The following is a 43,551-nucleotide window of genomic DNA, read 5'->3' as shown; positions in this document are numbered from 1 at the left end:
CCGGCACTCCCGGCATGTTCGCGTTCTACCGCGAAATGGAACAGTGGATGCGCAGCCACTACAACGACGACAACGCGACCTTCCGCCCCGAATGGTCCAAGGGCTGGGCATTCAGCAGCGAACTACCGTACAAGGACGCCCAGATCATCGAACACGATCTGCCGCAGACCTACCGCGACGGCGTCCCCGCCAACAACAACTGGGACACCGCGAACGCGGCGTTCAACCAGCTCGACCCGCACAAGGTATTCAGCAACACCTTCCTGAACCAGCTTCTGCCGTAAGTCCTTACGCGTGAAATGCCCGCCACTTCCATCACGGAGGTGGCGGGCATTTTTGTCTGGCTACGCCGCTCGACGAATCCCGATCAGTCGAATTGCTGTCGAATGCGATCCGATCGCGGTAAATTCAGACGATTGCGACAGGCACTCGAGTCGCACTGCTCGACTCCCGCTATGAAGGGAACGCCACGCATGAGTTTCTCGAATCACCGTGTGCTCGTCACAGCAGCATCGATGCTGGTCGTCGTCGCCATCGCCTCCACAACTTCCGCCTGCGGATCCGACGAAGGCACCACAACCAGTACGGGCAGTGCCACTCACAGCACTGCCCCGAGCGCCGACACCAGCCCGGAGTCCCGACGGATATCCGACATCGTCCGTCAGCAAGTTACCGATCTCGGTCTCAGCGCGGCAGTGTTCGGGGTGTGGCGCGATGACGTCGAGATTGCCACCGGCGCTGTCGGCGAGTCTCCACTCGGAGTTCCCGCAACAGCCGATATGCAACTACGCGTCGGACAACCCATGGAGCCGATGCTGTCGACGGTTCTCCTCCAACTCGACGAGGCCGGTACCCTCCCCCTCGACGAGCCGATTGCCAAGTGGGAGCCGGACTTTCCTCGTTCCGACCAGATCACTCCACGAATGCTTGCCAACAGCACCACCGGCATTTCCGACTACGTGACCGACCCCGACTTCGAGAAACGCCTCTACGCCAACCCTATTCAAGGATGGACCGCGTCGGAGATCCTCGACTTGGCCAACTCCCGACCACCCTTGTTTCCACCCGGCACAAGTTTCGCCTACTCACACAGTGACCTGACATTGCTCGGCGAAGTCATGCAGAAGGCAACCGGCCAATCGCTGACCGAACTCCTGCAGCAACGCGTTTTCGAACCACTGGACATGACTGCCAGCCGCGTGGCACTGACTCCTCAGATGCCTGACCCTGTCCTACACGGCTACACAACCGAACGCGGTGTATTCGAAGATTCCACTTTCTGGAATCCCACAGCGTTTCTGCACAGTGGCAACCTGAACTCGACGGTCGCCGACATGGGAAAATGGGTTCGCGCACTCGGGACGGGTGAGCTGCTCTCCGACAAAGCCTTCGAAGAACAGATGGCACCGACAACAGCCGGCCTGTCGAACATGACCACCGACAAGTTCTTCACGTTCGGAACCCTGCACATGGACGGGTGGCTCGCTATGAACCCGGCCTACGGTGGATATAACGGTGTCGCACTGTACGAACCGCAGACCAAGACGACCATCGTCATCTACGCAACACTCGGCCTCACCGCTAATCCCACCCCCAACAATGCAGTTCCCATCGCCAAGGCAATCGCCGCAGTGGTTGTGCCGGACAATCCGCCGCAGGTACCCGGCGGGTGAGTTAAGCCACTCCCAAGCGGCGTAAGCACCACGTGCAACGTCGTGTTTACCTGTGCAACACCGCCCGGACTCATCACACCGTCACCATTCTCCTCAAGTACCGAACGAATCGCGTCGGACCACGGGTAGATGGAGACGGGCCGATGAGGAAGCACTCCCTATCAGTTGCGTGTGCGGTGACCTTGGGGACTGCACTACTGTCCACGATGCCTGCCACCGCCGCTGCGTCGACCAACCCGTGCCCAGTTGGAGCCGTGTTCTCGGTGGGCGGGACCTGGGATCCGACGGGCCAGACCACACAACCTGTCACCGACCGCTACACATCCCGTGGTTACGCAGCCAAACCGGTGACATATCCCGCTAGCTTCTGGCCGCTCGGCGACCAGACGTACGACGAAAGTGTGGCCGTCGGAGTTCGATCACTTCGAGCTGACGTCAACAGCTTTCACGCTCAATGCCCGGACAGCAACGTAGTCATCACCGGCTACTCCCAAGGTGCACGGATTGCCGGCGACGTTCTCGGCGACATCGCTCGCGACGGGTCCATCCCCCAGTCCCGAGTGGAAGGCGTCCTGTACGCGGACCCACGGAACTCGCAGGGCGGCATAGAAACTGTGATCCCGAATGTTGTTCCCGGAGCCACAATGGCCGGTGCCCGGGATGGATTCGGCGATATACCGGTGCAAGAAATCTGTATCGAAGGCGACGGAATCTGCAATATGCCCAAACCGCGCGACGCCCCGGAACAGTTCGTGGACTCCGTCTTCGGATACTTCACGAAACACGGTACGTATCAACCGATGATGGAAAAAAGTGCACCTTCCCCCGTCCCGGCACTCCCTCAGGCCCCGAGTGCGCCGTTGCGACCCCTCGATGTAGCCACCGCGATAGTCTCACGCGTCGTCGAGAATCTCACCCCGTACGTGACGGCAGCCTTGACGGTCGCACTGACGACGGCATTCGGAGAAGGGACAACCTACTGAAAAGCCGGGCGAGACCCGGAACATCTCGCAGGGTGCCCGCTACTTTTTCGAGATCCGCATCGGCGTAAATCGTCAGTCGCACATCCGCGTCGTAGAGAACATCGACGACGTTTCCGAATCGCCGAACCGCGAACTCCGACGCCGTGGCCAGGACCGGGACTCCGCAGACAACCCATTCGTCGAAACGATCGACAAGGTCGAGATAGTCTGCTGCAGAAGTTGATCCGTTGCAGAGCCTATCGAAATCAAACCAGACGACCCCACCCCGAATCGCCTCACACAAGAGTGTCCTCGACCCGATTCTCAATTGAACTGGCTCGCTCGGACGTGGAGCGAAACCCCCATCGACAATGAACTCTCCCGACGCAAACCGCCCGTCCCCGTCGCCCCCGCTTCCGCCGATTCGGTAGTCGAGCGCACCGCTCAACTCGATGATGTCCAAAGTCTTCTCGATCAACTCGATCGATGGCACGAACTGCTCGTGAAACAGCGGGTTGGGAAGGAGTTCCGTCGGCGGAACATTGGACGTGACAACAACAGTCACGCCCTTCGCGACGATCGTGTCGAGAACCCTCGCCATGAACATGGCGTCGGCGACGTCGTCGATGTGAAATTCGTCGAAACACAGCACTCGAATTCCGTCGACCACGCGCTCCAATGCCGAGCCCATTGATCCGAGACTGTGAGCTCGGGCATGCAGATCCGCAAAGAATTGATGAAAGTGAATGCGCCGCTTGCCGACTGAAAGACTGTTGTAGAACTCGTCCATCAGCATGGTTTTTCCGCGCCCGACGCTTCCCCACAGGTAGATCCCACCGCCGACCCTGCCGGCGGCGATTTTCGCCCGCAAAGCGTCGAGGGATTCACGTGCCGACAACTGCGCTTCGTCCAGTAACATGAGACTCCTCTACATCTGTAGAGTCGAGGTTAGAGACCTCGGACCGACCGAGTCAATGTGACCCCGGCGACGCATCAGGAGCGAATATGAAGGTTGACCGCCGGACCCTCATCGCGGAATGCGCTGTCACGATCATCGCCGACCAAGGACCTCGCGCACTCACCCATCGCGCTGTCGATCATTCATTGAAACTGCCCGCCGGCTCGACGTCGTACTATTTCCGAACACGCGAAGCGCTCCTCGAGTCGATCGCGCTGCACATCGTGGAACGATCACGATCGGCCTTCACTGAACTCCTCGGCACGCACATCGCCCCCTCCCGATTGACCGCCGAATATCTCGACGATTTACTCACGCACCGACGAAACGAACTGATCGCTCGATACGCACTGCTGATCGAGATGCAAGGAAAGCTGGAGTTATGCAAACTTCTTGCCGGAAGCCTATTTTCGCAGGAAAAGGCGCACGAGGCATTCCAGTCCGCCGGGGTTGCCGAACCCGACAGCGCGGCGGCAGATTTTCTGAGCCTCCTGGAAGGGTTGATCTTCGATCACTGCTTGGGGGCGCGAAGCCGTGATACTGCCGAACCCGGAACGACGGAACGTATTCGACGACTTCAGATTCCGATCGACGCCTACCTGCGCGGAGTGAATGCCAGATAGATCGTGCGAGTCAGCAGAGACTCCCCGTACACGGATGTTGAGCCGAAAACAGTGCCGCCACAAAGGGAGTGCTGTCCGGCATGGATGCCGGAACAGTTCCCAAGTGATCCGTCGGGTAGGTGTGGAACGTAAAATCCACCCCGTTCAATGCCAGATCTGCCGCGAACTTCAGCGTCAGCGGCGCCGGGACATCCCTGTCCACAAGTCCCTGACCGAGGAAGAACGGGCGGTCGTAACCTGTTGTCGGAACGGTGAGCAACTCCCGTGCCGCATTCATGAACGTCGGATTGTCCAGCGACTTCGACAGAACCTGCCCGAGCGCTACAGTTCCGTACTTGGCACTTGCTTCGGAGTAGCACATGTTGTTCTCGACGTCGTCGAGAATCGTCTTCCCCAGAGGCGTCAGGTACGAGTCGACGTCGATATCCGGTCGCGAAGCACGCAGTCCGTCAAGAACATTCGCGATGTACACCGTCGTGCCCTTCAACGGGAGCGCCGGGAACGCCGGCCCACCGAGCGGGACAAGGTTTTCGATGTTGGAGGGCACACCGGTGGCGACGGCGCCGCGGTAGTCCAGTTCCGGAGCATATTCGGTGGCAAGAGAAGCCGTGAACATGGTCGCCTGACCGCCCTGCGACTGACCCATCGCGACCCACTTGCTCGACAGGTCACCATCTACCGCGCGGGCGGCGCGCACCATGTCGACGACGCTGTGCGCTGCAGATCGTCCGTCGAGGTACGGGTGGACGCCCGGTGTTCCGAGTCCCACGTAGTCCGTGGCCGCCACTGCGTAACCCTGCTCAAGCCAATAACCCAGGTAGATCGACGTGCGCCCACTAGTACTCGGCGCGCACTGATCTGCAACCCCGACTGTTCCGTGCGCATACGAGATGACCGGCCAACCACCTTCGGGCGGGGTACCCACCGGGCGATAGACAACGCCGGTACTCATCATCGGCGAATCCTTCGGACCTTGCGACCAGTACGTCACCTTGGTCGCGGTTACGGCACCGGGCAACACTCGATCGGGTCCGAGTCGCTCCTGGCCCACCACCTCACCCGGGCTACCGGTAGGTTCTGCCGCCGCGGGCACCGCGAGCGCTAACGCCACCAACGCGCTTGCCCCCAACCCGATGAGCGTCCTGCGTAGTCGCTTGCTCAAGTACTTCTCCTACCGATTGCGCCGAGGGCGTCTTGCACTGATTGCGTCCACCACGATCGTCTCACTCGGTCCGATCGAATTCAGACAATAAAGCAGACCTACCATTTGGTCAATCTAAATTTTCGCTAAGCGTCTCTTCCGACACCGAGCGATAACCTCCACCCTTCGATAGAGTGCCCATGTTCGATACATGCAGGTCGGCCAACGAACACGCAGGAGGTGAGTCCCATTACCGCTCAGCCAGTAGTGGCGCAGCCTCCTACGGTCCGTTTCCGGTAGCGGCCGAGAGAGCGCCCAGACGGCACACCCCTGGAAGGCTCTCTTATGCCAGCACCGAATCCCCCGTCATTCATCTCCCAACAAGAATCCATCGCCGCCACCCTTCGCGCAGCTGGATGCGTCTTCGCCGAGGAGGAAGCAGCCGTCCTCTTGGACGCGACAATCTCTCGGGCAGAACTCGCGCGGATGATTGAGCGTCGTATCGCCGGAGAACCCCTTGAATCGATCGTCGGATGGGCTGAATTCTGCGGACTACGCATCCGCATCGACCCGGGAGTATTCGTTCCACGTCGACGCACCGAATTCCTGGCCACACAAGCCTGCTCATTGCTCGAACCCGGATACCGCGTCGTCGACTTATGTTGCGGCTCAGGCGCAGTGGGCGCAGTTCTACAATCAAAGGTCTCACCTATCGACCTGTATGCCGTCGACGTCGAACCTGCAGCAGTGCGCTGCGCCCTGCGCAACATCAGCACCCCCGGACACGTCATCGAAGGCGATCTCTACGATTGCCTTCCACACGAACTACACGGACGAATCAACGTCATAGTCGCCAATGCGCCTTACGTACCAACGAATTTCATTCGCCTCATGCCTCCCGAAGCGCGTCTTCACGAACCCTTGATCTCGCTTGACGGCGGAATCGACGGACTCGATGTTCAACGTCGGGTCGCCGCAGACGCAGCCACCTGGCTCGAACCCGGCGGACATCTACTCATAGAAACCAGCGCCGAGCAGGTGGAACGAACCGTCGAATCAGTCGCACAGGGAGGCTTGCGCGCGTGTACCGCCTCACTGGACGAGACTTCGGCGACGGTAGTGATCGGAACCAAACCCGCGCACTGAGTCACGACAAAATTGGCGGCACCCACGACTGAGCCCGCGCAGCAAAACCTTCGACAAACATCTCGAATGCTCGGTCCACTCGATCACGATCACCGGTGGCCAAGAGGTCCATCGACAATCCGCGAATCTGTGAAAGTAGCAACGTTGCAACGGAAGACGCGTCCGAATCCGGGCAGCCTACGCGGCGCAAACCCATGTCGAGCGCTTCGATCCAGTCACCGACAAACCGTTCGACGAACCGTCCGTACCGATCGCGGTCGTGAAGCGCCAGCGCGTAGATCTCGATCATCACGCCGAAGCGAGGCAACAACTCCGGCGTTGTCCGCTCGATCCACCACGTTGTCAACACTCGAGCAGGATCAACGCCGACCTGTATCGGGACGGCCATCGGAATGGACTCGCCACGCATGTTCTCGATGACTTCGGCAAGAAGATTCTCTTTGGTCTCGAAGTGACCGAGTAGAGAGGCATGCGAGACGCCCACTGCCTTCGCGAGCTGTCGGATAGTCAATTCACCGACACCGTTTTCGATGACGTGTCGCGTTAAAGCGTCGAGCAACTCCTGACGTCGGCCCGCGTATCGCAGGGATCTTCCGTCAACGCGTTCAGACTCCGCCACACCTTCACTCTACCGATGCGCCTACCTGCCGACCGCCTTCTGGTATCGACGAATAGCGAACGGCACAAAGACGATCAGCAAGCCGCCCGTCCACAACAGCGAAGCGATAATGGGATTCTGCAGCGGCCAGGCGTCAGGGACCGTCATCGCAGGATTGGTGTTCCCGAACAACTCACGCACCGCTTGCGTCACCGCGGACACCGGATTCCATTCGGCGATCACCTTCAACGGTCCCGGAAGATTGGTGGTTTCGACAAACGTATTCGCAATGAACGAGAGTGGGAAGATGACGATGAAACTCGCATTGTTGAACACCTCGGGAGTGCGGATCCACAGGCCGACAACCGCCATGACCCAGGACAGTGCATAGGCGAAGAGCAGTAGAAGCGCATAGCCGGCCAGAGCCTCGAGGACACTCGAGTGAATCCGCCAACCTACGAGGAGTCCGGTGAGCGACATGACCACCAGGCTGATCACGTTGATGAGGACATCACTGGACGTTCGGCCGATCAAAACTGCCGACGGCGCCATGGGTAGAGAACGAAACCTGTCGATGATCCCTTTCTGAAGATCCTCGACCATACCCAGCCCCGTCCAGGTAGCGCCGAATATCACTGTCTGCGTGAAGATTCCGGCGATCAAGAACTCACGGTACGACGTCCCCGGAACGGAGATCGCACTGCCGAATACGTACGCGAACAGCAATACGAACATGATCGGCGAGAGTGTCGTGAACACCAGTAGATCTGGAACGCGCTTGATCTTGATCAAGTTTCGCTTGGCAATGGTCAGGCCGTCTTCGAGCGCCATTTGCATGGTCATTTCTGGTCCTCCAATTCAGCCTGATGCCCGGTCAGGGTAAGGAAAACGTCGTCCAATGTGGGTCTGCGCAATCCGACATCGAACACTTTGATGCCGCGGGCAGACAAGAGGTTGAGAGCGGTGACCAGAGCGTCGGTGCCGTCGGCGACAGGAATCGTGATGCGTCGAACGTTCTCCTGAACTCGAATCTCGCCCACTGACAACGAATTCAGTTCCTGCCGGACGATGTCGAGGTGTTCGCTCTCATGCACGCTCAATTCGATACGTTCACCACCGATCTGCGCCTTGAGTTGATCGGCAGTACCGCGCGCGATGACCGAACCCCGATCGATGACGGCGATCTGATCAGCCAACCGCTCAGCTTCCTCCATGTACTGCGTGGTGAGCAGCAAGGTCGTCCCCTGCGCTACCAGTTCTTCGATGACGTCCCACAAGCCGAGCCTGGCCCGAGGATCGAGACCGGTTGTCGGTTCGTCGAGAAACAAGACCTGCGGCCGTGCCACCAACGCGCCGGCCAGGTCGAGGCGTCGACGCATACCTCCGGAATAGCCTTTGACCGGGCGGTCTCCGGCTTCGACGAGGTCGAACTGTTCGAGCAACTCCCGTGCTCGCGCCTTACTGTTCTTTGCACCCAAGTGATACAGGCGTCCAACCATGTCGAGGTTCTCGTACCCGGTCAGATACTCGTCCACCGCGGCATACTGCCCCGAAGCCCCGATCTTGGATCGAAGCGCCCGAGCATCCTTGACGACGTCCAAGCCCGCTACCTGTGCACGGCCGCCGTCCGGAATGAGCAGCGTAGTGAAAATGCGTACCGCTGTGGTCTTTCCAGCACCGTTGGGCCCGAGTAGTGCCATCACCGAGCCTTCGGTCACCTCGAGATCTATGCCGTCCAAGGCTGTCAGAGTGCCGTAAGTCTTGACCAACCCCTCGGCAACTATCGCTCCGGTCATGAGTCCTCCCGTGTCCGCACGTTGCAACCCGAGAACCCAGTGTGACGCAGAGCACCGACAGATGCCACGGATTTTCGTCAGATCACCGACCACAAGACTGCTCAATACATGAAAACAAGCGCAATTGAACTTTATTTCACAATGTCCGATTTCAATTACTCAATTCGCATATTTCGGCGTTACACTCGAATCGAAATTGACACCTTCTTCAGACAGCACCTGAATTAAACACGTCCATTTCAATCGACATATTCGGGGATCAATCATGCTTTCGGGGGTCCAAGAAAGGTTACCTGCGAGATGAATCTTCACGTGCTATGGATCCGAAATACCGTACGTCACTTAATCGGATTGCTCTGCCTTTTAGTTGCCATGGCCACCTTGATCTCCCCAGTGCAGGCGTACCCATCAGGATCTCTTGGCGGAAGTACCGGGAATACACCTACCACGATTCCTGCACCTACCAGCACTGTGCCGCCCACTACTCCGCCGACAACTACACCGCCGATCACTACAACATCGCCCACATCGCCGCCGAATTCAAATTCGGCATCACTTCCGTTCAATATTCCACCCAAGCCTTCATTGAACGGAAAACTTGTCTTCGCTCATTATTTCCCCCCCTATCCGATCTCGATCGACAACGCGAATCCCTCCAGCGATTACTACACAACGCAATATCTTGCGGTGAACGGTGAGAACAACAATCACGTCAGATACGGCGGTTTCCTGCGGGATCGTCCGACGCCACGGCCATCGCTCGTCGACGCTCAGTGGCGGCAACGCGATCTCGAGAATGAAGTCCGCCAGGCCATTGCTGCTGGCATCGACGGCTTTTCCGTGGATATCATGTCTCCGGCCTCGGATACGAGTTGGTGGGGTTCAGCTGTTCCCACCGCGTTGATCAAGGCTGCAGCGACTGTGGACCCGAATTTCAAGATCATGCTCATGCCCGATATGAACGGCGCATTCAAGACCACGACGCCAGGCCAACTTGCGGCAGAAATGAAGGTGTATGCATCGATGCCGTCTACGTTCAAATTGGGCGACGGACGCCTGGTCGTCTCACCATTTCTTGCCGAGAATAAAACTGCAAGTTGGTGGTCGCAGTTCATTTCGGAGATGACGACCTCGTATCGAATCAACGTAGCATTTGTCCCCGTTTTTCTAGATGCCGCCGCCAACAGGAATGCTTTTGCATCTATCAGCTACGGAATGTCCAACTGGGGAACCCGAAATCCGGCAGGAAACCCAGTATCTGCCTCCAATCCAGACTCTCCGATGGCATTAGCCGACGCGGTGCACGCTTTGGGTAAGATATGGATGCAACCGGTCTCTTTCCAAGATTCACGGCCCATCCAGTCCATCTACGATGAATCGCAAAACTCCCAAAATCTTCAAAATACCTGGCAGATTGCGATTGCTTCGAACAGTGAATGGGTTCAACTCACCACCTGGAATGACTATAGCGAAGGAACTTCGTTTGCACCCAGCGCCGGGCACGGACTCGCACTACTCGATATGAGTGCTTACGGTCTGTACTCGTTTCGCACCGGCGCTGCACCGGCAATCGTGCGTGACACCGCATATCTCAGCTATCGAAGTCAGTTGGTCTCCGCGGTCCCGATCAATCTCTCGAGCGCCCCGATGGCACTACGGCCGTGGTCGTCTCCCGCTCGTGACACGGTGGAAGTCCTGACGTACCTCACTGCTCCGGCAGTAGTAAATGTCAAGGTCGGATCGACGACAACTACATGCAACGCACCGGCCGGAATGAGCAGTTGCCTCGCTCCGTTGAAGGTCGGATCGATCACCGCGACTGTCGTTCGCGGGACTGCCGAAGTTTCCCGCGTCGCCTCCCACACAGCAGTAACGGCCAACCCGTACAACCAGAATCTCGAGTATCTGGTCGATTCCAGCAGAAGGTAATCCGCTGCGGACCGGGTGGGTCTCCTTGCATCGGAGACTCACCCGAGTTCGGTGGCCTCTGCCTGCTTTGCTGCTTCGGAAAGCGTCGTCCTGTGAGCCGGCGCCGGGCTGTCAACTCGAACCGACAATGTCACGATGGCTGCAACCACGGAAACACCCATACCGATCGAATACAAAACTTCGAACGAATGCAATGCGGGCACCGCGGCGGCCCCGATCATGACCGTCGAACTAGCCAATATGGCAGCGGCGACAGCACTTCCGGTCGATGTTCCCACCGAACGGAGAAGACTGTTCACGCTGTTCGCCGATGCTGTCTGATCCAGCGGCGCCGATTCGGTGATCAACGTCGGCATCGCTGCGAGAGCAAATGAAACGCCCGCAGACACAACGGCTGCTCCGAGAGAGATGCTCAGCAGTGTCGGGGTGAGAACTACGCGCAGCAGATAACCGAATGCAATGACGAGGGCACCGGCAGCCAACGTTATCTTGGCGCCCCACCGACGAGTGACCTTGGGCGAAACGGCAGCCAGCCCGATCATCAAAAGTCCGCCCGGCGTCATCGCCAGGCCTGCGGCCGAGGCAGAAAGCCCGAGCCCGTATCCGGATTCCACCGGCAACTGCAGTTCCTGAGTTGCCGCCAATGCACTGATGAACATGGCAAAACCGAGAAGAACGGCGCAAATATTCGACACCAGAATCGGGGCGCGCACCGAGGTTCGTAAATCAACAAGAGGTGCCGACGTGCGCAACTCCCACGGAATCCACGAACCCAGCAATCCCACGCCGACAACAATCAGGCCCAGAGTTACAGGGCTTCCCCAACCCCATTCCGTGCCCTTCGAGATGGCGAGGAGCAATGCAGTCATCGCCACCGTGAGAATTATTGCCCCGAGGAAATCGAACCTACCTCGGGTTTTTACCGCAGATTCCGGTAAGACAAACGGCAAGGCGATCAGCACCACCAGACCCACAGCGCCCGTCACCCAAAAGAGCGATGACAGACCCCAGTGCGCAGAGAGCACGCCGGCCAAGGGCATGCCCACCATTCCTCCGATACCCAAGGTTGCGCTCATGAGAGCGACTGCACCACTGAGTTTTTCGGGAGGAAGAACGTCCCGCATGATGCTGATTCCCACCGGCAACAATGCTGTGGCAAATCCCTGCATCGATCTACCGAGCACCAGAAGAAGAAAACTCTGACTGGTCGCCGCGATCAAGCAACCGACGATCATCACAGCCAGACAAGCCAGCATCATCGCCCGCTTGCCGTACATGTCGGCAAGCCGGCCGATGAGCGGAGTCGCGACAGCACCGGTGAGCAGTGTCGATGTCACCAACCACGAAGCGGTCGTGTTCGATACACCCGATGCCGTCGCGAACTCAGGGAGAAGCGGAACAACCAAGGTCTGTTGCAGCGCGACCACCACGCCGCTCAGACTCAGTACTCCGACAACTAACCCTGCCCGCGTTTGACCGCGGGACGAATCCTTGGTCAAGCGTTCGAACGAGCAGCAACTCCAGCGTCAACCGGGACCACGATGCCACTCATATGCGCGCTGGCGTCCGCAGCCAGGAACAATACGACGCGGGTGATCTCGAACGGATCGAGCCAGCCGACGGGCTGTGCATGCAGGGTCGCGAAGACGGGTTCGACGTCGGCCATCGTCGGCGTTTCAAGATCCGGACGCATCATGTGGTACATCATGTCGTTGTGGATCATTGGCGTCGAAATGTTGCCCGGTGCAATTGCATTGACCGTGACACCCGAGCCGGCAAGTTCGAGCGAAACGCTCTTCGTCAGTCCGATGACGCCCCACTTGGAGGCACCGTAGGCGGCCATCTGGGTGCCACCGGATCGACCCATCATCGAGGAGATGGTGATGATGCGGCCGTACCCGCGCTTCGCCATTCCGCCTGAAACTGCGGCGACCGTATTGAACACGCCGGTCAGGTTGGAAGAGATGACCTCGTTCCACTGCGCCGATGTCATGGACGTAATCGGAGCGGGTACCGAAACACCGGCGTTGGCGACGGCGATGTCGACGCTGCCGAACTCTGCCTCGGCGCGAGCCACGAGTGCATCCATCGCCTCACGGTCCGCGGTGTCTGCCTTGACCGCGATGCAACGACGCCCGGTTGCCTCGACCAGACGAACAGTTTCGGCGAGATCCTCTTCGGTTGCGAGCGGGTAGGAGACGGCGTCGCTGTTCTCACAGCGATCGCAGATCACGATATCGGCGCCACGCTCGGCAAATGCGATTGCGTGTGCACGGCCCTGACCGCGGGCCGCACCGGTGATCAGTGCAACCTTTCCTTCGAAACTGCCTTCGAGGCTGTTCATGCCGTCTCCTAGTTCGTCATACATTTTTGCTTGTTACATGCGTACTCCGAACTCACACCGATAAAGCCTTCGATCCCGGACAGCGGGAATTTTCGAAGCAGTCAGCGATACACCGACGACTCGAACTCCAGGTAGCCGCCAATAGAACCTGGGTCGGCAAAAGGCAGGATTTGGGTGGCCCAGAAGCCGCCGATGCCGTTCTCCCGATCAATCCAGTAGTAGAGGTTGGCCAGGCCGGCCCAAGCGAGCGATCCCGCGGGACGCCCGGTCGGTGCCATCTCTTCGTTGATCATGAAGGAATATGCCCACCCCTTGGGTACTCCAGGGAAGAATTCCGCATCATTGGACAGTGTCGGGATGACTCCTGGCAATACACCGACATGCTGGCCGTCCAAACCGTTGCGCACTGCTCGAGCGACGGTATCTTCTGCCAGAACTCGACCGCGCATGCCGACGCCGTCGTTCAGCCACATCCGGATGAACTTCATGTAATCACCCACAGTGCCGTGCAATCCGTGTCCACCCATGTGCACTTCAGGCTCTGCGGGCAACTCGAATCCGATGAGGGGCGTCAGGCTTCCGTCGCTCTCGCGCTGATGAATCGGTGCGAGCCGTTCCTTCATCGACGGCGTCATACTGAACGCCGTGTCGGCCATACCCAACGGCTCGAAAATGCGCTCGCTCATCACGTCTCCGGGCCGCTGACCACGAATGGACTCCACAACCTGACCCGCCCAGTCGACACTGGTTCCGTACTCCCACTTCTCACCCGGATCGAACAGCAAAGGAGTCGTGAGCGCAGCTTTTGAACAGGTGATCACACTCGGTTGCCCGTGTTCCTGAGACAACCGGTTGTACGACTCGTTGAAGAAATCGTAACCGAACCCCGCTGTGTGCAACATCAGCATGCGAGTGGGGATGTCGCGCTTAGGTTTCCGAAGTATCGGCTCACCTCCGGCATCGAATCCTTCGAGAACCTCCAGTTCACCGATCTCCGGAATGTACTTCGACGCCGGCGCATCGAAATCGAGCAGTCCTTCTTCGACGCACTGCAGCACAACAGTTCCGGTGATCGCCTTAGTTGTCGAGAAAAGAGCGAACACCGAATCTGTTGTCATCGGAACTCCGGACCCCGAAGCACGTTCACCAGCAGAACCCTCGTAGAGGTTGCCGTCGTGGTCGGTAACCATCGCAACCACACCAGGGACGCCCCGACTGGGAATACCCCCATCCGGGCCGCGTACTGCCAGTTCTAACAATCCGTCGTAATACCTCTTCGAAAAGGCCTTTCCCACAACACCTTCGACCGTCATTAAGCTTCTCCATCCGACTCGATCCACCTGCCGGAAAGAATGTAACGACGATCACATGCCCGATTCTGCCTCGAAACGGCAGATGTTCCGTCTCATTTCGGCAGAACCGGGCAGGACGGGCCTCAGCTCTGCGGTGCTCCGATGTTGACCATCCACGAGATTCCGAACTTGTCGGTGCAAGCTCCGAATTCATCGCCCCACATCTGCTTTTCAAGCGGAACCGACACGCTTCCGGTGCCGGACAACTTTTCCCAGTACTCACGGAGAACAGCACCGTCGTCACCGCTGAGGCTCACGGTGATGTTGTCGCCGGGGTTGTAGGGCATGCCCGGCGGGGTATCTGCACCCATCAATGTGTAGCCGTCATCGGTTTCAAGCATTCCGTGCATGATCTTGTCTGCGCCGTCGCCGTCGTTGCCGAACTCACCGAAAGTGCTCAGCGCCAGCGTGCCGCCGAAAATGCTCTTGTAGAACTCCATAGCTTCACGGGCGTCGCCGTTGAAGCTGATGTAGGGGTTGAGTCGAGATGCCATGACGTGCTCCTAGTCCAAAGTCTTTTGTTCAGGGCCTGATGTCACTCTCGAAATCAATCCTTGCAGAAGACTCCGACAGGAAACAACGGATCGACTGAGATCATGCCGGTGACACCGGGGAGATCGTCCCCACGGCAAACGAATTGTCCCGTTTGCCCCAAAAAAGATTCAGGCTCGCAAGCGGGTCTGCGACGGCAGCTCACCGAAACGCTTCCGGAAATTCGCCGCGAACATACCGAGGTTGACATATCCCCACGAATTCGCGATATCGGAGACCGTTCTTTCGTCTGCAAGTAGCAGTTCGCTTCGCACTCCGGTCAGTCGGCGCTCTCGCAACAGCCGACTGGGGGTGGTATCGCGATACCGCCTGAACCCGGCGGTCAGCGCCCGAATACTGACACCCGCTGCAACTGCAATTTCCGACGCCGTAGGCACCGAGCGAGCGAAGGTATCGATGTAGTCCTCCGCCGTACGCACGTACACAGGTTCGGCTGAATCGACCCCGACCGCCAGTTCCAAGCCGGCCTGCGCCGCCCATTCCTCGAGCAGTTGCGCAGTCATAAGTTCTTGTACGCGGACACCCAACCGTTCGCGAGACAGGGCTTCCGGAGACTCCGCGACCGCTCGCACCACGTAGTCCATCAGCGCCAGCCAACTGGACCCTATTCCACCGATCGAACACTTGAATTGCCACAAGCGATCATCCGGGACCATCCCGTACCACTGTTGGGAATGGTCCGCGACAAGTTGGTGAGGCACAGTCAAATTCAGCTGCAAATGATCCTCGTCGAACTCCACGAAATAGTCGGTGCGACTGCAATCTGCCACGAACGTCTCGCCCGCAGCGGTGTTGACCACCGACCCATCCGCCAAAGAATGTCGACCGTTCCCGCGGATCGTGGTCAGGACCAGAATGTTCCCGGCCTCGGGTGAGCACTCCCCCACAGTCACGGGAATGCCGTAGCAGAATCTTGTGATGTCGATCCGGCCAACGGATGCGGAATACATGTCAGAAGCCGGCCGTAGCCCCTTACCGATCGGCGTCACGGTATACGGCATGTAAATACTGTCGGACCACTCCTTGATACGGTCCCAATCCTGCGAAAAGGCCTGGTGATGCCGCTGCGTAGGCTGACCGGCCGCATCAATCAGCAAAGCGTTCTCGAACATGACCCGAGTATTGCAGCAGGACAGCACCACGTCACCTCTACCTGGCCCGTTTGTCGCTCCACCGGCCTTCAGTGAGCCTCATGGAAGGCTGAATCATGCTTACGCAGTTCACATTACCCTTGACTCGAACGCACATTCGAGCATAATTGAGGGCATGGATCGGGGGATCCAACCGGGGGGTGTTCAATGAGTAGTGACAGCATCAACGACATGACCGACGACGCAGCCGCCGGCATGCTCGCCGGATCCGCAGCCGGCCTACGCAGTCGGCTCTGGCAACTGCGCCCCACAGACATACGCGAAATCGCCATCACCGCATCCGCGGAAATCCTTCGCCTCGAAGCCATTCGGGTAGTTGCCGTCGACGCCCTAGCCTTGAACCCCGACGAACAGGTGCTCTGCTACCGCGGCGCCGGACGCTGGCTCGCCGCCAACACCATGCTGCAAATCCCCGCCGGCAACAAAATCGCCGCCCTCGGACTGGCACTACGCGCCTTCCCGACCGTCGCCGCTCAACTCGACGCCGGCAACCTCACCTTCGACCACACCGCCCTCATCGTCGCCTTCTGCGAAACACCACCAAAAGGCATGCCGGAAAAAGCATTACCGCACTGCATCAACACTCTCCTCGCCGCAGCCTCCGGGATGGAAGCCACCACCGCGAAACTGCGGTATGCGATCGCGGTGCTCGAGCGGATCTTCGAATCCGACGACACCCCACCCGGCGAAGACGACGACCGCAACGAACTACGAATCTCCCCGACCCTGAACGGGAGAGTCGCGATCAAAGGCGATGTCGACTCACTGACCGGCGAAATGCTTCTCTCCGCGCTGTCCGGGTTGTCGATGCCGACCCCGGCCGCCGACGGCACCCCGGACCAGCGATCCGCCGCCAAACGCACCGCCGACGCCTTCACCGAACTGATCCGCCGCTACCTCGACAACGCTGCCACCGGAATTGACGGCGGCCAGCGCCCACACGTGAACGTGCACGTCAACGCGAAAGACCTTGCCGAGCAACGAAAATGCGCCAGCACCAGCGGACATACTTCCGGCGATGCCGACGGTGATCCGGTCCTCGATTTCGACAACCTCAACAACCTCGACGATCTCGACGTCGGCCACATGCCGTGGATGGGACCACTGAGCATCACCCGCACCCACATGCTGGCATGCGACTGCATGCTCTCCACCGTTCTGCTCGACGAGAACGGCGCACCCCTCGACGTCAGCCCACTGAAACGGCTGGTCTCAGCCGCGCAACGGACCGCGTTGATCGCCCGCGACAAAGGCTGCGCCTTCCCCGGCTGCGATTGCGTCCCCGCCTGGACAGACGCACACCACATCACACCGTGGTCCCAGAACGGGCCGACAGTGATGGACAACCTCACATTGCTGTGCCGCAGCCATCATCGGTTGGTGCACAACAAGTCCGGATTCGCCGGCCAGTGGGAAATCAAGATGGGCACAGACCACAAACCGTGGTTCATACCGCCGCCGGCAATCGACCCCGAGCAGAAACCGCGTCGCTCGACCCAGCGGTGTTAAACCCAGCGGTGTTAGGCCCAGCAGCATTAGTAGCTGCAGCACAACAACATACGCGTCAGGCTCTGTACCGGAAATACCTCCGGTACAGAGCCTGCACGTCGTAAATTCTCGCTCCCAGAAACTACCGAGTGAGAACAAGCCCCGAGGTCGGAACACCCGTACCCGCTGTGACCAATACGTTTTCGACAGCGTCAACCTGGTTGACGGAAGTTCCACGGATCTGACGGACACCTTCGGCGATACCGTTCATGCCGTGAATGTATGCCTCACCGAGTTGTCCACCATGAGTATTGATCGGGAGTTTTCCGCCGAGTTCGATTGCGCCACCGGCAATGAAGTCCTTGGCTTCACCCCGGCCACAGAAGCCGAGTTCCTCGAGCTGCATCAGCACAAAGGGTGTGAAGTGATCGTAGAGAACCGCTGTCTGCATGTCCGAGGGCCGCAGACCGCTCTGTGACCAGAGCTGATCCCCCACCAGTCCCATTTCCGGGAGTCCGGTCAGTCCGTCGCGGTAGTAGCTGGTCATGATGTATTGATCTGCCCCACTGCCCTGAGCTGCGGCTGCGATGATGGCAGGGGTGTTCTTCAGATCCTTGGCTCGCTCAGCCGAGGTGACAACAATTGCGATTCCGCCGTCGGATTCCTGGCAGCAGTCCAACAGGTGCAGCGGCTCAGCGATGAAGCGTGAATTCTGGTGATCTTCCAGAGTGATCGGCTTACCGTAGAAGAAGGCCTTGGGGTTTGTGGCCGCATGCTTGCGGTCGGCAACGGCAACCCTGCCGAAATCCTCGCTGGATGCGCCGTAGACGTGCATGTAGCGCTGCGCGACCATCGCGACAAACGACGCCGGAGTACCCAGGCCGTGAGGATAGGAGAACGCATTGTCTGTTCCCGATGAATTGACCTGTGCCACAAGACCGGAATTCACCTGACCGAACCGCGCTCCGGAGCGCTCGTTGAACGCACGGTAAGCAACTACGACGTCGGCGACACCGGTCGCCACTGCCATGGCTGCCTGCTGAATGGTGGCCGCGGCCGCTCCACCGCCGTAGTGAATGCGGCTGAAGAACTTGAGATTCGGGATACCAACCGAACGCGCAACTGCCACTTCGGTGTTGGTGTCCATGGTGAAGGAGGTAAGTCCGTCGACGTCGGAAGGCTTCAATCCAGCGTCGTCGAGGGCTGCCTGGACAGCCTCGGTAGCCAACCGAAGTTCACTGCGCCCCGACTCTTTCGAGAAATCCGTTGCCCCGATGCCAACGATTGCGGCTTTCCCGGACAGAGTCGCTTTCCCGGACAGTGCGCTCATTCGACATCTCCTGAAGTGGTGAAAGTCAGCGTGACCTGCGCGGTGACGTGATCACCCAAACTGTTCTTGCCGACAACAGCAACCGCAACGAGTCCATCTTCGTGGGAGGTCACCGTGCCACGCAGAGTCAGTGTGTCGTACGCATACCAAGGCGCCCCGAGTCGCAGTTTGATCGAGGTGATCACTGCTCGTGGGCCCGCCCAGTCGGTGACAAAACGCTGGACCAACCCCGTATCGGTCAGGATGTTGACGAAGATGTCCTTGGACCCACGCTGCTGCGCGAGGTCACGATCATGGTGAACATCTTGAAAGTCGCGAGTCGCCAAGGCCGTTGACACGATAAATGTGGGGCTACCGTGAATCGAGAGTTCTGGAAGTTGCTCTCCCACAGCTATGTCCGTTGACAGCGTCATCGTTCCCCTTCCAATCCAGTGGCCGACTGCTGTGACACCGGTTGCCAGGCGTGCAAAGTCCACGGAGTCCCACCAGTCTCGTCGTCACCGGGGAAGTCCAAATAGATTGCCTCGACGTCCATTCCGATCGAAACGTCGGCCGGATCCACGCCGCGGAGTTCGCCGAGCATCCTCACGCCCTCCGGCAATTCGACTAAGGCAACAACGAAAGGCAACGATCGACCCGGAACCTTGGGGGCATGGTGAACGACAAAACTGAAGACCTTGCCTTGCCCGGACGCGACCACGTAGTCGGTCTGTTCCGCTTTATCCTTCCAGATTGCGGGTACCGGCGGGTGCTGTACCGAGCCGACATGCCCAGAAGCGTCGGGGCGCAGTTGGATACGAAGCTCGTGCGCTGCAACACCGTCCCAGAAGAACTGTGTGTCGAGAGATGGTGTGGGGCGCAGCATTCGAGAGGCATCAAGATCTTCGGGGACGCCCGACGATGCCTGTTCGGCAGCAGACACTTCACTGACCGGCGGCGCGAACTTCAGAATCCGGAACATCATCTCGGACACCAACTCGTCGCCGACATACCAAGAGCTTCGGGTAGTGAAGAACCAACCTTCACCGAGACCCGTTTTCTTCGGCCCCACAACATCTTCGAGCACCGAAGAGATGGTGACCTCTTCGCCGGGCTTCAGATAACGATGATAGGTCTGGTCGCAGTTGGTCGCGACTACCGAGGTGAATCCGGCCTCGTCGAGGATGTCCGTCATGCGGCCCAGCGGGTCGTCGCTTTCCCGTCGCGCTCCCAAGCCTCGCATCGTCCACACCTGGGCCATGGCGGGCGGCGCAACCAGTCCGGCGTGTCCAGCAGCGCGAGCGGCTGATTCGTCGACATAGATCGGGTTTTCGTCACCGATGGCTTCGACCCAGTTCAGGATCATCGGCATGTTCACGGGGTCACGGCCGGTGCGAGGGGCACTGGGTCCGTCGGCACGAACTTTCTCCGCTGCAGTAAGAACGGGATCAGCAGTAAGAATGGGATCTGACATGAGAAATTCCTATCTCGGAACTCGAGGTAGCTTCAGACCGGCCGTGGCGATCAGTTCGCGCATCACTTCGTTGACTCCGCCGCCGAAGGTGATCACCAGATTACGTTTGACCTGCATGTCCAACCACGCCAGGAGATCAGCTGTTTCCGGATCCAGAGGGTTACCGTATCGACCGACAACTTCCTCGGCCAGGCGGCCTACTCGCTGAATGCGCTCGGTAGCAAAAACTTTGGTCGCGGACGCGTCGGCGATGTCCACCGAATCCGAATCACTCGACGCCACCTGCCAATTGAGAAGTTCGTTGAGCCGGTACGTCGCGTGGATTTCTCCCAGAGCGCGACGAACATCCGAGTGCTCGAGCAGGTTTTCGCGACGAGCCCAGTCGAAAACATGATCGTAGATGCCACCGACGCGGCCGGCCGGCCCGAGCATGACGCGCTCATGGTTGAGCTGCGTGGTAATCAGGCTCCAGCCCCGATTCTCTTCGCCCACAAGCATGTTCGCGGGCACTCGAACGTCTTCGTAGTATGTCGCGTTGACGTGATGTGCACCGTCACACGTGATGATGGGCGTCCAGGTGTAACCGGGATCCGTGGTGTCCATGATCAGGATAGAAATACCCCGGTGACGTGAGTCTGCCGATCCGGTTCGCACGGCCAGCCAGACGTAGTCGGCGTCGTGGCCACCGGTGGTGAAGATCTTCTGCCCGTTGACGATGTACTCGTCGCCGCTGCGAACGGCACCCGTACGCAGTGCAGCGAGATCGGTTCCGGCCTCAGGTTCCGTGTAGCCGATTGCAAAGTGCACTTCGCCCGCCAGAATTGCGGGGAGGAACTTCTGCTTCTGCTCCTCACTGCCGTACTTCTGCAGCGTGGGGCCGACGGTCTGCAGCGTGACAGAGGGCAGTGGGACATCTGCTCGCACAGCCTCGTTGACAAAGATCTGCTGCTCGACCTCGCCGAAACCGCGTCCGCCGTATTCGACGGGCCAACCGACACCGAGCCAACCGTCCTTGCCCATGCGTCGGATCACTTCGCGGTATGTCGGGCCGTGGCGCTCGACCCGCATGATCTTTGCCTCTTCGGGCGAGATCAGGGTGGAGAAATAGCGTCGAAGTTCAGCTTGTAGTGCGCGCTGACTGTCGATCAGATCGATGAACACCGGGCCCCCACGAGGTCGAGTCGCTGCGAAGCGCCACCGAGCAGGCGCGCCAAGTCTTTTGCCGTCGAGTAGTAACGATGAAGCGGATAGGTGGCATCCACTCCCAAGCCGCCGTGCAGGTGATGAAGCACCTGCATCGTGGCGGGAACTTCCTGCGCTATCCAGTAGGCCATCACATCCAGATCGGACTGTGCGTCAAGGCCTTCCGATACACGCCATGATGCCGACAGTGATGCGACATGCAGCGTCCGGGAGGTGATATAGGCGTCGGCGATCTGTTGCGCGACGGCCTGGAATGTTGCCAACGGCTTACCGAACTGCTCGCGGGATCCTACATGGGCAGCTGTGAGATCTACTGCTCCGGAAACCAATCCGTCGACAACGCTGCCGATACTCGCCGTTGCGATGCGGTACAGGGTTTGCACGGATTCCGCACCGGCGCCGAGTAGCTCACCGACTGCGTCGTCGAGAACTATCCCGAATTCAGGGCTACCCGAGGAACTCGGTGTCGGAGTGAGTGTCACACCCGACGCGTTGGGGTCGATCAGTACGACGCCCGCATCGGTCGGTATCAGCACGCGGTGGGCACTCTCGGCGAAAGGTACGGCGAGCAGCGTCCCACTGACGCGGTACCAGTCACCCGACTGCTGCGCCGTGACGGACGGATGCTCGGGGAACTGCGCTCCCGGCTCCGACAGCGCCGCCGTGAAGACTCGTCCCGCTGCGACGCCGGCCAGGAGTTCGTCCTGCTGGGCATCGCTACCGAGCGCGACGATGGGCAGCACACCGAAGCCGAGTGTGGCCAGTGCCGGAATCGGGGCGGCTGCCCGGCCGACCTCGGTGAGCAAAGCGCCCACGTCTGTGACGGACAGGCCCTCGCCGCCGAGTCGTTCCGGCAGCGCCAAGGTGAGCAGGTCCGCTTCCGCGAAAGCTGTCCACAGGGCATCCGGCTGAAGTTCGCGGGCCAGAAGCGCGGTAGCCACCTCGGCTACCGCGTCCTGGGTTTCATCTCTGGTGAAGTCCACGCTGGCAATCCCGTCTTCTTTTATAGAACGTGTTCTAGTTGTATCACCAACGTGGACATTTTTACAGACCTCTAGTCGCGCGGAAGTCCCAGAATTCGTTCTGCCGCGACCGTCAACAGAATTTGCGTCGTTCCGCCTGCGATGGACAGGCACCGTGTGTTGAGGAATTCACGCGACAACGGACCCTCGACCCAACCCGCGGGCCCACCCAACTCCATCGCGAACTCCGCGACATTCTGACGCTGCCGCACGCCGACCAGTTTGCGAACACTCGACGCCGGACCCGGGTCCTGGCCGTCCAACTGCCGCAGAGTGGTTCGCAATTCCAACAATGAACCGACCATTGCGGTACCGATGAAACCACCCAACTTGTCGGCTACTACCGGATCGGGATCGCCCGCCAACTCGAGCAGTTCCTCCATCGCACCACCGAGTGAGGAACCGCCACTCATCGCGACCCGCTCGTTGGCCAGCGTGGTTCTGGCCAGCTTCCAGCCACCACCCAACTGTCCGACAACACAGTCGTCCGGCACGAACACGTCGTCGAGGAACACCTCGTTGAACAGTGCGTCACCCGTGATTTCCCGCAGTGGCGAGATCCTGATTCCGGGAGTTTTCATGTCGAGCAGGAAGTACGTGATGCCCTTGTGCTTCGGAGCATCGCGATCGGTACGCGCCAAGCAGATGGCCCAATCCGCTTCACGGGCAAGTGAAGTCCAGACCTTCTGCCCATTCAGCTTCCATCCACCTTCGACCTTGTCGGCCGTGGTACGCAGCGCAGCGAGGTCGGATCCGGCTCCCGGCTCACTGAAGAGTTGGCACCACGTGATGTCGCCCTTCAAAGTCGGAACCGCGAAACGTTCGATCTGCTCGGCACTTCCATGCTCGAGAATTGTCGGAACCGCCCACCACCCGATGACCAGATCCGGTCGACCGATGCCGACGGCCGCCAACTCTTCCTCGATCAGAATCTGCTGCGCTGCCTTGGCGCCCTTTCCGTACGGCGCGGGCCAGTGCGGTGCAAGATATCCCGACTCCGCGAGAGCGCTACGTTGCTCCGACTCCGGCAGAGCAACCAGTTGCGCTACCTCACTGCGAATTTCGGACCGTTCGGATTCCAGCTCGCTGAGGTCGATCTGAAGGTGTCGACGCGAACCACCGAGAGTCAGTTCCGCAACGCGTGCCCGCCAGCGAGACGATCCACCCAGAACCTGCCGCAGCGAGAGCGCGCGACGAAGATAGAAGTGCGCCTCGTGTTCCCAGGTAAAGCCGATGCCGCCGAGCACCTGGATGCAGTCCTTGGCAGTGTCGACAGCCGCATCCAGGGAGACCGCCGCGGCTACCGCCGCTGCGATCGGAAGTTCGTCGCCCGACTCCGCTGCGACCGCGGCGTCCCAGGCAACAGCCCCGGCATTCTCGACGCGGCACAACATCTCGGCGCAGATGTGTTTGATCGCCTGGAACGAACCGATCGGTTTTCCGAACTGCTCACGAATCTTGGCGTATTCCACCGCCGTTCGCAGGCACCAGGCAGCGATGCCGGCAGCCTCTGCCGAAGCGAGAACGGCCGCAAGATCAGACACCGATCCCGGAGCAACGTCGTCCAGGATCCGATCAGCTTCGACCACAACGTGATCGAAGGACACGCCTGCCAGCGGACGAGATTTATCGATCGTGTCCGTAGCGGTATATGTCACACCGCTCGAGTCTCCATCCACGAGAACCCACACGATTTCGGTGCCGTCATCGGCGGACACCAGTACCGATACGCCGGTATCCCCGCCCCAGGCGAATCCGCCGTCTCCGTGAAGTTCAAGCCCTCCGGAATCGGTTCGTGTGGCAGTTACCGGCGTGCCATCCAGTACGACAGCGCAGGGGATTTCACCGTCGGCAAGTGCCTCGGACCAGCGTTTTGCCGCCGGCGACGAGCTTCGTCCCACTACCAACGCCGCCAAGGCCGTTGTGAGAACAGGGCCCGGCACAAGTTCAATTGCGGCCTGCTCGAGCATCGCTGAAAGATCAACGATTTCAGCTCCGGCGCCTCCTACTGCCTCCGGAACGGCGACGGAAAAAATGCCCAGAGCGCTAAAAGCCGACCAGTTCTCCCGCCACGAATTTGCTGGTCCGACGCGTACCATGTTCATCGGTGTTGTCGACCGTGCCCAGGCCTCGATCGACTCCTGGACTGCTCGCTGCTCATCGGTCATGGCGATTGTCACAACTGGTTCCCGCCTCTCGAATTAGTGACACAATTGTATAGAACGTGTTCTAATATGAGACCTGGCAATGAGTCAAGGCGCGAAGGAAATTGTCGATGACCGCAACATCTCGATCCCGCTCCAATACCGTCGCAGCCGCGACGCTCGGAGACGACGATCTCAGCTCCAACGCGCAACGAGAACGCCGTAAGCGCATCCTCGACGCCACCCTGACATTGGCGTCCAAGGGTGGTTACGAGGCCGTTCAGATGCGTGCAGTGGCTGAGCGAGCAGATGTTGCCGTCGGCACGCTCTACCGATATTTCCCGTCGAAGGTGCACCTTCTGGTGTCCGCTCTGGCACGCGAATTCGAGAAGATCGACTCCAAGGGCAAGATTCCGCCCGGCACGAGCCCACTCGAGCGCATGCAACTGATCTTGGGTTTGATCACCCGAGCCATGCAACGCGACCCGCTTCTGACCGAAGCAATGACGCGAGCATTCATGTTTGCCGACGCGTCGGCCGCTGCCGAGGTCGACCAGGTCGGTCAATTGATGGACCGCCTGTTCGCACGAGCAATGACCGAAGACGACCCCAGCGAGGAGCAGTTGGCTATCGCTCGCGTCATCTCCGACGTGTGGTTGTCCAATCTCGTTGCGTGGCTCACCCGCCGATCCTCGGCAACCGATGTCGCCAATCGTTTGGAGCTCACTGTCGAGCTGCTACTGGGCGACGGATCCCGTCGACCTGAGTAGCGCGACCAACTCCTACCGCGCCAGGATGCGCTTGATCACCTAGATTTGAAAAGGTGAGCGCACAGGATCTACCCATCGAACTCCGTCGAGCCCTGGCGGCCGTGGCACGAACACCACGTCTGCTGGTGGCTTCCGATTACGACGGGACCATGGCTCCCATTGTCGCGGACCCGGAAAAGGCCTATCCCCGCGCAGAATCGGTTCGAGCGCTTCGTGCGCTCGCCAGCCTTGCTTCCACAACGGCGGCGGTCATCTCCGGACGGGCGCTCAAGGACCTTGCTGCACTGTCGCGGCTACCCGCTGAAGTGCAGTTGGTCGGCAGTCACGGCTCCGAATTCGACATCGGATTCGTTCACGCCATCGACGCGGACGCCAAGAAGTTGCTCGACGAAATAGTCGTTGAGTTGGTGCGAATTGCAGCTGACACTGCCGGCGCGAGCGTCGAGAAAAAACCTGCCAGCGTTGCGTTGCACGTGAGAAACTGCAGCGCCGACGACGCGGAAAAGGCATTGATCGCCGTCCGCACCGAATCAGCTCTCTGGCCCGGCGTACAGGTCACCGAAGGCAAGTCCGTCGTCGAACTGGCTGTCATCCCCACCGACAAGGGCCAAGCCCTCGACCTCATTCGCCACCAGGACGGCGCAACCGCGGCCGTCTTCATCGGCGACGACGTGACCGACGAAAAAGCCTTCAGCAGGCTCCAGGGGCCCGATATCGGCATCAAGGTCGGGAGCGGAGACAGCGTCGCCGCCTACCGAGTCGACAGCACCGAGGACGTTGCCGCCGCGCTGGCGTTCCTGCTCGACGAGCGTCGTACCTGGCTCTCGGGTGCCGACGCACCACCCATCGAGCGTCTCTCGATGCTTGCCAGCCCCCGTACGGTCGCGCTGGTCACCCCCGACGCCACCCTCACCTGGCTGTGCCATCCCGAACCCGATTCCGCAGCGGTGTTCGCTCATCTTCTCGGCGGAACCGGCGCCGGACACTTCAGTGTCAGCCCGCGGCGGACGGCGCTCCCCCTGAGCCAGAAGTACCTCGACGGCACGATGACGGTTCAGACCCGGTGGGCGAGCTTGTCCGTCACCGACTACCTCCCCCACGACGTACCGGCCGGCCGGACCGATCTGACCCGCATCATCTCCGGCCGAGCCGACGCCATAGTCTCGTTCGCCCCGCGCCCGGAGTTCGGCCAAGGCCAGGTCACCCTCGAGGTTGTGGACGAGGGCATCCGCGTCACCGGAACCAACGAGCCGTACGTGCTGCGCTCCCCTGGCGTGCAGTGGAATATCGCTACCGACGGAAATCAACAGACGGCCCATGCCATCGTCGAACCGTCCAAGGGCGATGTGATTCTCGAATTACGCTGCGGCACCGACGATATCGGCCCATCCGAGGTTCTCGAGATGGACCGTCGAGCAACGTCCGAGTCCTACTGGTCGGACTGGGCAAAAACTCTCGACCTTCCAAAGCTCAAGCCGGACTTGATGAAACGCTCCGCACTGACTCTGCGCGGGCTGGTTCACGCCGATTCCGGTTCCATCATGGCCGCGGCAACGACGTCGTTGCCCGAAGAGATCGGCGGAGTCCGCAACTGGGACTACCGGTACTGCTGGCTGCGCGATGCCGCGCTCACCGCAACAGCTCTCGTGAGCGTGGGCTCCACCGCCGAAGCCGAGAATTACCTCGACTGGGTCCACCGCGTCCTCGAAACACTGCCTGGCCCCGAGCGTCTGCACCCGCTGTACACCTTGCACGGCACGTCACTGCCACCCGAGGCTGTTATCGACTCGCTCCCCGGATACGCAGGATCCCGACCTGTTCGAGTGGGCAACGCCGCCAACCAGCAAGTTCAGCTCGACGTGTTCGGCCCGATCGTCGAATTGATCGGACACCTTGCCGATGCACGCGAAAGGACCGGCGCCTCCAGTTCCCTGAGCGATCGCGACTGGGAACTGGTGTGCGCCATGGTCGAAGCCGTCCAACGCCGATGGTTCGAACCCGATCACGGCATTTGGGAGATCCGCGACAACCCCCGCCACCACGTCTATTCCAAGGTGATGGGCTGGGTGACGGTCGACCGCGCCGTAAAACTGGCCGACCGCTTCGGACGCAAGGCACTGCCCGAGTGGGCAGAATTACGCGACCAGATCGCCGACGAGGTACGCGAAAAGGGATGGAAGGACGACGTACAGTCCTACACCGCCGCCTACGACGGCACCGATCTCGACGCGGCTACCCTGCACATCGGACTGTCGGGACTGATCGATCCCTCGGACCCTCGATTTGCCGCAACGGTCACTGCCACCGAGGCCGAATTGCGTAGCGGCGCAACGGTGTACCGCTACCACCATGACGACGGCCTGCCCGGCATCGAAGGCGGGTTCCACCTCTGCGCGGCCTGGCTGGTGGAGGCATACCTCCTGATCGGTCAACGCCTGCAAGCCGAGGCACTGTTCGACCAGCTGGTTGCAGCAGCCGGACCCACTGGACTGTTGGCAGAAGAGTACGACCCGGTCGCAGAACGCTCACTCGGCAACCATCCTCAGGCCTACAGCCATCTCGGATTGTTGCGCTGCGCTCAACTCCTGGCCGAACCCGCTCAGCTCTTGGCCTGACCTGCCGTTCGCCCGACCAGGAGTTCGGTCTCGAGCATCTCCACGACCGGCACTCCGGAGTTGGACGGCGACATCAGGAGCGCACCGGCGCGGCGGCCCTTCTCCTCTTGGGGCTGCCGCACCGTAGTCAGCGATTCGCGCAATGCTTCGCCGACTCCGTCGAACCCGGTGATCGACAACTGTCCCGGTACATCGATTCCCTGCCAGCGCGCCCAGTCCAGAGCGCCGAGGGCAAGTACGTCGGTAGTGCAGATCAGTGCCGTGATCTTCGGATTCGTCGCGAGCGCCTCTGCTGCTGCGGAGTGCCCGGACTGCTTCGTGTGGACGTACCGTTCGATCACCGTGAGCGAAAGCGGATCCAGGTTTGCCGCGACCATCGAATCGCGGACGCCTTCGATCCGTTCACGCTGAACGTGGAACCGGGGTGACTGCAGCCGTTCCTGGCTGACAACACCATCCATCCTGTCTCGGCCCAGTCGCATGCAGAGCACACCGATTTCAGCGTGCCCGAGGCTGATCAGGTAGTCGGAAACCTTGCGCATGGCAGCACGGTCATCGATGCCGACAAGCGATGCGCCGGGGATCTCACGCGGCTGATCGCAGACCACGATCGGGATATGACGTTCGAGCACAGCCGCAAGATAGGGGTCGTCGGCGGCGACCGAGTAGACGACAAACCCGTCGACGCCGGCTTGTTGCACGACCGCTGCGGCATCCGCTTCGTGACGTCCGGGGCCGGCGGGAATCAAGAGGAGCCCCTGCCCTGCCTCTTCACAGGATTCGGAGAGACCGGCCAGGAAGCTCATGGCTGCCGGGTCACGGAAGCTGTAGCTGAGCGCTTCGGTGAGCAGAAGCCCGACGGCGCCGGCTTTTCGGGTACGGAGGGAGCGGGCCACCGGATCGGGTCCGGCATATCCGCGTCGCTTGGCCGCTTGGAGCACTCGATCCCGAAGCTCGGCAGAGAGCTGATCGGGTCGGTTGTACGCGTTCGAGACTGTAGTTCTCGACACATTGAGCTCGGCGGCGAGCGACGCCAAAGTGGCTTGACGGCGTGGCTGACGTGACCGGGGCATAGACGGACGCTATCGGTAGTCGTCATGGTCGGCGCGTTTGGGCCGAAGTGAACATGTACTACCAGCGACTATGCGCTAATGTGTAACGGTAACGGTTTCCAATAGCGTTTAGCCTCGCCTTTGTTCAGGAGAAGACCCCAGTGCGATTGTCGCCGAAATTTCGAACCACCACCGCGATTGCCGCTGTCTCGGTCGTCGCAGCATTCGCGCTCACGGCTTGCGGATCCAGCTCCTCCAAAGACGAAGGCATCACCGTCGTCGCATCCACAAACGTGTGGGGCAACGTCGCGCAAGCCGTCGCCGGCGACACACTGACCGTCACCTCCATCATCAACGAGCCGTCCGCAGATCCGCACTCTTTCGAAACCACGCCTGCCCAGGCCGCGAAGATCACCGACGCGTCCCTGGTCGTCTACAACGGCGGTGGCTACGACCAGTTCATCACCGACATTCTCGACGCCGGCAAGGGAAATCAGAAGACGGTCAACGCATACAACCTGCTCGACGGCGGCATCCACGCCAACGAAACGACCGGCGCATCTCATGACGGCCACACCCACGGCTCGGTCAACGAACACGTCTGGTTCGACATCCCCACCGTCGACGCTGTGGCGCACTCCGTCGCCGATCAACTGAGCACGCTCGACCCCGAGAACGCGGCGACGTACGAGGCAAATGCGCAGGCCTACAGCCAGAAGCTCGCCGGGATCACCACCATCACCGATTCCATTGCCGCTGCCCATGCCGGCACCGGCGTCGCGCAGACCGAACCCATTGCGCACTATCTGCTAGTTGCTACCGAACTCGAAGATGTCACTCCCGAAGAGTTCACCAGCGCCATCGAAGACGGCAACGACCCGTCGCCCGCTGCCATCGCCGCAACCCGCGAACTGCTGACGGGAAAGAAGGCCCGCGCGCTGGTCTACAACGTCCAGACGCAGGACAAAGTGACCCAGGACATGCGCTCCACCGCCGAAAAAGCGGGCATCCCCATCGTCGAGGTTACGGAGACTCTGCCCGAGGGTCTGGACTACATTCAGTGGCAGACGCAGACTGCGGAGTCACTCGCAAACGCTCTCTCTGCCCAGTAATTTTTTTGCTCACTTACTTACGAGAAGAACTGATCTGCTTGTGACAGAAACTTCCGCTTTACCTGCAGTGTCCCTGAAGGGCGCCCGACTGTCCTTCGGCGCCCGCACCCTCTGGGACGGCCTCGATCTCGACGTTCAGCCAGGCGAATTCATCGCCGTGCTCGGCCCCAACGGTTCCGGCAAGACCTCGCTCCTGAAAATCCTGTTGGGACAGCTCCAACTCAGCGGCGGCACAGCCGAAATCGTCGGTACCCCCGCCCGCGCCGGGAACTCTCACGTCGGATACATCCCCCAGCAAAAATCCATCGACGACGGACTCCCCCTCCGTGGGCGCGATCTTGTCGGTCTCGGTGTCGACGGACATCAGTGGGGCACCGGTCTGCTGCGGCGGGCGCGTCGACGCAAGATTGTCGACGACGCCATCGCGCAGGTCAGCGCGCAGTCCTATGCCGACGCCCCCATCGGTTCCATGTCCGGTGGCGAGCAACAACGACTGCGCATCGCGCAGGCACTGGTCGGCGATCCGAAGATCCTGCTGTGCGACGAACCGCTCCTGAGCCTCGACCTCGCGAATCAGCATCTCGTTTCCAGTTTGATCGACAAGCGTCGACGCACCCACAACACCGCAGTGCTGTTCGTGACCCACGAGATCAATCCGATCCTCCCGTTGGTAGATCGGGTGCTGTATCTGGTGGACGGCAAGTTCCGCATCGGCACGCCGGCAGAGGTGATGACGTCGGAGGTCCTGTCCGATCTGTACAACACCGACGTCGAGGTCTTGCAGGTTCGCGGCCGCCTGGTTGTCGTCGGAACCGGCGACGCCATCGACGCTCTCGGCAGCGCAGGCGGACTCCGACCCGGCGAAGGCGTTCACCACAGCGATGAGGATCACCACTAGTGAGTAACAAGTTCACCGACGCGATGTCGCGAATGTTCGACGTGTCCGCGACCATCGACCTTCTGCAGTACGACTTCGTTCAGCAGGCTTTGATCGCCGGTGCGATCCTCGGGTTGCTGGCCGGCATCATCGGCCCCCTGATCGTGAGCCGGCAGATGTCGTTCTCCGTCCACGGCACCAGCGAGCTGTCACTGACCGGCGCGTCTGCCGCCCTGCTTGTCGGGGTGAGCGTCGGAGCCGGAGCCATCGTGGGTTCGGTGGTCGCCGCCGTACTGTTCGGATTGCTGGGAGCCAAAGCGCGAGATCGCGATTCGGTAATCGGCGTGATCATGGCCTTCGGACTCGGACTGTCGGTGCTGTTCCTCTGGGCGTACGACGGGCGTACCGGAACCAGTTTCTCGTTGCTGGTCGGTCAGATCGTCGCACCGGGTAACAGCGGTCTCGAACTCCTCCTTCTCTGCGCCGTCATCGTGATCGGCACACTCGGATTCATCTACCGCCCTTTGCTGTTCGCAAGTACCGATCCCGAAGTTGCTGCAGCGCGCGGCGTTCCGGTGCGTGCACTGTCCATCGCCTTCGCCGTTCTGGTCGGCATCACAGCGGCTCTGGGTGTGCAGATCGTCGGCGCACTGTTGGTGATGTCCTTGCTCATTACCCCCGCTGCGGCCGCTGCCTACGTCACTGCGAGTCCCCTCAAGGCCACGATCCTCTCGGTTCTCTTCGCCGAACTGGCAGCCGTCGGCGGCATCCTGCTGTCGCTGGCACCCGGAGTTCCCGTGTCCAGCTTCGTCACATCGGTGTCGTTCGTGATCTACCTGGTGTGCCGTCTGACCGGGGCTGCGCGTCGAAAGAATGCCGGACGGATTCCCGCGCACGCCTGACTCCTAGACTCGAGCTATGACGTTTCGTGTTGACCTGAACAGCGACCTCGGTGAAGGTTTCGGCGCCTGGACTTTGGGCGACGACGACGCGATGCTGAAAGTGGTCACCAGCGCGAATATCGCGTGCGGCTTTCATGCCGGCGACCCGACAACACTGTTGGCGACGTGCCGCTCCGCAGTAGCGGGCGACGTACGGATCGGCGCGCAGGTCGGTTACCGCGATCTCGCCGGATTCGGTCGACGCTTCATCGACGTCTCCCCGGCCGACTTGGCCGCCGACGTCATTTATCAGATCGGAGCACTCGACGGGCTGGCCCGCGTCGCCGGCTCCCGCGTCACCTACGTCAAACCCCATGGCGCGCTCTACAACGCGATAGTTCACCACCGGGAGCAAGCACGGGCAGTTGTCGGCGCCGTTCGCAGCTACGACGCGTCCCTCCCGGTTCTCGGCCTACCGGGTTCCGTGTTTCTGGCCGAGGCCGAAGCTGCCGGCCTGCGTGTTGTCACCGAGGCATTTGCCGACCGTGCCTATACGCCCGAGGGAACACTGGTTCCCCGAAACCAGCCCGGCGCAGTCCTTCACGACCCGGTCGCCATTGCCGAACGGGTCCGCCGGATCGTTGTCGAAGGCACCGTCGACGCGATCGACGGCACCGTTCTGACCGTCAATGCCGACTCTGTCTGCGTACACGGAGACAGCCCCGCCGCTGTCGACATGGCTACCGAAATTCGGAAGCTACTCACTGCGTCCGACGTTTCGATCACTCCGTTCACCTGACGTGATCGCTATGTGCTCGCGCCCTCACTGCGGGACAATGGACCTATGCCCTGGCTCGAGGTAGTGCGCACCGGCCCCCTGACCACGGTCCAAGACCACGGTCGTGTGGGATGCAGCGCCGTCGGTGTCGGCCAGTCCGGAGCCGCTGATCTGATCTCCCACGATGCCGCAAACAGGCTTGTGGGAAACACTGCTCACGCCGCCACACTCGAAATCACGGTCGGCGGATTCGTGATGCGCACTGTCGGAGAAATGACTGTCGCTGTCACCGGGGCGCGGACGCCTTTGACCGTCAACGGCCGGCCCGCCGCCGACTACTCCAGCCTCCATCTCCACAGCGGAGACCTTCTCCAAATCGGCTACGCCGCCACCGGACTTCGCACCTACCTCGCTGTCCGAGGCGGTATCGACGTCCCGGAAACTCTCGGAAGTCGATCCACCGACACATTGGCCGGGCTCGGCCCCGAGCCCTTGCGCGTCGGCGATCAACTACTTGTGGGTGCTGAAGGCGCCGAATGGCCGAGTGAAGATCTCATCCCGCCGCCGGCACCCCCTGGCAGCCCAGTTCCCCTCGATATCATTCTCGGACCCCGAGACACGTGGTTCACCCCGGCGTCCGTGCACGCGCTCCTCCACCATGCATGGACGGTCACCGAATACACCGATCGCGTCGGCGTGAGGTTACGAGGCCCCGGACCACTGCATCGTTCACGCACCCAGGAACTGCCCAGCGAAGGCGTCGTAGCCGGATCGATTCAAGTCCCACCGAACGGGCAACCGGTCGTTTTCCTCGCCGACCACCCCGTGACCGGCGGATACCCGGTCATCGGCGTCGTTACGGCCCCGGGGATAGCAGCCTTAGCGCAAATGCGACCGGGAAGTAACGTAACTTTCCGGACATCACGCCACATCTGAATGTCGCTGATAATGTCAGCCACTGCTGACGTCGGCGCACGGCCTTCGCCAGAAGTCGAAGGAACACACCACCATGAGGATCAAGAGCAGCAAGATCGCTCTCAGCGCAGCCGCGCTGATCACCACAGCACTCGTACTCTCGGGTTGCAGCAGCTCGGACAGCGGCGACGCCACAGCCGAAAGCAGCACCAGTGAAACCACCGTCGCCGCAGAAACCACCACGGACGCAGAATCCACCACTACGACACCCGGAACCTTGGCCGACGGCAGCGCCTTCACCGGCGAACGCACCACCCTGGTCACCGGCACCGATCCCGACGCCCCCGTGATCAGCGTCAGCCTTCCGGCGCAGTGGACTCACTCCCAAGAAGGCGTTTCGGGGGCCGTGACGGACATTCTGTCCAGCAACCAGCCCGAGGCCAGTGGATTCACGCCCAACACCACACTGACCGTGGAAGCTCAGGGCACAGCCACCGCCGATGAAGTTCTCGCCGGTGCCCGTGACTCCCTCGCCACACTCAACGGCTGGTCCGAGGTGAAGAAAATCGACCTCGACATCGAAGGCCAGAAAGCAATCCGCGTTGCCGGAACCTGGACCCCGCCGGAACTCGACGTTCCCATCTACGCGGTCATGACCGTCATCGCCTACCAGGCAGATGAATCGTCCCCCGTGTACCTCGTGAGCTTCGCCAACCAGTTCACCGATACCCAGAACATGGCGATGTCCAACCAGGTCGAGGAAATCAACACTTCCATCGAATTCGGCTGAGAACAAACGCTTTACGACGGTGGCCCGAGACTCGCAAGAGTCTCGGGCCACCGTTCTACGTCTATGTCAGGCTGCTAGTTCGAGCCGAAGATTCCGCTCACCGAACCGAGCGATCCTGTTCCGCCGTCCATCGAACCGAGCGATCCCGTTGCGCTACCCAACGATCCGGTTCCGCCGCCCTCGGGATCAGTCGAATCTGTTGGCTCCGAATCCAGCACCGTGACGGAAGGTCCGATGTTGGCGAAGGTTCTGTTGCCCGGGCCTCCCCACCAACCGAAGCCCAAGGCGCGAATGCTCAAGCCACTGTTGAGGACGGCCCCCGGTGCGCACGACTCGCTGACCGTGTAACTCGTCGTCATCGTGACGTCGTTGTCGTAGTTGTTAAGCCAACCCCGACCGGAAACCGTCAGCGTAGTAGGAGTCAACGTCGGAGTTTCCACGGTTGTGGTCGTTCCCCCGAGAATGTGGAGTTTGGTTACCTTGGCGGAACCGGGAACGAACGTCAGGCACGCGTCGTGAGATTCAGTGAACGCGGCGATCGACCCGATGGAACCACTGTTCTGAGCCAGCGTCGTATAGGTGATGACATCGCCCACGTCCGGATTTGCATTGTCCACGGTGCGGGTAAACGTGTAATTACCTGCACTTTCCGTCCCAGCAGATGCTGCGCCGGCACCCAATACGCTGGCACCGAGAGCAAGGGCGAGTACGCCTACTCCTACGCCAACTCGACGCGTTCGAGAGTTGGTCGATAAAAAGTTAGCCATGAAACATCTCCATCCATAGGTGGTTTGTTGCATACAGAACTCACCGAGAAACTGACCGCGTTACATTTCGGCGTCTCGGCTTCAGCATCATCGACGTGGATACTTACCTGGCACTGCGAGAACGCTTGCCGAGCGGTTAACTGTAAGCAATGAAGAAGCCCAAATGCCCGGTATAGAATTTTTTGTCCAACTTCCCCCATGAGGACACCCAAGAACCACTCCGGCGGACAAAAAAGCCCCCACTCGCACCGTCTTTGCGGTACAAGCGGGGGCTGTTGAGCTGTATGGATCCGATGAAGCTGTGCCGACCAGTTATTGCGGCGGCTCAGTTATTGCGGCGGCTCAGTTATTGCGGCGGCGGCGAGCAACCTCGGCCAACACAACTCCGGCTGCAACCGAAGCATTGAGGGATTCGACCGGTCCCGCCATCGGGATCGACAGAATCGCGTCGCAGTTCTCACGAACCAGACGCGAAAGGCCCTTACCTTCAGAACCGACCACGATCACCACGGGACCGCTGCCGTCGAAATCGTCGAGAGTGGTGTCACCCTCGGCGTCGAGGCCGACAACCATGACGCCCTTGGACGCCCAGTCCTTGAGCGTGCGAGTGAGGTTGGTAGCACGGGCAATCGGCAGACGAGCAGCAGCGCCGGCGCTGGTACGCCAAGCAACAGCACTGACGCTCGCGCTACGACGCTCGGGAATGACAACGCCGTGTCCACCGAAGGCTGCGACCGAACGCACGACGGCACCCAGGTTGCGCGGGTCGGTAATGTTGTCGAGCGCGACGAGCAACGGCGGCTCGGCGTGCTTACGTGCCTCCGAGAGGAGGTCATCCGGATGCGCGTAGCGGTACGGCGGAACCTGCAGAGCGATGCCCTGATGAAGTCCGTTGGCGCTGAGGCGATCCAGATCACTACGAGGTACTTCGAGGATGGAGATGCCGGCGTCCGCAGCGCGCTGCACGGACTCCTTCAGTCGCTCATCGCTCTCGGTTCCGACAGCCACCCACAGTGCCGTTGCCGGAACACCGGCGCGCAGGCACTCGACGACGGGGTTGCGGCCGAGCACTGTCTCGGGACCGTCGAGAACCTTGCGGCCGGGACCTGGACGGCCACCGCGACCCTGATTCTGCTTTTCGTCCGCACGCGCAGCGCGAGCTGCACGCTTTGCCGCGGGATGCTTGGTACGTTCCGCGGCGGGAGGTGTTGCGCCTCGCCCTTCGAGACCGCGACGATGCTTGCCGCCGGAACCGGCAACCTGGCCCTTCTTGGTGCCGCCCTTACGGATTGCGCCGCGCCTGCTCGAGTTTCCAGCCATTGTTACTGCCCTGCCTTCAGGGACCATTCGGGTCCGTCGGGGGTATCGGTTACTTCGATACCCGCCTTGATGAGGCGATCACGGACCTCGTCCGCCACCGCCCAGTTCTTTTCCGTACGTGCCTGCTGCCGCCGATCGAGATCGGCGCGCACCAACACGTCCAAAGCTTCCATTGCCGTCTCGATGTCGCCACCGGACTGCGACCAACGCGCATCGAGTGGGTCGACGCCCAGGATCGCGAGCATCGCTCGCACCTGACCGGCAGCCACCCGTGCGGCATCCAGATCTCCCGCTGCGAGCGCGGTATTACCCTCACTCGCTTTTCCGTGAATCTCTGCCAACGCGATCGGTACCGACAAATCGTTGTCGAGTGCCGACGCGAAACCTTCTGTCCACGTGCCGAGTTCGACACCGCCCGCACGCTTGTGCGTGCGCAGGACAAACGCCTCGAGACCCTGATACGACTTTGCGCTCTCTTCGAGGGCATCGTCCGAGTACTCGAGATTGGAGCGGTAGTGCGCGCTACCGAGGTAGTACCTAAGTTCTTGCGGGCGAACTTTTTTCAAGACATTCGGCACCGACAACACATTGCCCAGAGACTTGGACATCTTCTCGCCACTCATGGTGACCCAGCCGTTGTGCAACCAGTACTGAGCAAAATCGTCGCCGACGCACTTTGCCTGCGCGATCTCGTTCTCGTGGTGCGGGAAAACCAAATCGCGTCCACCGCAATGAATATCGAATGCCGCACCCAGGTAGAACTCAGCCATTGCCGAGCACTCGAGATGCCAACCCGGACGGCCGCGGCCCCACGGCGTCGGCCACGAGGGCTCACCGGGCTTCGCGGTCTTCCACAGCGTGAAGTCGCGCGGGTCGCGCTTGCCCTCGGCTGCGCTCTCACCCTGGTGGACGTCGTCAAGTTTATGTCCGGACAGTGCGCCGTACTCGGGATAACTCTGGACGTCGAAGTAGACGTCACCGCCCGACGCGTACGCATGACCGTTCGCGATGAGACGTTCCATCATCTCGACCATCTGTGTCACATGACCGGTAGCCCGCGGCTCGATGGACGGCGGCAACACACCCAACTGGTCGTAGGCCCACGTGAATGAACGCTCGAACGTCGTGGCCCACTCCCACCAGGGACGGCCGGCGTCGGCAGCTTTGTTCAGGATCTTGTCGTCGATGTCCGTCACATTGCGAACAAACGCAACGTCGTTGCCGCCGGCAAGAAGCCATCGCCGTAGTACGTCGAATGCGACGCCGCTACGCACGTGGCCGATGTGAGGATCACCTTGAACCGTCGCCCCACACAGGTACACCGATGCATGTCCGGGGACCAACGGAACAAAATCCCGAAGGGCCCGCGTACCGGTGTCGTATAGGCGCAGGGTCACGACCAGCGATCTTACCTGTCGTCGCCGGTTGCCATGACCAATGCGGTGGCCATTGCGGCGATCCCTTCGCCCCGCCCCGTCAATCCGAGGCCGTCGGTAGTGGTCGCAGACACCGAAACCGGGGCGCCGAGAATGTCGGTGAGTACGCGCTGCGCCTCGTCTCGTCGTGGCCCGATCTTGGGCCGGTTCCCGATCACCTGCACTGCGGCATTGCCGACCGCAAAGTGGTTCTCCTCGAGCAACCTGCGTACCTCGGCCAACATTCGGGCGCCACTCACGCCGTCCCATTCCGGCCTTCCGGTCCCGAAAACAGAACCGAGGTCACCCAACCCTGCCGCGGAAAGCAGCGCATCGCAGAGAGCGTGTACCGCTACATCACCGTCGGAGTGCCCGGAACATCCATCGGAGTCCTCGAACAGCAATCCCGCCATCCAACAAGGCCGACCGGCCTCGATGGGATGAACGTCCGTGCCCAATCCGACTCGCATCTAGATTCCGTCCTGTGATTCCGCACTCAGCAGCGCTCGCGCCAGTACGAGGTCGAGTGGCGTGGTGATCTTGAAAGCGTGAACGTGACCGGCAATGGTCCGTACGGAAACGCCGAGTCTCTCGACCAGCCCGGCATCATCGGTTGCCAGATTCCCCGCGGCGGTGAGATCACCCGCGGCGTAAGCCTGCCTCAATAGGTCCGTGGAAAAACCCTGTGGTGTCTGGACCGCCCGCAACTCCGAACGGAGCGGCGTCCCGGTAACGGTGCCGAGAACATCTACGGACTTGATGGTGTCCGTCACCGGCAACACCGGAATGACGGCCGCACCGCCCGCCTTCAACTCGTCGACGACACGAGCGATCATGGCCGGCGGCGTGAGTGCCCGCGCGGCGTCGTGCACAAGCACGAACTCGGCGTCGCCGGCAGCCAAAAGCCCCGCGCGAACCGAATCGGTCCGCTCCGAGCCCCCGGCGACCACGTCGACGTCGTCACTACGACCCAGATCCGCGGCAACCGATTGAACGAGTTCCGGCGGCACAATCACAACAACGCGGTCGACGGCACCGGATTTCCGGAGACCTTCGACCGCGCGTGTAAGCATGGTGCGCCCGCCGAGTTCGACGAATGCCTTGGGCAATGGCTCACCCAAGCGCACTCCCCGACCTGCGGCGGGAACCAGCGCTACTACTGACACTGTCAGCTTTTTTATGTAGTCAGTTCAGGACGCTGTCGCAAGGACCTCGTCGAGAATGATATCGGCCTTCTCGGTATTGGTGCCCTCGGCGAGCGCGAGTTCACCAACGAGAATCTGACGCGCCTTGGCGAGCATGCGCTTCTCACCTGCGGAAAGTCCGCGATCCTGCTCACGACGCCACAAGTCACGAACAACCTCGGCGACCTTGTTCACGTCACCGGAAGCAAGCTTCTCGAGGTTTGCCTTGTATCGACGAGACCAGTTGGTGGGCTCTTCGGTGTGCGGTGCACGCAGAACCTGGAAAACCTTGTCGAGGCCTTCCTGTCCGACTACGTCACGAACACCGACGTACTCTGCGTTGTCTGCGGGAACCCGAACCGTGAGATCGCCTTGAGCAACCTTCAGAACGAGATATTCCCTCTGCTCACCCTTGATGGTGCGGGTTTCGATAGCTTCGATCAACGCCGCACCGTGATGGGGGTAGACGACAGTGTCTCCGACCTTGAAAATCATGTGTCCCGTGCCCCTTTCGATTCCACTAGTTTAACACGTCGAAGAACCGGCCATGCATCAACTGTGCAGGTCAGGGGCATCCTTGCTCGAGCGTAGGGGTTGACAGTGCCTGTTGTACGTGCATGCAACCAGTCTCTGCGGTCTATATACAGCTCCCCGAAAGCCCACGCAGACAACCGTTGTGGCCACCCAGCGACCGGCTCCCGAGAGCTGACTACTACTCTGCCTAGTGGAGTGCGAACCTGACGCCCTGGAGGACAAACCGTGACTGCTATCCGCAAGCCGACTCGCCGAGTCGCTACCGCCATTGCACTGGCTGCAGGCGCAGCCATCGCGCTGTCCGCATGCAGCTCGGGCCAAGTGAGCCAAACCGCCGTCCAGCAGGCAGCTGTGAACGGCAACAGTGCCAACGTCGGTGACATCGCCCTGCGCAATGTTCACATCGCTTACCCCTCGTCCGAGGAGTACAGCATCGAGCCCGGCGGCACCACTGTGTTGGCGTTCACGATCGTGAACGACAGCCTGGACACCACCGACAAGCTCGTCAGCATCAACACCGACTACGCCGCTCGCGTCGTCGCCGGTGAAGAGGTCGCCGGATTCACCCTCAAGCCGCAGACATCTCTGCAGGCCGGGGAGCTTCCCGCAGGCGCAGCCGCCGAGGCCGAAGCCGACAAGCAGATCGCAAACAAGGACGAGAACAGCGACGCACCTGATGCACTCGCTCTCGTTCTGCTGCAGGACATCAAGGCCGGTGTCCGTCCGGGCCTGACCATCCCGATCACCTTCGCTTTCGAGAAGGCCGGTCCGGTAACGGTCCAGGTTCCCGTCGACGCGGGCCCGAAGCTCGAGCGCAACGAGTCGGACAAGTCTCCGGACGTTGCTGAAGCCGGACACTGAGTTTCACGCTCACTCCGAACGATCGAACTAGAGGCGGGGTCCATGTCGGACCCCGCCTCTAGTCTGTTCCGGTGGCCAAAGCTAAATCGAACTACCGGTGCTCCGAGTGCAAATCCGTTGTACCCAAATGGGTTGGCCGCTGCCCAGACTGCGATACGTGGGGCTCGATGGCGGAAGTCGCCGTCGTCGCCCCGGTTGCCAGTCGAGCCGGGGCATCACTCGCGAAAGCCGGGTCGAGCGCTGTCCTGCCCACGACGCCGGCTACCCCGCTCACTCAGATCGACAGCAAGAGCACCCAGGCCAAGCCCACCGGAATCGGAGAACTCGACCGCGTACTCGGCGGCGGAGTGGTTCCCGGATCAGTAGTCCTCCTGGCCGGTGAGCCTGGCGTCGGTAAATCCACGCTGCTACTCGAGGTCGTGTATCGCTGGGCGATGCGGAGCCCCGAGGACCGCGCGCTGTATGTCACCGGCGAGGAATCTGCCGGGCAGGTCCGGCTCCGCGCAGACCGCACCAATTCCGTCCACGAGCGGATGTATCTCGCTGCCGAATCCGACCTCGCGACCATCCTCGGCCACGTCGAACAGGTCAAACCCAGTCTGCTGATCGTCGACTCGGTGCAAACCATGCTCGCAGCCGACGTCGACGGTGTCGTCGGTGGCGTAACGCAGGTCAAGGCAGTCACCAGCGCTTTGACCTCGCTCGCCAAGACCACCGGGATCCCGGTGCTGCTGATCGGCCACGTGACCAAGGACGGAGCGGTTGCCGGGCCTCGCTCGCTCGAACATCTCGTCGACGTCGTTCTGCATTTCGAGGGAGACAAGCACTCCACGTTGCGCATGGTCCGCGGCGTCAAAAACCGATTCGGAGCTGCCGACGAGGTGGGTTGCTTCGAGCTGACCGATCAGGGCATCAACGAGATCAGCGATCCTTCGGGGCTGTTCCTCCACCATCGGGAAGTAGCTGTAGAGGGCACTGCCGTCACCGTCATGATGGACGGCAAACGTCCACTGCTGGGCGAAGTTCAGGCGCTCGTGGCCTCCACGCCGCTACCCACTCCTCGCCGAGCGGTCAGTGGGCTCGACACCGCGCGAGTCGCTATGGTTCTGGCCGTTCTCGAACGCCGTGCCGGAGTATCGATCGCCAAATGCGACGTCTACGCCGCGACGGTCGGCGGGATGCGTATGACGGAACCCGGCGCAGACCTGGCCTTGGCTATTGCCGTCGCTTCCGCGGTGAAAGGCAAGCCTGTTCCCAACGGGCTCGTCATTCTCGGCGAGGTCGGACTGGCCGGCGAGGTACGACGCGTCGCCGGCGTCAATCGCCGTCTGATCGAAGCTGCCCGATTGGGATTCACCAGTGCGATCGTGCCTGTCGATTCAGGCCCGAACATCCCCGGCATGAGAGTCAACGAAGTGACAAATCTGGGCGAGGCGTTGTCGTACGCCGGTCTACTCGGCGGCAAACAGGGTTCGCCTCGGCCCAAACTCACTCCGGTGAAGTAACCCGTGTCAGACCGACGACGTTCCGAACGGCGAGGTCGGCACACCGTCCACAAACTCCTGGGTCTTCGCGAAATGTTCCGGGGTGATGGTCAGGAACAGCCCGCGCGAAGTACCCACTGCAACATCAGGATCCGCTGCGGCTCCTTCCACGATGAAGGCCTCGGCGGTCGTGTAGACCTTGCGCCTGAGCGTGCCTTCGACGCGAGCACGAAACTCGAGAACCGAACCCAGCGGAATCGGACGGGCAAAGTCGATCTCGAGGTGCCCGGTCACAACCGGCACACCCAGCACCATGCAGGCGACGCCCTGAACCTCGTCGAAAGCTGTGGACAGGATCCCTCCGTGGATCACGCCGGGTCCACCCTGATACTTCTTCGCCACCTCGAGGCGCCCGGTCACCTCCAAGCCCTCACCCGCCCGGAAACTCATCGCCATTCCGGCAGGCTGATCGTCACCGCAACCGAAGCACTTCGACCAGTGCTGCGGCAGCTTCTCACCCGGGGCGGGAAAGAAATCGACGGGCTTGGGCACGGTCAGGTCGTCAGGCAAGGTCCAGGTGCTACTCATAGATAGGTAATCTAAACGGAGACAAGTCCGCAGCGACCTTCGGACTCGGGCATAGTGACGTCAACCTCAGCAGGGAGTTTCTCAATGATCAGTGCGATGGCGGATACCCAGTCGTCGTCGGCATTGCGAGAGACCATCGCCAGGTTGGCACCCGGCACCGCTCTGCGCGACGGACTCGAACGCATTCTCCGCGGCCGCACCGGCGCTCTGATCGTCCTCGGATACGACGACGAGATCGAATCGTTGTGCGACGGCGGTTTCAACCTCGATGTGGCGTTCGCACCTACCCGGCTTCGAGAACTGTCGAAAATGGACGGCGCTGTCGTCCTCTCCACCGACGGTTCGCACATCGTCCGCGCAAACGTACAATTGGTACCCGATCACAAGATCCCGACCGTCGAATCCGGCACTCGGCACCGTGCTGCGGAGCGCACCGCGATCCAGACCGGGTACCCGGTTGTATCAGTGAGCCAGTCGATGTCGATCGTCAGTGTCTATGTCGGCGGCATCAGGCACGTCATCGAAGGCTCAGCCACGATCCTCTCTCGAGCGAATCAGGCCGTCGCCACCCTCGAGCGGTACAAAGCGCGTCTCGACGAGGTCACCCGGGCGCTGTCCGTCGTCGAGATCGAGGACTTCGTGACATTGCGAGACGCATTGACCGTCGTGCAGCGACTCGAAATGGTTCGACGCGTATCGGTCGAGATCGAACAGGACGTTCTCGAACTCGGTACCGACGGCCG

Annotated in this window: 43 protein-coding genes (1 of these 43 cut by a window edge); 18 read left to right on the top strand and 25 right to left on the bottom strand. The window is 60.8% G+C overall.

What is annotated here, in order from left to right:
* The 3 genes from MTX36_RS14495 to MTX36_RS14485 form a co-directional block, all read left to right on the top strand.
* On the top strand, nt 1–284 hold a 284-nt coding region (locus MTX36_RS14495; protein ID WP_279394607.1), incomplete at its 5' end, for a cholesterol oxidase substrate-binding domain-containing protein.
* 189 nt (nt 285–473) lie between these two features.
* Nucleotides 474–1,673: a serine hydrolase gene (locus MTX36_RS14490; protein ID WP_243620439.1), complete on the top strand. Its 1,200-nt coding sequence runs from the start codon at nt 474–476 to the stop codon at nt 1,671–1,673.
* 143 nt (nt 1,674–1,816) lie between these two features.
* Nucleotides 1,817–2,656, top strand: coding sequence for a PE-PPE domain-containing protein (locus tag MTX36_RS14485; RefSeq protein WP_243620438.1), 840 nt, complete (start codon nt 1,817–1,819; stop codon nt 2,654–2,656).
* On the opposite strand, the gene zapE is transcribed toward MTX36_RS14485, so the two are convergent.
* Nucleotides 2,586–3,554, bottom strand: coding sequence for a cell division protein ZapE (gene zapE, locus MTX36_RS14480; RefSeq protein ID WP_243620437.1), 969 nt, complete (start codon nt 3,552–3,554; stop codon nt 2,586–2,588). The two genes, MTX36_RS14485 and zapE, sit on opposite strands and share 71 nt — an antisense overlap.
* Nucleotides 3,555–3,640: 86 nt before the next feature.
* Between zapE and MTX36_RS14475 the strand changes: the two genes are divergently transcribed.
* The gene (locus MTX36_RS14475; RefSeq protein ID WP_243620436.1) at nt 3,641–4,216 is read left to right on the top strand and encodes a TetR/AcrR family transcriptional regulator; all 576 of its coding nucleotides are present in this window, start codon (nt 3,641–3,643) and stop codon (nt 4,214–4,216) included.
* 10 nt (nt 4,217–4,226) lie between these two features.
* Here MTX36_RS14475 and MTX36_RS14470 read toward each other — a convergent pair whose 3' ends face one another.
* Complete coding sequence (locus MTX36_RS14470; RefSeq protein ID WP_243620435.1) at nt 4,227–5,378, bottom strand: lipase family protein; 1,152 nt, start codon at nt 5,376–5,378, stop codon at nt 4,227–4,229.
* Nucleotides 5,379–5,702: 324 nt separating this feature from the next.
* On the opposite strand from MTX36_RS14470, the gene MTX36_RS14465 reads away from it, so the two are divergent.
* Nucleotides 5,703–6,503, top strand: a complete 801-nt coding sequence (locus tag MTX36_RS14465; protein ID WP_243620434.1) for a putative protein N(5)-glutamine methyltransferase — start codon at nt 5,703–5,705, stop codon at nt 6,501–6,503.
* Nucleotide 6,504: 1 nt separating this feature from the next.
* Here MTX36_RS14465 and MTX36_RS14460 read toward each other — a convergent pair whose 3' ends face one another.
* The 4 genes from MTX36_RS14460 to MTX36_RS14445 form a co-directional block, all read right to left on the bottom strand.
* Nucleotides 6,505–7,122 (bottom strand): TetR/AcrR family transcriptional regulator, encoded by a 618-nt coding sequence (locus MTX36_RS14460; RefSeq protein ID WP_243620433.1) that lies wholly within the window; start codon nt 7,120–7,122, stop codon nt 6,505–6,507.
* Between the two features lie 21 nt (nt 7,123–7,143).
* The gene (locus MTX36_RS14455) at nt 7,144–7,944 is read right to left on the bottom strand and encodes an ABC transporter permease (RefSeq protein ID WP_243620432.1); all 801 of its coding nucleotides are present in this window, start codon (nt 7,942–7,944) and stop codon (nt 7,144–7,146) included.
* Entirely contained in the window at nt 7,941–8,897 is a 957-nt protein-coding gene (locus MTX36_RS14450) for an ATP-binding cassette domain-containing protein (protein ID WP_243620431.1), read from the bottom strand. The genes MTX36_RS14455 and MTX36_RS14450 overlap by 4 nt, the downstream gene beginning before the upstream one ends.
* A gap of 338 nt (nt 8,898–9,235) precedes the next feature.
* Nucleotides 9,236–9,475 (bottom strand): hypothetical protein, encoded by a 240-nt coding sequence (locus tag MTX36_RS14445; RefSeq protein ID WP_243620430.1) that lies wholly within the window; start codon nt 9,473–9,475, stop codon nt 9,236–9,238.
* Between the two features lie 109 nt (nt 9,476–9,584).
* Here MTX36_RS14445 and MTX36_RS14440 point away from each other — a divergent pair, with 109 nt between their 5' ends.
* Entirely contained in the window at nt 9,585–10,826 is a 1,242-nt protein-coding gene (locus tag MTX36_RS14440; RefSeq protein WP_243620429.1) for a glycoside hydrolase family 71 protein, read from the top strand.
* Nucleotides 10,827–10,864: 38 nt separating this feature from the next.
* On the opposite strand, the gene MTX36_RS14435 is transcribed toward MTX36_RS14440, so the two are convergent.
* The 5 genes from MTX36_RS14435 to MTX36_RS14415 form a co-directional block, all read right to left on the bottom strand.
* Nucleotides 10,865–12,256 (bottom strand): MFS transporter, encoded by a 1,392-nt coding sequence (locus MTX36_RS14435; protein WP_243620428.1) that lies wholly within the window; start codon nt 12,254–12,256, stop codon nt 10,865–10,867.
* Between the two features lie 65 nt (nt 12,257–12,321).
* Nucleotides 12,322–13,170 carry a mycofactocin-coupled SDR family oxidoreductase gene (locus MTX36_RS14430; protein ID WP_243620427.1) on the bottom strand — a complete coding sequence of 283 codons (849 nt, stop codon included), beginning with the start codon at nt 13,168–13,170 and terminating at the stop codon, nt 12,322–12,324.
* Nucleotides 13,171–13,271: 101 nt separating this feature from the next.
* Nucleotides 13,272–14,483, bottom strand: a complete 1,212-nt coding sequence (locus tag MTX36_RS14425) for a serine hydrolase (RefSeq protein WP_243620426.1) — start codon at nt 14,481–14,483, stop codon at nt 13,272–13,274.
* A 122-nt stretch (nt 14,484–14,605) separates the two neighbouring features.
* Nucleotides 14,606–15,016 carry a VOC family protein gene (locus tag MTX36_RS14420; RefSeq protein WP_243620425.1) on the bottom strand — a complete coding sequence of 137 codons (411 nt, stop codon included), beginning with the start codon at nt 15,014–15,016 and terminating at the stop codon, nt 14,606–14,608.
* A gap of 168 nt (nt 15,017–15,184) precedes the next feature.
* Nucleotides 15,185–16,186: a helix-turn-helix transcriptional regulator gene (locus MTX36_RS14415; RefSeq protein WP_243620424.1), complete on the bottom strand. Its 1,002-nt coding sequence runs from the start codon at nt 16,184–16,186 to the stop codon at nt 15,185–15,187.
* Between the two features lie 186 nt (nt 16,187–16,372).
* Between MTX36_RS14415 and MTX36_RS14410 the strand changes: the two genes are divergently transcribed.
* Nucleotides 16,373–17,734, top strand: a complete 1,362-nt coding sequence (locus tag MTX36_RS14410) for an HNH endonuclease signature motif containing protein (RefSeq protein WP_243620423.1) — start codon at nt 16,373–16,375, stop codon at nt 17,732–17,734.
* Nucleotides 17,735–17,855: 121 nt separating this feature from the next.
* On the opposite strand, the gene MTX36_RS14405 is transcribed toward MTX36_RS14410, so the two are convergent.
* The 6 genes from MTX36_RS14405 to MTX36_RS14380 all read right to left on the bottom strand — a co-directional run bounded on the left by MTX36_RS14405 (nt 17,856) and on the right by MTX36_RS14380 (nt 24,901).
* A complete protein-coding gene (locus MTX36_RS14405; protein ID WP_374230485.1) occupies nt 17,856–19,043 on the bottom strand; it encodes a lipid-transfer protein in 1,188 nt (395 codons plus the stop codon).
* On the bottom strand, nt 19,040–19,456 hold the full coding sequence (locus tag MTX36_RS14400) for a MaoC family dehydratase (protein ID WP_243620422.1): 417 nt from the start codon (nt 19,454–19,456) through the stop codon (nt 19,040–19,042). The genes MTX36_RS14405 and MTX36_RS14400 overlap by 4 nt, the downstream gene beginning before the upstream one ends.
* Nucleotides 19,453–20,496, bottom strand: coding sequence for a bifunctional MaoC family dehydratase N-terminal/OB-fold nucleic acid binding domain-containing protein (locus tag MTX36_RS14395; RefSeq protein WP_243620421.1), 1,044 nt, complete (start codon nt 20,494–20,496; stop codon nt 19,453–19,455). The genes MTX36_RS14400 and MTX36_RS14395 overlap by 4 nt, the downstream gene beginning before the upstream one ends.
* A gap of 9 nt (nt 20,497–20,505) precedes the next feature.
* On the bottom strand, nt 20,506–21,657 hold the full coding sequence (locus MTX36_RS14390; RefSeq protein ID WP_243620420.1) for an acyl-CoA dehydrogenase family protein: 1,152 nt from the start codon (nt 21,655–21,657) through the stop codon (nt 20,506–20,508).
* Nucleotides 21,642–22,682, bottom strand: a complete 1,041-nt coding sequence (locus MTX36_RS14385; protein WP_243620419.1) for an acyl-CoA dehydrogenase family protein — start codon at nt 22,680–22,682, stop codon at nt 21,642–21,644. The genes MTX36_RS14390 and MTX36_RS14385 overlap by 16 nt, the downstream gene beginning before the upstream one ends.
* A 71-nt stretch (nt 22,683–22,753) precedes the next feature.
* Nucleotides 22,754–24,901 carry an acyl-CoA dehydrogenase gene (locus MTX36_RS14380; RefSeq protein ID WP_243620418.1) on the bottom strand — a complete coding sequence of 716 codons (2,148 nt, stop codon included), beginning with the start codon at nt 24,899–24,901 and terminating at the stop codon, nt 22,754–22,756.
* Between the two features lie 95 nt (nt 24,902–24,996).
* Between MTX36_RS14380 and kstR the strand changes: the two genes are divergently transcribed.
* Nucleotides 24,997–25,635 carry a cholesterol catabolism transcriptional regulator KstR gene (kstR, locus tag MTX36_RS14375; RefSeq protein ID WP_094271052.1) on the top strand — a complete coding sequence of 213 codons (639 nt, stop codon included), beginning with the start codon at nt 24,997–24,999 and terminating at the stop codon, nt 25,633–25,635.
* Nucleotides 25,636–25,688: 53 nt separating this feature from the next.
* The gene (gene otsB / locus MTX36_RS14370) at nt 25,689–28,250 is read left to right on the top strand and encodes a trehalose-phosphatase (protein ID WP_243620417.1); all 2,562 of its coding nucleotides are present in this window, start codon (nt 25,689–25,691) and stop codon (nt 28,248–28,250) included.
* Here otsB and MTX36_RS14365 read toward each other — a convergent pair.
* Complete coding sequence (locus MTX36_RS14365; protein ID WP_243620416.1) at nt 28,235–29,323, bottom strand: LacI family DNA-binding transcriptional regulator; 1,089 nt, start codon at nt 29,321–29,323, stop codon at nt 28,235–28,237. The genes otsB and MTX36_RS14365 overlap by 16 nt on opposite strands.
* A 140-nt stretch (nt 29,324–29,463) precedes the next feature.
* On the opposite strand from MTX36_RS14365, the gene MTX36_RS14360 reads away from it, so the two are divergent.
* The 6 genes from MTX36_RS14360 to MTX36_RS14335 all read left to right on the top strand — a co-directional run bounded on the left by MTX36_RS14360 (nt 29,464) and on the right by MTX36_RS14335 (nt 34,655).
* A complete protein-coding gene (locus tag MTX36_RS14360) occupies nt 29,464–30,414 on the top strand; it encodes a metal ABC transporter solute-binding protein, Zn/Mn family (RefSeq protein WP_243620415.1) in 951 nt (316 codons plus the stop codon).
* A gap of 40 nt (nt 30,415–30,454) precedes the next feature.
* Entirely contained in the window at nt 30,455–31,312 is an 858-nt protein-coding gene (locus tag MTX36_RS14355; RefSeq protein WP_243620414.1) for a metal ABC transporter ATP-binding protein, read from the top strand.
* A complete protein-coding gene (locus tag MTX36_RS14350) occupies nt 31,312–32,193 on the top strand; it encodes a metal ABC transporter permease (protein WP_094271047.1) in 882 nt (293 codons plus the stop codon). The genes MTX36_RS14355 and MTX36_RS14350 overlap by 1 nt, the downstream gene beginning before the upstream one ends.
* 16 nt (nt 32,194–32,209) lie before the next feature.
* Complete coding sequence (locus MTX36_RS14345) at nt 32,210–32,971, top strand: LamB/YcsF family protein (RefSeq protein WP_243620413.1); 762 nt, start codon at nt 32,210–32,212, stop codon at nt 32,969–32,971.
* Nucleotides 32,972–33,016: 45 nt separating this feature from the next.
* Nucleotides 33,017–33,886 carry a biotin-dependent carboxyltransferase family protein gene (locus MTX36_RS14340; RefSeq protein ID WP_243620412.1) on the top strand — a complete coding sequence of 290 codons (870 nt, stop codon included), beginning with the start codon at nt 33,017–33,019 and terminating at the stop codon, nt 33,884–33,886.
* Between the two features lie 73 nt (nt 33,887–33,959).
* Nucleotides 33,960–34,655, top strand: a complete 696-nt coding sequence (locus tag MTX36_RS14335) for an LpqN/LpqT family lipoprotein (RefSeq protein WP_243620411.1) — start codon at nt 33,960–33,962, stop codon at nt 34,653–34,655.
* Nucleotides 34,656–34,729: 74 nt separating this feature from the next.
* Here MTX36_RS14335 and MTX36_RS14330 read toward each other — a convergent pair whose 3' ends face one another.
* The 6 genes from MTX36_RS14330 to MTX36_RS14305 all read right to left on the bottom strand — a co-directional run bounded on the left by MTX36_RS14330 (nt 34,730) and on the right by MTX36_RS14305 (nt 39,836).
* A complete protein-coding gene (locus MTX36_RS14330) occupies nt 34,730–35,422 on the bottom strand; it encodes a hypothetical protein (protein WP_243620410.1) in 693 nt (230 codons plus the stop codon).
* 342 nt (nt 35,423–35,764) lie between these two features.
* Complete coding sequence (gene rlmB, locus MTX36_RS14325) at nt 35,765–36,742, bottom strand: 23S rRNA (guanosine(2251)-2'-O)-methyltransferase RlmB (RefSeq protein ID WP_094271042.1); 978 nt, start codon at nt 36,740–36,742, stop codon at nt 35,765–35,767.
* Between the two features lie 2 nt (nt 36,743–36,744).
* Nucleotides 36,745–38,139, bottom strand: coding sequence for a cysteine--tRNA ligase (cysS, locus tag MTX36_RS14320; RefSeq protein ID WP_243620409.1), 1,395 nt, complete (start codon nt 38,137–38,139; stop codon nt 36,745–36,747).
* 11 nt (nt 38,140–38,150) lie between these two features.
* Nucleotides 38,151–38,627, bottom strand: a complete 477-nt coding sequence (ispF, locus tag MTX36_RS14315; protein ID WP_243620408.1) for a 2-C-methyl-D-erythritol 2,4-cyclodiphosphate synthase — start codon at nt 38,625–38,627, stop codon at nt 38,151–38,153.
* The gene (gene ispD, locus MTX36_RS14310; RefSeq protein ID WP_243620407.1) at nt 38,628–39,323 is read right to left on the bottom strand and encodes a 2-C-methyl-D-erythritol 4-phosphate cytidylyltransferase; all 696 of its coding nucleotides are present in this window, start codon (nt 39,321–39,323) and stop codon (nt 38,628–38,630) included.
* 24 nt (nt 39,324–39,347) lie between these two features.
* Nucleotides 39,348–39,836 (bottom strand): CarD family transcriptional regulator, encoded by a 489-nt coding sequence (locus MTX36_RS14305; protein ID WP_094271038.1) that lies wholly within the window; start codon nt 39,834–39,836, stop codon nt 39,348–39,350.
* Between the two features lie 264 nt (nt 39,837–40,100).
* Here MTX36_RS14305 and MTX36_RS14300 point away from each other — a divergent pair, with 264 nt between their 5' ends.
* Both MTX36_RS14300 and radA read left to right on the top strand, forming a co-directional pair.
* The gene (locus MTX36_RS14300; protein ID WP_243620406.1) at nt 40,101–40,736 is read left to right on the top strand and encodes a copper chaperone PCu(A)C; all 636 of its coding nucleotides are present in this window, start codon (nt 40,101–40,103) and stop codon (nt 40,734–40,736) included.
* A gap of 71 nt (nt 40,737–40,807) precedes the next feature.
* A complete protein-coding gene (gene radA, locus MTX36_RS14295; RefSeq protein WP_243620405.1) occupies nt 40,808–42,241 on the top strand; it encodes a DNA repair protein RadA in 1,434 nt (477 codons plus the stop codon).
* A 6-nt stretch (nt 42,242–42,247) separates the two neighbouring features.
* Here the strand turns inward: radA and MTX36_RS14290 are convergent, their stop codons facing one another.
* Complete coding sequence (locus MTX36_RS14290; protein ID WP_243620404.1) at nt 42,248–42,808, bottom strand: PaaI family thioesterase; 561 nt, start codon at nt 42,806–42,808, stop codon at nt 42,248–42,250.
* A 96-nt stretch (nt 42,809–42,904) separates the two neighbouring features.
* On the opposite strand from MTX36_RS14290, the gene disA reads away from it, so the two are divergent.
* Nucleotides 42,905–43,551, top strand: the 5' portion of a protein-coding gene (gene disA / locus MTX36_RS14285) for a DNA integrity scanning diadenylate cyclase DisA (RefSeq protein ID WP_243620448.1). It continues 439 nt past the right edge of the window; 647 of the gene's 1,086 nt are visible here — the first part of the coding sequence; the start codon lies at nt 42,905–42,907; its stop codon lies beyond the right edge, outside the window.

This window comes from Rhodococcus sp. ARC_M6, from assembly GCF_022810305.1.
In the GTDB taxonomy this organism is placed as follows: domain Bacteria; phylum Actinomycetota; class Actinomycetes; order Mycobacteriales; family Mycobacteriaceae; genus Rhodococcus_F.
The sequence above is the reverse complement of the archived record's forward strand: the minus strand, read 5'-3'. Positions and strand labels throughout refer to the sequence as shown.

Excerpts from the sequence above, each read along its gene's own strand:
- MTX36_RS14490 (WP_243620439.1), top strand. The coding sequence starts at position 474 with ATGAGTTTCTCGAATCACCGTGTGCTCGTCACAGCAGCATCGATGCTG.
- MTX36_RS14485 (WP_243620438.1), top strand. The coding sequence starts at position 1,817 with ATGAGGAAGCACTCCCTATCAGTTGCGTGTGCGGTGACCTTGGGGACT.
- zapE (WP_243620437.1), bottom strand. The coding sequence starts at position 3,554 with ATGTTACTGGACGAAGCGCAGTTGTCGGCACGTGAATCCCTCGACGCT.
- MTX36_RS14475 (WP_243620436.1), top strand. The coding sequence starts at position 3,641 with ATGAAGGTTGACCGCCGGACCCTCATCGCGGAATGCGCTGTCACGATC.
- MTX36_RS14465 (WP_243620434.1), top strand. The coding sequence starts at position 5,703 with ATGCCAGCACCGAATCCCCCGTCATTCATCTCCCAACAAGAATCCATC.
- MTX36_RS14455 (WP_243620432.1), bottom strand. The coding sequence starts at position 7,944 with ATGACCATGCAAATGGCGCTCGAAGACGGCCTGACCATTGCCAAGCGA.
- MTX36_RS14450 (WP_243620431.1), bottom strand. The coding sequence starts at position 8,897 with ATGACCGGAGCGATAGTTGCCGAGGGGTTGGTCAAGACTTACGGCACT.
- MTX36_RS14430 (WP_243620427.1), bottom strand. The coding sequence starts at position 13,170 with ATGAACAGCCTCGAAGGCAGTTTCGAAGGAAAGGTTGCACTGATCACC.
- MTX36_RS14425 (WP_243620426.1), bottom strand. The coding sequence starts at position 14,483 with ATGACGGTCGAAGGTGTTGTGGGAAAGGCCTTTTCGAAGAGGTATTAC.
- MTX36_RS14420 (WP_243620425.1), bottom strand. The coding sequence starts at position 15,016 with ATGGCATCTCGACTCAACCCCTACATCAGCTTCAACGGCGACGCCCGT.
- MTX36_RS14415 (WP_243620424.1), bottom strand. The coding sequence starts at position 16,186 with ATGTTCGAGAACGCTTTGCTGATTGATGCGGCCGGTCAGCCTACGCAG.
- MTX36_RS14410 (WP_243620423.1), top strand. The coding sequence starts at position 16,373 with ATGAGTAGTGACAGCATCAACGACATGACCGACGACGCAGCCGCCGGC.
- MTX36_RS14405 (WP_374230485.1), bottom strand. The coding sequence starts at position 19,043 with ATGAGCGCACTGTCCGGGAAAGCGACTCTGTCCGGGAAAGCCGCAATC.
- MTX36_RS14400 (WP_243620422.1), bottom strand. The coding sequence starts at position 19,456 with ATGACGCTGTCAACGGACATAGCTGTGGGAGAGCAACTTCCAGAACTC.
- MTX36_RS14395 (WP_243620421.1), bottom strand. The coding sequence starts at position 20,496 with ATGTCAGATCCCATTCTTACTGCTGATCCCGTTCTTACTGCAGCGGAG.
- kstR (WP_094271052.1), top strand. The coding sequence starts at position 24,997 with ATGACCGCAACATCTCGATCCCGCTCCAATACCGTCGCAGCCGCGACG.
- MTX36_RS14365 (WP_243620416.1), bottom strand. The coding sequence starts at position 29,323 with ATGCCCCGGTCACGTCAGCCACGCCGTCAAGCCACTTTGGCGTCGCTC.
- MTX36_RS14345 (WP_243620413.1), top strand. The coding sequence starts at position 32,210 with ATGACGTTTCGTGTTGACCTGAACAGCGACCTCGGTGAAGGTTTCGGC.
- MTX36_RS14340 (WP_243620412.1), top strand. The coding sequence starts at position 33,017 with ATGCCCTGGCTCGAGGTAGTGCGCACCGGCCCCCTGACCACGGTCCAA.
- MTX36_RS14335 (WP_243620411.1), top strand. The coding sequence starts at position 33,960 with ATGAGGATCAAGAGCAGCAAGATCGCTCTCAGCGCAGCCGCGCTGATC.
- MTX36_RS14330 (WP_243620410.1), bottom strand. The coding sequence starts at position 35,422 with ATGGCTAACTTTTTATCGACCAACTCTCGAACGCGTCGAGTTGGCGTA.
- rlmB (WP_094271042.1), bottom strand. The coding sequence starts at position 36,742 with ATGGCTGGAAACTCGAGCAGGCGCGGCGCAATCCGTAAGGGCGGCACC.
- ispF (WP_243620408.1), bottom strand. The coding sequence starts at position 38,627 with ATGCGAGTCGGATTGGGCACGGACGTTCATCCCATCGAGGCCGGTCGG.
- MTX36_RS14305 (WP_094271038.1), bottom strand. The coding sequence starts at position 39,836 with ATGATTTTCAAGGTCGGAGACACTGTCGTCTACCCCCATCACGGTGCG.
- MTX36_RS14290 (WP_243620404.1), bottom strand. The coding sequence starts at position 42,808 with ATGAGTAGCACCTGGACCTTGCCTGACGACCTGACCGTGCCCAAGCCC.